This window comes from Planosporangium mesophilum (genome assembly GCF_016863255.1).
Classification (GTDB): Bacteria; Actinomycetota; Actinomycetes; order Mycobacteriales; family Micromonosporaceae; genus Planosporangium; species Planosporangium mesophilum.
This window is the reverse complement of the sequence record NZ_BOON01000005.1, coordinates 1-55928: the sequence shown is the minus strand read 5'-3', so window position 1 is coordinate 55928 and position 55928 is coordinate 1. Positions and strand designations below refer to the sequence as shown.

General features: G+C 71.4%; 56 protein-coding genes (1 of these 56 running past the window's edge). 33 read left to right on the top strand and 23 right to left on the bottom strand.

The annotated features are described in order from the left end of the window. Positions 1-355, bottom strand: partial view of a LacI family DNA-binding transcriptional regulator gene (locus tag Pme01_RS02760; RefSeq protein WP_168112814.1) — the 5' end (the start) only. 698 nt of this gene lie to the left of the window's left edge; the window shows 355 of its 1053 coding nt (coding positions 1-355); the start codon lies at positions 353-355; the stop codon falls past the left edge of the window. Positions 356-698: 343 nt separating this feature from the next. Between Pme01_RS02760 and Pme01_RS02755 the strand changes: the two genes are divergently transcribed. From Pme01_RS02755 to Pme01_RS02745, 3 genes are read left to right on the top strand one after another with little or no spacing between them, the layout of a single operon-like run. After that, the gene (locus Pme01_RS02755; RefSeq protein ID WP_168112815.1) at positions 699-1466 is read left to right on the top strand and encodes an IclR family transcriptional regulator; all 768 of its coding nucleotides are present in this window, start codon (positions 699-701) and stop codon (positions 1464-1466) included. Positions 1467-1516: 50 nt separating this feature from the next. Continuing rightward, positions 1517-2413, top strand: a complete 897-nt coding sequence (locus Pme01_RS02750) for a dihydrodipicolinate synthase family protein (protein ID WP_168112816.1) — start codon at positions 1517-1519, stop codon at positions 2411-2413. A 42-nt stretch (positions 2414-2455) separates the two neighbouring features. Then, a complete protein-coding gene (locus Pme01_RS02745; RefSeq protein WP_203935401.1) occupies positions 2456-3736 on the top strand; it encodes an adenosylmethionine--8-amino-7-oxononanoate transaminase in 1281 nt (426 codons plus the stop codon). Positions 3737-3753: 17 nt separating this feature from the next. Here Pme01_RS02745 and Pme01_RS02740 read toward each other — a convergent pair whose 3' ends face one another. From Pme01_RS02740 to Pme01_RS02730, 3 genes are all read right to left on the bottom strand, one after another. After that, a complete protein-coding gene (locus tag Pme01_RS02740) occupies positions 3754-4506 on the bottom strand; it encodes an SDR family NAD(P)-dependent oxidoreductase (protein WP_168112817.1) in 753 nt (250 codons plus the stop codon). Continuing rightward, the gene (locus tag Pme01_RS02735) at positions 4503-5789 is read right to left on the bottom strand and encodes an enolase C-terminal domain-like protein (protein ID WP_168112818.1); all 1287 of its coding nucleotides are present in this window, start codon (positions 5787-5789) and stop codon (positions 4503-4505) included. Before Pme01_RS02735 ends, Pme01_RS02740 begins: the two co-directional genes overlap by 4 nt. Positions 5790-5865: 76 nt before the next feature. Continuing rightward, on the bottom strand, positions 5866-6588 hold the full coding sequence (locus Pme01_RS02730; protein WP_168112819.1) for a GntR family transcriptional regulator: 723 nt from the start codon (positions 6586-6588) through the stop codon (positions 5866-5868). Positions 6589-6817: 229 nt separating this feature from the next. Between Pme01_RS02730 and Pme01_RS02725 the strand changes: the two genes are divergently transcribed. The 7 genes from Pme01_RS02725 (at position 6818) to Pme01_RS02695 (ending at position 13852) form a co-directional block, all read left to right on the top strand. Further along, the gene (locus Pme01_RS02725) at positions 6818-7891 is read left to right on the top strand and encodes a sugar ABC transporter substrate-binding protein (RefSeq protein ID WP_168112820.1); all 1074 of its coding nucleotides are present in this window, start codon (positions 6818-6820) and stop codon (positions 7889-7891) included. Further along, on the top strand, positions 7888-9393 hold the full coding sequence (locus tag Pme01_RS02720) for a sugar ABC transporter ATP-binding protein (RefSeq protein WP_203935400.1): 1506 nt from the start codon (positions 7888-7890) through the stop codon (positions 9391-9393). Before Pme01_RS02725 ends, Pme01_RS02720 begins: the two co-directional genes overlap by 4 nt. Then, positions 9377-10369, top strand: a complete 993-nt coding sequence (locus Pme01_RS02715; protein WP_168112822.1) for an ABC transporter permease — start codon at positions 9377-9379, stop codon at positions 10367-10369. Before Pme01_RS02720 ends, Pme01_RS02715 begins: the two co-directional genes overlap by 17 nt. Positions 10370-10384: 15 nt before the next feature. After that, a complete protein-coding gene (locus Pme01_RS02710; protein WP_168112823.1) occupies positions 10385-11239 on the top strand; it encodes an amidohydrolase family protein in 855 nt (284 codons plus the stop codon). A gap of 4 nt (positions 11240-11243) precedes the next feature. After that, positions 11244-11570 (top strand): L-rhamnose mutarotase, encoded by a 327-nt coding sequence (locus Pme01_RS02705; protein WP_168112824.1) that lies wholly within the window; start codon positions 11244-11246, stop codon positions 11568-11570. 183 nt (positions 11571-11753) lie between these two features. Next, complete coding sequence (locus tag Pme01_RS02700; RefSeq protein WP_168112825.1) at positions 11754-13160, top strand: selenium-binding family protein; 1407 nt, start codon at positions 11754-11756, stop codon at positions 13158-13160. Next, positions 13157-13852 carry a hypothetical protein gene (locus Pme01_RS02695; RefSeq protein ID WP_168112826.1) on the top strand — a complete coding sequence of 232 codons (696 nt, stop codon included), beginning with the start codon at positions 13157-13159 and terminating at the stop codon, positions 13850-13852. The genes Pme01_RS02700 and Pme01_RS02695 overlap by 4 nt, the downstream gene beginning before the upstream one ends. A gap of 153 nt (positions 13853-14005) precedes the next feature. Here the strand turns inward: Pme01_RS02695 and Pme01_RS02690 are convergent, their stop codons facing one another. Next, positions 14006-15076: an NADH:flavin oxidoreductase/NADH oxidase gene (locus tag Pme01_RS02690; RefSeq protein WP_168112827.1), complete on the bottom strand. Its 1071-nt coding sequence runs from the start codon at positions 15074-15076 to the stop codon at positions 14006-14008. Between the two features lie 248 nt (positions 15077-15324). On the opposite strand from Pme01_RS02690, the gene Pme01_RS02685 reads away from it, so the two are divergent. From Pme01_RS02685 to Pme01_RS02675, 3 genes are read left to right on the top strand one after another with little or no spacing between them, the layout of a single operon-like run. After that, positions 15325-15780: a cysteine dioxygenase gene (locus Pme01_RS02685; RefSeq protein ID WP_239087981.1), complete on the top strand. Its 456-nt coding sequence runs from the start codon at positions 15325-15327 to the stop codon at positions 15778-15780. Then, positions 15777-16178 carry a rhodanese-like domain-containing protein gene (locus tag Pme01_RS02680; RefSeq protein WP_239087980.1) on the top strand — a complete coding sequence of 134 codons (402 nt, stop codon included), beginning with the start codon at positions 15777-15779 and terminating at the stop codon, positions 16176-16178. Before Pme01_RS02685 ends, Pme01_RS02680 begins: the two co-directional genes overlap by 4 nt. Beyond that, the gene (locus tag Pme01_RS02675) at positions 16175-16966 is read left to right on the top strand and encodes a winged helix-turn-helix domain-containing protein (protein ID WP_168112829.1); all 792 of its coding nucleotides are present in this window, start codon (positions 16175-16177) and stop codon (positions 16964-16966) included. Before Pme01_RS02680 ends, Pme01_RS02675 begins: the two co-directional genes overlap by 4 nt. Before the next feature lie 16 nt (positions 16967-16982). Here Pme01_RS02675 and Pme01_RS02670 read toward each other — a convergent pair whose 3' ends face one another. From Pme01_RS02670 to Pme01_RS02660, 3 genes are all read right to left on the bottom strand, one after another. Then, a complete protein-coding gene (locus Pme01_RS02670) occupies positions 16983-17795 on the bottom strand; it encodes an ABC transporter permease (RefSeq protein ID WP_168112830.1) in 813 nt (270 codons plus the stop codon). Next, entirely contained in the window at positions 17792-18529 is a 738-nt protein-coding gene (locus tag Pme01_RS02665) for an ABC transporter ATP-binding protein (protein WP_168112831.1), read from the bottom strand. The genes Pme01_RS02670 and Pme01_RS02665 overlap by 4 nt, the downstream gene beginning before the upstream one ends. 75 nt (positions 18530-18604) lie before the next feature. Then, positions 18605-19546: a PrsW family intramembrane metalloprotease gene (locus Pme01_RS02660; RefSeq protein WP_168112832.1), complete on the bottom strand. Its 942-nt coding sequence runs from the start codon at positions 19544-19546 to the stop codon at positions 18605-18607. Positions 19547-19697: 151 nt separating this feature from the next. Between Pme01_RS02660 and Pme01_RS02655 the strand changes: the two genes are divergently transcribed. Next, positions 19698-20198, top strand: a complete 501-nt coding sequence (locus Pme01_RS02655) for a beta-class carbonic anhydrase (protein ID WP_168112833.1) — start codon at positions 19698-19700, stop codon at positions 20196-20198. 4 nt (positions 20199-20202) lie between these two features. Here the strand turns inward: Pme01_RS02655 and Pme01_RS02650 are convergent, their stop codons facing one another. Then, complete coding sequence (locus Pme01_RS02650; protein ID WP_168112834.1) at positions 20203-21678, bottom strand: NCS2 family permease; 1476 nt, start codon at positions 21676-21678, stop codon at positions 20203-20205. 157 nt (positions 21679-21835) lie between these two features. Between Pme01_RS02650 and mptB the strand changes: the two genes are divergently transcribed. Then, entirely contained in the window at positions 21836-23293 is a 1458-nt protein-coding gene (mptB, locus tag Pme01_RS02645) for a polyprenol phosphomannose-dependent alpha 1,6 mannosyltransferase MptB (protein ID WP_239087979.1), read from the top strand. Positions 23294-23377: 84 nt separating this feature from the next. Here the strand turns inward: mptB and Pme01_RS02640 are convergent, their stop codons facing one another. Then, positions 23378-24529 carry a SigB/SigF/SigG family RNA polymerase sigma factor gene (locus tag Pme01_RS02640; protein ID WP_275408487.1) on the bottom strand — a complete coding sequence of 384 codons (1152 nt, stop codon included), beginning with the start codon at positions 24527-24529 and terminating at the stop codon, positions 23378-23380. A 98-nt stretch (positions 24530-24627) separates the two neighbouring features. Then, positions 24628-25422 carry an STAS domain-containing protein gene (locus Pme01_RS02635; RefSeq protein WP_168112837.1) on the bottom strand — a complete coding sequence of 265 codons (795 nt, stop codon included), beginning with the start codon at positions 25420-25422 and terminating at the stop codon, positions 24628-24630. A gap of 155 nt (positions 25423-25577) precedes the next feature. Between Pme01_RS02635 and Pme01_RS02630 the strand changes: the two genes are divergently transcribed. The 4 genes from Pme01_RS02630 to Pme01_RS02615 all read left to right on the top strand — a co-directional run bounded on the left by Pme01_RS02630 (position 25578) and on the right by Pme01_RS02615 (position 29261). Next, complete coding sequence (locus tag Pme01_RS02630; protein ID WP_168112838.1) at positions 25578-26018, top strand: Rieske (2Fe-2S) protein; 441 nt, start codon at positions 25578-25580, stop codon at positions 26016-26018. Between the two features lie 10 nt (positions 26019-26028). Further along, positions 26029-27660, top strand: coding sequence for an MFS transporter (locus Pme01_RS02625; protein ID WP_168112839.1), 1632 nt, complete (start codon positions 26029-26031; stop codon positions 27658-27660). Positions 27661-27676: 16 nt separating this feature from the next. Beyond that, complete coding sequence (locus Pme01_RS02620; protein ID WP_168112840.1) at positions 27677-28402, top strand: methyltransferase domain-containing protein; 726 nt, start codon at positions 27677-27679, stop codon at positions 28400-28402. A gap of 145 nt (positions 28403-28547) precedes the next feature. After that, positions 28548-29261: a YqjF family protein gene (locus Pme01_RS02615; RefSeq protein WP_203935399.1), complete on the top strand. Its 714-nt coding sequence runs from the start codon at positions 28548-28550 to the stop codon at positions 29259-29261. A gap of 3 nt (positions 29262-29264) precedes the next feature. Here the strand turns inward: Pme01_RS02615 and Pme01_RS02610 are convergent, their stop codons facing one another. The 4 genes from Pme01_RS02610 to Pme01_RS02595 all read right to left on the bottom strand — a co-directional run bounded on the left by Pme01_RS02610 (position 29265) and on the right by Pme01_RS02595 (position 32945). Then, the gene (locus Pme01_RS02610; RefSeq protein WP_168112842.1) at positions 29265-30785 is read right to left on the bottom strand and encodes a potassium/proton antiporter; all 1521 of its coding nucleotides are present in this window, start codon (positions 30783-30785) and stop codon (positions 29265-29267) included. A 101-nt stretch (positions 30786-30886) separates the two neighbouring features. Further along, positions 30887-31408, bottom strand: coding sequence for a hypothetical protein (locus tag Pme01_RS02605; protein WP_168112843.1), 522 nt, complete (start codon positions 31406-31408; stop codon positions 30887-30889). An 83-nt stretch (positions 31409-31491) separates the two neighbouring features. After that, positions 31492-32325 (bottom strand): bifunctional 5,10-methylenetetrahydrofolate dehydrogenase/5,10-methenyltetrahydrofolate cyclohydrolase, encoded by an 834-nt coding sequence (locus tag Pme01_RS02600; protein WP_168112844.1) that lies wholly within the window; start codon positions 32323-32325, stop codon positions 31492-31494. Next, a complete protein-coding gene (locus Pme01_RS02595) occupies positions 32322-32945 on the bottom strand; it encodes a cyclodeaminase/cyclohydrolase family protein (protein WP_168112845.1) in 624 nt (207 codons plus the stop codon). The genes Pme01_RS02600 and Pme01_RS02595 overlap by 4 nt, the downstream gene beginning before the upstream one ends. Positions 32946-33218: 273 nt before the next feature. On the opposite strand from Pme01_RS02595, the gene Pme01_RS02590 reads away from it, so the two are divergent. The 7 genes from Pme01_RS02590 (at position 33219) to Pme01_RS02560 (ending at position 39612) form a co-directional block, all read left to right on the top strand. Beyond that, entirely contained in the window at positions 33219-33368 is a 150-nt protein-coding gene (locus Pme01_RS02590) for a hypothetical protein (RefSeq protein WP_168112846.1), read from the top strand. A gap of 78 nt (positions 33369-33446) precedes the next feature. Further along, positions 33447-34451: a phosphotransferase family protein gene (locus Pme01_RS02585; RefSeq protein ID WP_168112847.1), complete on the top strand. Its 1005-nt coding sequence runs from the start codon at positions 33447-33449 to the stop codon at positions 34449-34451. Positions 34452-34457: 6 nt separating this feature from the next. Then, a complete protein-coding gene (locus Pme01_RS02580; RefSeq protein ID WP_168112848.1) occupies positions 34458-35669 on the top strand; it encodes an acyl-CoA dehydrogenase family protein in 1212 nt (403 codons plus the stop codon). After that, a complete protein-coding gene (locus tag Pme01_RS02575; RefSeq protein WP_168112849.1) occupies positions 35660-36331 on the top strand; it encodes a TetR/AcrR family transcriptional regulator in 672 nt (223 codons plus the stop codon). Before Pme01_RS02580 ends, Pme01_RS02575 begins: the two co-directional genes overlap by 10 nt. A gap of 467 nt (positions 36332-36798) precedes the next feature. Beyond that, on the top strand, positions 36799-37473 hold the full coding sequence (locus Pme01_RS02570; protein ID WP_168112850.1) for a hypothetical protein: 675 nt from the start codon (positions 36799-36801) through the stop codon (positions 37471-37473). A gap of 141 nt (positions 37474-37614) precedes the next feature. Next, positions 37615-38286 (top strand): polyadenylate binding domain-containing protein, encoded by a 672-nt coding sequence (locus Pme01_RS30745; protein ID WP_239087978.1) that lies wholly within the window; start codon positions 37615-37617, stop codon positions 38284-38286. A 105-nt stretch (positions 38287-38391) separates the two neighbouring features. Next, a complete protein-coding gene (locus Pme01_RS02560; protein ID WP_168112851.1) occupies positions 38392-39612 on the top strand; it encodes an HNH endonuclease signature motif containing protein in 1221 nt (406 codons plus the stop codon). A gap of 119 nt (positions 39613-39731) precedes the next feature. Here Pme01_RS02560 and Pme01_RS02555 read toward each other — a convergent pair whose 3' ends face one another. Next, positions 39732-39902, bottom strand: a complete 171-nt coding sequence (locus Pme01_RS02555) for an MBL fold metallo-hydrolase (RefSeq protein WP_203935397.1) — start codon at positions 39900-39902, stop codon at positions 39732-39734. A gap of 191 nt (positions 39903-40093) precedes the next feature. On the opposite strand from Pme01_RS02555, the gene Pme01_RS02550 reads away from it, so the two are divergent. Continuing rightward, positions 40094-40939 (top strand): alkaline phosphatase family protein, encoded by an 846-nt coding sequence (locus Pme01_RS02550; RefSeq protein WP_239087977.1) that lies wholly within the window; start codon positions 40094-40096, stop codon positions 40937-40939. Here the strand turns inward: Pme01_RS02550 and Pme01_RS02545 are convergent. Both Pme01_RS02545 and Pme01_RS02540 read right to left on the bottom strand, forming a co-directional pair. After that, complete coding sequence (locus Pme01_RS02545; RefSeq protein ID WP_239087976.1) at positions 40920-41681, bottom strand: polysaccharide deacetylase family protein; 762 nt, start codon at positions 41679-41681, stop codon at positions 40920-40922. The genes Pme01_RS02550 and Pme01_RS02545 overlap by 20 nt on opposite strands. Before the next feature lie 57 nt (positions 41682-41738). Continuing rightward, the gene (locus Pme01_RS02540; RefSeq protein ID WP_168112853.1) at positions 41739-42938 is read right to left on the bottom strand and encodes an MGDG synthase family glycosyltransferase; all 1200 of its coding nucleotides are present in this window, start codon (positions 42936-42938) and stop codon (positions 41739-41741) included. 490 nt (positions 42939-43428) lie between these two features. On the opposite strand from Pme01_RS02540, the gene Pme01_RS02535 reads away from it, so the two are divergent. The 3 genes from Pme01_RS02535 to Pme01_RS02525 all read left to right on the top strand — a co-directional run bounded on the left by Pme01_RS02535 (position 43429) and on the right by Pme01_RS02525 (position 46380). After that, a complete protein-coding gene (locus Pme01_RS02535; RefSeq protein ID WP_239087975.1) occupies positions 43429-44160 on the top strand; it encodes a response regulator transcription factor in 732 nt (243 codons plus the stop codon). After that, on the top strand, positions 44157-45752 hold the full coding sequence (locus Pme01_RS31360; protein ID WP_275408486.1) for a sensor histidine kinase: 1596 nt from the start codon (positions 44157-44159) through the stop codon (positions 45750-45752). The genes Pme01_RS02535 and Pme01_RS31360 overlap by 4 nt, the downstream gene beginning before the upstream one ends. Positions 45753-45843: 91 nt before the next feature. Then, on the top strand, positions 45844-46380 hold the full coding sequence (locus Pme01_RS02525; RefSeq protein ID WP_168112855.1) for a hypothetical protein: 537 nt from the start codon (positions 45844-45846) through the stop codon (positions 46378-46380). Between the two features lie 90 nt (positions 46381-46470). Here the strand turns inward: Pme01_RS02525 and Pme01_RS02520 are convergent, their stop codons facing one another. From Pme01_RS02520 to Pme01_RS02500, 5 genes are all read right to left on the bottom strand, one after another. After that, entirely contained in the window at positions 46471-47373 is a 903-nt protein-coding gene (locus Pme01_RS02520; protein WP_168112856.1) for an alkaline phosphatase family protein, read from the bottom strand. 14 nt (positions 47374-47387) lie between these two features. Then, the gene (locus Pme01_RS02515) at positions 47388-48317 is read right to left on the bottom strand and encodes an undecaprenyl-diphosphate phosphatase (RefSeq protein ID WP_168112857.1); all 930 of its coding nucleotides are present in this window, start codon (positions 48315-48317) and stop codon (positions 47388-47390) included. Next, complete coding sequence (locus Pme01_RS02510) at positions 48314-48997, bottom strand: DedA family protein (protein ID WP_239087974.1); 684 nt, start codon at positions 48995-48997, stop codon at positions 48314-48316. The genes Pme01_RS02515 and Pme01_RS02510 overlap by 4 nt, the downstream gene beginning before the upstream one ends. 34 nt (positions 48998-49031) lie before the next feature. Further along, positions 49032-49409 (bottom strand): BlaI/MecI/CopY family transcriptional regulator, encoded by a 378-nt coding sequence (locus tag Pme01_RS02505; RefSeq protein WP_168112858.1) that lies wholly within the window; start codon positions 49407-49409, stop codon positions 49032-49034. 65 nt (positions 49410-49474) lie between these two features. Then, positions 49475-50281 (bottom strand): ABC transporter permease, encoded by an 807-nt coding sequence (locus Pme01_RS02500; RefSeq protein WP_168112859.1) that lies wholly within the window; start codon positions 50279-50281, stop codon positions 49475-49477. Between the two features lie 237 nt (positions 50282-50518). On the opposite strand from Pme01_RS02500, the gene Pme01_RS02495 reads away from it, so the two are divergent. From Pme01_RS02495 to Pme01_RS02485, 3 genes are all read left to right on the top strand, one after another. Next, on the top strand, positions 50519-51877 hold the full coding sequence (locus tag Pme01_RS02495; protein ID WP_203935396.1) for an ammonium transporter: 1359 nt from the start codon (positions 50519-50521) through the stop codon (positions 51875-51877). Between the two features lie 147 nt (positions 51878-52024). Beyond that, complete coding sequence (locus tag Pme01_RS02490) at positions 52025-53266, top strand: hypothetical protein (protein ID WP_168112860.1); 1242 nt, start codon at positions 52025-52027, stop codon at positions 53264-53266. Next, on the top strand, positions 53256-55832 hold the full coding sequence (locus tag Pme01_RS02485) for a sensor histidine kinase (RefSeq protein WP_168112861.1): 2577 nt from the start codon (positions 53256-53258) through the stop codon (positions 55830-55832). The genes Pme01_RS02490 and Pme01_RS02485 overlap by 11 nt, the downstream gene beginning before the upstream one ends. The last annotated feature ends 96 nt before the right edge of the window (positions 55833-55928 follow it).

The window sequence follows — 55928 nt, the reverse complement described above, 5'->3', positions numbered from 1 at the left end:
CACCGTCCACCTGGCGGGCCATCGACCGGACGAGCGCCTCCTCCGCGCTCGCGTCCTCCTCGCAGTCGGCGAAGAAGACGGCGTACCCGCCCGCGCGGGCGCGGGACTGCACGCCCCGCAGGACGCCCGTGTAGAACGGGTTGCCGAGGTCGGGGACGACGATGCCGATGTTGCCGGTCTTGCCGGTGATGAGGCTCTGCGCGGCGGGGTTCGGTTGGTAGCCCAGTTCCCGCGCGGCGGCCAGGACGCGGTCACGGGTGGTGCCGCGTACGTGGTGGGACGCGCCCAGGGCGCGTGACACCGTCGAGGCGGAGACCTTCGCCCGGCGGGCGACGTCATGGATGGTTACCGGCACCGAACCGCTCCAGTTGGCTGTCTCGACGACTGGCTGTCCTGACGATTTCTGCAACCGTTTGGGGAGCGAGTCAATCGGCGCCCGGTGGGGCGCGTCAACACCTTTCATCCGATTGATAGGACAGTATCTATTCAGGTTCCATGACAACAGACATAATGCTCGTACGGGCGTGCATCAGCACCTATTCGTCCTTCCCGATGGGTTGCTGACCGATGATGGGCCGCTCCGCGGGGCGGCGTGGATTCCATACATGGGATGAATCTATTGACGGCGCAGCCGGCCGGACGGTAGACGGTCTGGAAAGGTTTGCAGGACGGTGAGCGGGTGGCTGGTGGGTGGTGAGATGAACAGAACGGGGTCGCCTTCGGCCATCGCCAAGGTGGTGGCGGTGGCGGAGGCGCTGACCGAACACCGGCGGCTCTCCCGGGTCGCGCAGGTGACCGGCCTGCCGATCTCGACGGTGCACCGCATCCTGCGGGAGCTGGTGTCGCAGGGCTGGGTACGGGAGGGGGAGGAGCGCGACTACATGCTGGGCCCGGGGCTGCTCCGGCTCGCCGGGTGCGCGGCCGACGACTCCGACCTGGCCCGCGCGGCCCGTCCGGCGCTGCGGGCGTTGGGCGAGCGCAGCGGGTTCACCATCCACTTCGGAGCACGGCAGGGCGACGAGGCGGTGTACGTGGACAAGTTCGAGGGGCGCGGCGCGTACGGCATGCGCTCGCGCGTCGGCGCCACGCTGCCACTGCACTCCACCGCCATCGGCAAGGCGATCCTGGCGGCGCTGCCGGTCGACGAGGTGCGCCGGATCGCCGCGCGTACCGGCCTGCCCCGGCGGATGCCGCGCACCCTGGCCACGACCGAGGCGCTGCTGGCGAACCTCGCCACGGTACGGGCCCGGGGCTGGGCGCTCGACGACGAGGAGAACACGGCCCGGGTGCGCTGCGTCGGCGCCGTCGTCGTCGACCACCGGGGCGAGCCCATCGGCGCGGTGAGCGTCTCCGGCCTGAGCGTCGACCTCGGCCGGGTACAGGTGGCGCGGCTGGCCCCGATGGTGGTGCACACGGCGCGCGAGGTGTCGGCGGCCCTCGGCGCGCGCAGCGCCCGGCCGGCGTAGGTCGCCGGCCGCCGGCTGGCGTCGCTCATGGAGTGAAGAGGAGTCGCTCAATGTCCCTGGAACAGGTCCGACGGGCGCTGGAGTCCGTCGTCGCGATCACCGTGACCCCCTTCGACTCCGCCGGTGGCGTCGACGTCGACGGGTACGTCAAGGTGCTCGCCCGGTACGTCGACGCGGGAATCGGTACCGTCACGCCCAACGGCAACACCAGCGAGTTCTACTCGCTCGACCCGGACGAGCTGGCCCTCGGGCTGCGGACCACCACCGACGCGGTGGCCGACCGGGTCACCGTGATCGCCGGCGTCGGGCACGACGTCGCGCGCGCCGTGGCGATGGCGCGCGACGCCGCCGACGCCGGGGCGCACGGCGTGATGGTGCACCAGCCCGTCCACCCGTACCAGTCGCTGGACGGCTGGGTCGACTACCACCGCGCGATCGCCGAGGCCGTACCCGAGCTCGGCGTGGTGCCCTACGTACGCAGCCCGCTGATCACCGCGGACGCCTTCGTCGCGCTCGCCGACACCTGCCCCAACGTGGTCGGCGTCAAGTACGCCGTACCAGATCCGCTGTCCCTGCCCGGCCTGATCGAGGCGGTCGGAGCCGAACGCCTGGCGTGGGTGTGCGGGCTGGCCGAAACGTGGGCCCCGTACTTCTGGCTGGGCGGCGCCCGCGGCTTCACCTCCGGCCTGGTGAACGTCGCTCCGCACCAGTCGTTGCAGCTCCTGGGCCTGCTGCAGGCCGGCGAGCACGAGGCTGCGATGGCGGTCTGGCGCCGGATCAAGCCGTTCGAGGACATGCGCGCCCGGGCCGGCAACGCGGCCAACGTGTCGGTGGTCAAGGAGGCGCTGGCCCAGCTCGGGCTGTGCCGGCGGTCGGTACGCCCGCCGATCAGCGAGGTGTCGCCCGCCGAGCGCGACGAGGTGGCCGCGTTCCTGGCGTCGCTGTAGGTTCGCGGTCGGGCGCGGGACAGGGCGGGTAGGCTGCGGCGCGTGCGCCCCGCTGACCTGCTCGAACTGGACCGTGCCCACGTCTGGCACCCGTACGCACCGATGCCCGGTACGACCACCCCGCTCGTCGTCGAGTCGGCGGCGGGCGTGCGGCTGCGCCTCGCGGAGCCGGTGGCGGGTCACCGGGAGCTCGTCGACGGGATGTCGTCGTGGTGGGCGGCGATCCACGGGTACGCGCACCCGGTCCTCGACGCCGCGGTCCGCGACCAGTTGGGCCGGATGAGCCACGTGATGTTCGGCGGCCTCACCCACTCCCCGGCGGTACGGCTCGCGACCCGGCTGGTGGAGCTGAGCCCCGCCGGCCTGGAACACGTCTTCTTCTCCGACTCCGGCTCGGTCTCGGTCGAGGTGGCGGTGAAGATGTGCCTCCAGTACTGGCGCTCGCTCGGCCGGCCCGCCAAGCGCCGCCTGCTGACCTGGCGCGGCGGCTACCACGGCGACACGTTTCACCCGATGTCGGTCTGCGACCCTGACGGGGGCATGCATCACCTGTGGTCCGGGGTACTGCCCCGGCAGGTCTTCGCGGACGCCCCGCCGGCCGAGTTCGACCCCGGCTACGCCCAGGATCTGACCGGACTGATCGAACGGCACGCAGACGAACTCGCCGCCGTCATCGTCGAGCCGGTGGTGCAGGGCGCGGGCGGGATGCGGTTCCACTCGCCGGAGTACCTGCGGGTGCTGCGGGAGGTCACGAAGGCCAACGACGTGCTGCTCGTCTTCGACGAGATCGCCACCGGGTTCGGCCGTACCGGAGCCCTGTTCGCCGCCGACCACGCCGGGGTCAGCCCGGACGTGATGTGCGTCGGCAAGGCCCTGTCCGGCGGGTACCTGTCGTTCGCGGCGACCCTGTGCACCCCGGAGGTGGCCGACGGCATCGCGCGGGGGAGCGTGCCGGTGCTGGCACACGGTCCGACGTTCATGGGCAACCCCCTGGCGTGCGCGGTCTCCAACGCCTCGCTGGACCTGCTGGCCGACGGCGACTGGCGGACCAGCGTGAAGCGCATCGAGGCCGGGCTACGGACCGCCCTCGCACCCGCCGCCGACGTGCCCGGCGTCGTCGACGTACGGGTACTGGGCGCGATCGGCGTCATCCAGCTCGACCACGACGTCGACATCCCCGCCGCCACGCGGGCCGCGACCGAGCAGGGCGTCTGGCTGCGCCCCTTCCGCGACCTGATCTACACGATGCCGCCGTACGTCACTCAGGACGCCGACGTCGAGCGCATCGCGGAGGCCATGACGGCGGCTGCCGCCGCCGGCTGAGCGGCCCCGCCGCCCGCTCATGACGAGGGGCGCACCCGTAGGCCCTGCATGCCGCCGTCGACGGGGAGCGCCGTACCGGTGGTCGAACCCGACAGTGGCGAGGCGAGGTACGCGATCGCGTGCGCCACCTCGTCGGCGCTGACCAGCCGCCCCATCGGCTGGCGGGCGTTCAGCGCCGCGCGCTCGGCCGCCGGGTCGTCGGCCCGGTCGAGCAGCCGGCCGACCCACGGCGTGTCGGCGGTACCCGGGGTGACGCAGTTGACCCGGATGCCTTCCCGGACGTGGTCGGCCGCCATCGCCAGGGTCAGGGACAGCACCGCGCCCTTCGAGGCGCTGTACAGCGCGCGCTGCGGCAGGCCGGCGGTCGCCGCGACCGAGCAGGTGTTGACGACGGCCGCGGCGGGGGACCGGCGCAGGTGCGGCAGGGCGGCGCGGGTCACCCGCACCGTGCCGAGCAGGTTGACGTCGAGGACGCGCAGCCACTCGGCGTCGGGGTTGTCGGCGACCGTACCGATGGCGCCGATGCCGGCGTTGTTGACGACCACGTCGAGGCGGCCGAACCGTTCAGTGGCGCCCTCGACGGCGGCCCGCACAGCGTCATCGGAGGTCACGTCGCAGACGATCCCGACGAGCGGGTCGGGCAGTTCGTCGGCCTCGAGGTCGAAGCAGGCCACCCGCGCGCCGCGGGCGGCCAGCAGCGTGGCGGTGGCCAGGCCGATGCCCGACGCCCCGCCGGTGACGACCGCCACCAGGCCGTTGAAGTCACTCACCGCTCAAGCCTCCACTCTGGACCATCGGGGTAGCGGAACCGGCGCAGGATCTGCGGGTGCAGTTGCGCGCTGAACCCGGGCGCGGTCGGTGCGCGGTACCGGCCGCCGCGCACGACCACCGGGTCCACGAAGTGCTCGTGCAGGTGGTCGACGTACTCGATGACCCGTCCGGCCAGGTCGCCGGAGACCGCGACGAAGTCGAACATGGCCAGGTGCTGCACCAGCTCACACAGGCCGACCCCGCCGGCGTGCGGGCACACCGGTACGCCGAACTTCGCGGCCAGCAGCAGGATGGCGATGTTCTCGTTGACCCCGCCGACCCGGGCGGCGTCGAGCTGGAGTACGTCGATCGCGCCCGCCTGCAGGAGTTGCTTGAAGACCACGCGGTTGGCCACGTGCTCCCCGGTGGCCACCCGTACCGGCGCGCACGCCCGGCGGATCGCCGCGTGGCCCAGCACGTCGTCGGGAGAGGTGGGCTCCTCGACCCAGTACGGGTCGAACTCCCGCAGCCGCTCCACCCACCGGACCGCCTCGTCGACGTCCCAGCGCTGGTTGGCGTCGATCGCCATCCGTACGTCGGGACCGACCGCCTCGCGGGCGATGCGCATCCGGCGTACGTCGTCGTCCAGGTCGGCGCCGACCTTCAGCTTGATCTGCGTGAACCCGTCGGCCACCGCCTGCTTGGCCAGCCTCCGTACCTTCTCGTCGCCGTACCCGAGCCAGCCCGGCGACGTCGTGTACGCCGGGTAGCCGTCGGCGCGAAGCAGCGCCTCCCGCTCGGCGCGGCCCGGCTGGGCGCGGCGCAGGATCGCCAGCGCCTCGCCGCGGGTGAGCGCGTCGCTGAGGTACCGCCAGTCGACCAGGTCCACGATGCGCTCGGGCGCCAGGTCGGCCAGCAGTTTCCAGAGCGGCCGGCCGGCGCGCCTGGCGGCCAGGTCCCAGGCGGCGTTCACCACGGCGCCGATCGCCATGTGCATGACGCCCTTCTCCGGGCCGAGCCAGCGCAGCTGCGAGTCGCCCACCAGCTCGTGGTAGAGCCCGTCGAGGTCGTCGACGTCGCGGCCCATCAGGTACGGCGTCAGCGCCCGGATCCCGGCCGCCTGCACGTCGTTGCCGCGACCGATGGTGAACGCGAAGCCGTGCCCGTCCGGGCCGTCGTCGGTGTGAAGCACGACGTACGCCGCGGAGTAGTCGGGGTCCGGGTTCATCGCGTCCGAACCGTCGAGGTGGCGCGAGGTCGGGAAGCGGAGGTCGACCACGTCGACGGCGACGATCCGTGCCATGGGACCTCCCGCTCGCAGAAGCCGACCCCTCGCAACTGCCGAACATGATCCTATAGGGATCGGCATCCTATAGGAACTACTCGAACGACGCCCGGAGCCGGTCGCGGGCGCTCTCCAGGTGGTCGCGCATCGCCCGGTCGGCCGCCGAGGCGCTGCCGCGGGTGACCGCGGCGGCGATCCGCCGGTGCTCGGCGAGCGTCTGGCTGCCGCCCCCGCCTGCCGAGTACAGCCGGAAGATGTGCAGGTGGCAGTGGGTACGTTCGAGGGCGATCCGGAGCTGCCGGTTGCCGGCCACGCCTGCGAGCAGGCTGTGGAAGCGACTGTCGTGGGCGGCCAGGGCCTTGTACGCCTCGTACTCGTCGCCGGGCGGCGGCTCCGGGCACGACGCGACCTCTCCCGCGATCCGCACGTGGTCGTCGCGGTTGGCCAGCTCGGCCGCGCGGCCCGCCGCCCACGGCTCGACGAGCAGCCGGAACTGGAACAGATCGTCCACTTCGGAGCGGGTCAGCAGGGGGGTGGCGGAGTAGCCCCGCAGCGGCTCCTTGACGACGAGCCCGTCGGACTCCAGCCGGGCCAGCGCCTCCCGGATCGGCGTCTGCGACACGCCCAACTGCCGGACCAGCCCGTCGATGCTCACCCGTGCGCCGGGAGCGATGACGTGGTCCATGACGAGCGCCTTGACGGCCTCGTACACGTCGTCGGCGAGGACCTGCCGCTGCCGTGACGGGGCGGCCGGCCCGGCGCCGGTGGCCGGCCCCGCGAGCGAGGCGGTGCGCGGTGGCAGCAGGTGACTCGGCATGCGCTCCTCCGTTACCCGACAGGTCGGCGGGAGTGATGGTGCCACGGTCTTGACGCGCCCATAAGCGCCATCCAGAATCTCAGTCCAAATAGCCTATAGGATTCTGTCACTACGGCTCTGGAAAATCGGCGGCGCGGACGACTCGGCGCGACGGCCCCGGCCGTCCGGTCACCGGTCCGGTGCCTGTCGGCGGCAGGCTCACCCCGGCGATGGGAAGGACGGGTTCGGCATGCGTCAGACGACCCGGATAGGCGTACTTCTTCTCTCTGCCGCTCTTGCGGCGGCCTGCGGCGGCAACGGCGGCGACGGCGGCGACGGCGGCGACGGCGGTACGGGTGCCGGCGGGCCGAGGGTCGGAGTCGACTTTCCGCGCGCCGACACCGACTTCTGGAACGCGTACAACAGGTACGTGCCGGGGAAGGCCGCGCAGGTCGGGGTGGACCTGCTGCCGCCGACCAACTCGGCCAACGACATCCAGAAACTGGTGTCCAACACCCAGACCCTGACCAGCCGGGGAGCCAGGGCGATCGTGATGGCGCCGCAGGACACCGCCGCCATCGCGCCGACCCTGAACCAGTTGGAGCAGAAGAAGATCCCGGTCGTCAGCGTCGACACTCGGCCGGACACCGGCAAGGTGTACATGGTGGTCCGCGCCGACAACCGTGCCTACGGCACCAAGGCGTGCGAGTTCCTCGGCACCACGCTCAAGGGCAGGGGCAACGTCGTCGAGTTCCAGGGCGCGCTCACCTCGATCAACGGCCGGGACCGGTCCGAGGCGTTCAAAGACTGCATGACCAGGAAGTACCCGGAGATCAAGCTGTTCGAGATCCCGACCGACTGGGAGGGCACGAAGGCGTCCGCCGGGCTGACCACCGTCCTGGCCCAGACCGGTAACAACATCCAGGGCATCTACCTGCAGGCCGGCGGCGCCTTCCTCGCCCCGACGCTCCAGGTGCTGCGGCAGAAGAACCTGCTCGTACCGCCGGGCGACCCGAAGCACATCGCGATCGTCTCCAACGACGGCATCAAGGCCGAGCTGGACGCCATCAAGGCGGGCGACATCGACGCGACGGTGTCGCAGCCCGCCGACGCCTACGCGCAGTGGGGCCTGTACTACGCCAAGGCGGCCGTCGAGGGCAGGACGTTCCAGCCGGGCCGGACCGACCACGACAGCACCATCATCGCGCTGCCGAACGGCCTGGAGGACCAGCTGGCGGCGCCGCTGGTGACGAAGAACCCCGGTACCTTCGGCGAGTACTCCAGCGTGGCGGCCGGCGACGCCGCGCTGTGGGGAAACCAGTGACCGAACCGGTGGCGTCGGCCGTCGCGGTCACCAAGCGGTACGGCAACACGGCCGCGCTCACCGATGTCACCCTGGCCGTCCGGGCCGGCGAGTCGCACGCCCTGGTGGGGCGCAACGGCGCCGGCAAGTCGACCCTGGTCTCCGTCCTCACCGGACTGCAGGCGCCGGACGGCGGCGAGGTCCGGTTCGGCGGCGGGCCGGCGCCGCCGCTGGGCGACCGGGCCGCGTGGCGCCGGCTCGTCGCGTGCGTGTACCAGAAGTCGACGATCATCCCGACCCTGTCGGTGGCCGAGAACCTGTACCTGAACCGGCAGACCGACCGCGGCCTGATCTCCTGGCGCCGGCTGCGTACGGACGCGCGGGTCGTCCTCGGCGAGTGGGGCCTCGCGGTCGACCCGGCCCGGCCGGCCGGCGACCTCAACGTCGAGCAGCGGCAGATGCTCGAGATCGCGCGGGCGTTGAGCCACGGCGCCCGGTTCATCATCCTCGACGAGCCGACCGCCCAACTCGACGGCGCCGCCATCCAGCGACTGTTCCGGCGGCTGCACGGACTGCGGGAGCAGGGCGTGACGTTCCTGTACATCTCCCATCACCTGGACGAGATCTACGAGGTCTGCCAGGCGGTCACGGTGCTGCGTGACGGCCGGCGCGTGGTGACCGCGCCGGTCGGCGAGCTGCCCCGGCCGCGCCTGGTGGAGGCGATGACCGGGGAAGCGCAGGGCCTGACCGGGACGGCGGCCGGCCGGCCCGCCGTGCGGGAGGACGCGCCAGTCGCGCTCAAACTTCAGGGACTGCGGCTGCCGGGTACGTACGAGGCGGTCCACCTGACCGTACGCGCCGGTGAGGTGGTCGGCCTGGCCGGCGGCGGCGCGAGCGGCGCGCTCGAGGTGGGGGAGACGATCGTCGGCCTGCGTACCGCCCGGGAGGGCACCGTCGAGGTCGCCGGCCGGAGCGTGAAGGCCGGCAGCGTGCCGGAGGCCATCGCCGCCGGCGTCGGCTTCGTACCGCACGACCGCCACGCTTCGGGCTTCGTACCGACGCTCTCGGTGGCAGAGAACGCCACACTGTCCATTGCGGACCGGCTGGGCCGCTTCGGCTGGGTCGGGCCGGGGCGGCGCCGCGCCCTCGCCGAGCGGTACATCCGCGACCTCGACATCACCACCGACGGCCCGCAGCAGCCGGTGTCCGGCCTGTCCGGCGGGAACCAACAGAAGGTCGTGATGGCGCGGGCGCTGTCCGGCGAGCCCCGCGTCCTCGTCCTGCTCAACCCGACCGCCGGCGTCGACGTGCGCTCCAAGGAGTCACTGCTCGGCATCGTCGACGCGGCGGCGGCCGCCGGAGCGGCCGTCCTGGTCGTCTCCGATGAACTGGACGATCTGCGCGGCTGCGACCGGGTGGCGGTCATGTTCCGCGGCCGGATGGCCGGCGAGTACCGCCGCGGCTGGCCCGACCACGGGCTGGTGGCCGCGATGGAGGGAGTCAGTGGTGAGCCAGGTCGCTGAAACCGGTACCGCCGTCGTGTCGCCCACCCGGTCGGGTCCGCGCCTGGCCCGGCTGCGGGACTTCGCGCTGCTGCCGGTGATCGCCGTGCTGTTCGTGGTCGGCGCCCTGGTCGACCGGGCGTTCGCGACCACCGACAATGTGCTCAACGTCCTTCAGTCGCAGACCGAACTGGGGCTGCTCGTCCTGGCCGAGACGCTGGTCCTGATCGCCGGCCGGTTCGACCTGTCGCTGGAGGCGACGATCGGCCTGGGGCCCGCGCTCGGCGTCCTGGTACCGGCCTGGCTGCACCTGTCGGCGGGCTGGTCGATCCCGATCTGCCTGCTCGTCGGCGTGCTGGTCGGCGTCGTCAACGGCCTGCTCATCGTGAAGTTCCGGCTGAGCGCGTTCGTGCTCACGCTCGGCATGCTGGTCGCCGGCCACGGTCTGGTGATCGCCTTCACCAAGGGCGCGAGCATCTTCAAACTGCCGGCCTCGTTCACCTACGCGGGCAGCGCCGTCTGGGGCCGGGTACCGGTGTCGGTGTGGATCTGCGCGGTGCTGTTCGCCGCTGGGATCGTGGCCCTGGGCTTCCTGCGACACGGCCGGGCGCTGTACGCGATCGGCGGCAACGTCGACGCCGCCCGCGCGGCCGGTATCCGCACCGACCGGGTGCTCATCGTCGGGTACGTCATCGCCGGTCTGCTGGCCGCGCTCGCCGGGCTGCTCTACTCCGGCCACTACGGCTCCGTGACGGCCAGCCAGGGCAACCAGATGATCTTCCAAGTGTTCGCCGCGGCAGTGATCGGCGGCGTTAGTCTCGACGGCGGCAAGGGCACAATCTTCGGTGCGCTCTGTGGTCTGATCGTTCTGGGTTTGATCCAGAATATTCTGACCTTTGCGGGCGTACCGGCCGAGTGGTTCCAGGCGATCAACGGCGTGATTATCATCCTGGCCCTGGTCCTCTCCCGGCTGGTCAGCGGAAAGGCACAGGACTAGGGGAGGATGTCGCCCATGACGTCGCGAGTGGACGCGCATCACCACATCTGGGATCTGTCGGTGCGCGACCAGCCGTGGCTGGAGGGTGAGGCGTACGCCCCGATCCGGCGCACCTTCACGGTCGACGACCTCGCCCCGGAAGCCGGCGCCGCCGGGGTGAGCGCGACCGTCCTGGTACAGACGCTCGCGGTACCCGGCGAGACGCCGGAACTGCTGCGGGCCGCCGTCGACCACGACCTGGTCGCCGCGGTGACCGGCTGGGTCGAGCTGACCGCCCCGTCGGTGGCCGACGACCTGGCGGCCCTGCGCTCCCGGATCGGCGGCGCCTACCTGCGCGCGATCCGGCACCCGGTACAGGACGAGCCCGACCCGGACTGGCTGTGCCGTACCGACGTGCGGCGCGGGCTGCGCGCCGTCGCCGAGGCCGGCCTCGGGTACGAGCTGCTGATCAGGCCGCCGCAGTTGCCGGCCGCGCTGCGCGCCGTGGAGGAGCTGGACCACGTCGAGTTCGTCCTCGACCACTGCGCCAAGCCGTACATCGCCGACGGCGTCCTCGAGCCCTGGGCCAGCCAGATCCGGCGGCTCGCCACCCACGCGAACATCACCTGCAAGCTGTCCGGGCTGGTGACCGAGGCGGACTGGGAACGGTGGAGCCCCGAGTCACTGCGGCCGTACGTCGACGTCGTCGTGGAGGCGTTCGGCCCGGACCGGCTGATGTTCGGCTCCGACTGGCCGGTGTGCCTGCTCGCCGGTTCGTACGGCCGTTGGGTGCAGACCGTCGACAAGCTGATCGCGCAGCTCAGCCCGGACGAGCGGACGGCCATCACGGGCGGGACCGCCCGCCGCTTCTACGGGATCCCGAAGGGCTGACCGGATGCGGACGATCGCCCTGCACACCAGGCTCAAGCCGGGCTGCGAGTCCGAGTACGAGCGGATCCACCAGGTGATCCCGGCCGACCTCGACGCCGCCCTGCGCTCCGCCGGCGTGCGGGAGTGGCGCATCTGGCGCGACGGGCAGGATCTGTTCCACCTCGTGACGGTGGAGGACTACCGGGCGATGCGGCGGTACCTGGCCGAGCACCCGGCCAACGTGGCCTGGCAGGCGACCGTCGGGCCGCTGCACGACGTACCCGACGACTACTCGGGCGAGGACGAAGGCATCCGTTTGGTGTGGGAGCTTCCTCAGCAACCTTCTTCATGATCCTTAAGGATTCGGGTGCCGGGTGGAGGGTCGGCCCCCCTGGTGATCTTGCGATGCGGGACACATTGTATTAATAACCTACTTGATTGATAGGTTATAACTGTTGCGATGCCCCCTGGGGCCATCGGGTCAGTGGTGGAACCATGGACACGAGCAGGCTCCAGCTTCGGCCAAGGAGGCCCCATGGCGCTGTGGAAGCCCGACCCCAGTTTCTATCCGTCACCCCGCCAGGCGGTCGAGGCGCCGCCGGAGAAGCTCGCGTACCTGGCCGCCTTCGACCGGTCCGCCGAGAAGCCCGACGCGATCGCCGTCCTCGACACCGACCCCGACTCCGACCGGTACGGCCAGGTCGTCGGCTGGACCGACCTGCCCTACACCGGCGACGAGCTGCACCACTTCGGGTGGAACGCGTGCAGCAGCGCGCTGTGCCCGTACGCGCCGCACCCGCACGTCGAGCGGCGGTACCTGGTCGTCCCCGGCTTGCGCTCGTCGCGCATCTACGTCCTCGACACCAAGGCCGACCCGCGCCAGCCCGAGATCGTGAAGGTGCTGGAGGCCGAGGAGCTGGCCAAGCACGCCGGCTACTCCCGGCCGCACACGGTGCACTGTGGACCGGAGGGCATCTACGTGTCGGCGCTCGGCGGCGCGAACGGCGACGACGGGCCGGGCGGGATCGCGCTGCTCGACCACACCTCGTTCGAGGTGCGCGGCCAGTGGGAGATCGACCGCGGGCCGCAGTACCTCGCGTACGACGCCTGGTGGCACCTCGGCCACGACACGCTCGTCACGAGCGAGTGGGGCACGCCGTCGATGATCGAGGACGGGCTCGTCGGGGAGTTGCTGCTGGGCCGTAAGTACGGGCACGCCCTGCACTTCTGGGATCTGCGCAAGCGCCGGCACCTGCAGCGGGTCGACCTCGGCGACCAGTACCAGATGCCGCTGGAGTTGCGGCCGGCGCACGATCCCACGAAGGACTACGGGTTCGTCGGCGTGGTGGTCAGCGTCGAGGACCTGTCCGCGTCGATCTGGCTGTGGCATCGCGACAAAGGCAAGGAGTGGCAGGTCACCAAGGTCATCGACATCCCGGCCGAGCCCGCCGACCCGGCCCTGCTGCCACCGATCCTGCAGCCGTTCGGTGCGGTCCCGCCGCTCGTGACCGACATCGACCTGACGGTCGACGACAAGACCCTCTACGTGTCGGCGTGGGGGACCGGCGAGCTGCTCCAGTACGACGTGAGCGACCCGTTCAAACCGGTCAAGACCGGCTCGGTGCGCATCGGCGGCATCGTCGGCCGGACGCCGCACCCGGCCGCGCCGGACCAGCCCCTGCGCGGCGGCCCGCAGATGGTCGAGATCAGCCGGGACGGCCGGCGGGTCTACGTCACCAACTCCCTCTACGGATCCTGGGACGACCAGTTCTACCCGGAAGGGGTGGGCGCCTGGGCGGTGAAGTTGGACGCCGACCCGGCCGGCGGCATCGCGCTGGACGAGCGCTTCTTCCCGAACGGTGACGACTTCCGGGGGCGGCGCGTGCACCAGGTACGGCTCCAGGGTGGCGACGCCTCCTCCGACTCGTACTGCTACCCGTGACCGGCTGGCAGTGGCTGGCCCTGGCCGGGCTGGGCGCGTTCCACGGGCTCAACCCCGGTATGGGCTGGCTGTTCGCGGTTGCGATCGGCCTCCAGGAGCGCAGCCTTAGCGACGACTCTGGCTCGGCGACGTCTGGCGCCGCGCCGCGACCCAGAGCCGTCGCCGCGCTGCTGCGGGCGCTGCCGCCGATCGCGGCCGGGCACGCGGCCTCGGTACTGGTCGTGGCCGGCCTGGTGGGTGTGTTCCAGTCGGTGCTCGCCACCCGGCTGGTCGCGATCGGCGGCGGTGCCGTCCTGGTCGGGTTCGGGCTGTGGCGGGCGTTGTCGCAGCGCCATTTCCGGTGGGCCGGGATGCGGCTGTCGGCGGCACAGCTCGTCTCCTGGTCGTTCCTGATGTCCTCGGTACACGGTGCGGGGCTGATGCTGCTGCCGGTGCTCGTCGCGGGCCCGACGCCGGCCGGCGGTCATCACCACGGGGCCGCGGCGGCGGGCGCCTCACTGTGGACCGGCCTGGGCGCCACGACCGTCCACACCGTCGCGATGGTGGCCGTCGCCGGTGCGGTGGCGCTCGTCGTGTACGAGGTCGTGGGGCTGCGGATCCTGCGTACCGCCTGGGTCAACCTGGACCGGGTCTGGGCGTACGCCCTGGTCGGGGCCGGCGTGGCGACGATCGCGACGGCCGTGACCTCCTAGGGCTCCCGCCGTGGTGGCGGGGCCGCCGGCGCGGTCTACAAGCCGCGCCGGCGGCGGATCACGATGCCGACCATGCCGATGCCCACGAAGATCACCGACAGGATGCACAGCGCCTTGAACAGCATGCCGTCACCGTAGTGGGCGGCGCTGCGCTCAGAACGCCCGGCGGTACTGCGCCGGCCACCCCGGCTCGGCGCCCAGCTTCATCGCCGCCCGGCGTGGCCAGTACGGGTCGCGCAGCAGTTCGCGGGCGAGCAGCACCATGTCGGTGTGCCCGTCGGTGAGGATCTCCTCCGCCTGCTCCGGCTCGGTGATCATGCCGACGGCGGCGGTGGGGATGTCCGCGCCGGCGCGTACCCGCGACGCGAGGGGCACCTGGTAGCCCGGTCCGACCGGGATGGTGGCGTGAGGCACCACGCCGCCGGTGGAGCAGTCGATCAGGTCGGCGCCGGCCGCCTTCAGTTCACCGGCCAGCACCACGCTGTCCTCGACGGTCCATCCCCCGTCGACCCAGTCGGTGGCCGAGATCCGCGCGAGCACCGGCACGTCCTCGCCGACGGCGGCGCGGACCGCGCGGGTCACCTCGACGGTCAGGCGCATCCGGTTGGCGAGGCTTCCCCCGTACTCGTCGGTCCGGTCGTTGCTCAGCGGTGACAGGAACTCGTGCAGCAGGTAGCCGTGCGCGGCGTGCACCTCGACGGCCTGGAACCCGGCCTCGAGGGCGCGGACGGCGCCGGCCCGGAACGCCTCGACCACCTCGGCGATGCCGGCGGTGTCCAGCGCACGCGGCGTGCGGTACGTGAGGGAGAACGGTGTGGTCGTGGGCGCGACCGGCTCCCAGCCGCCGTCGGAGTCGGGTACGCCGTCGCGACCGATCGCAAACGGCGAATAGGTCGACGCCTTGAACCCGGCGTGCGCGAGCTGCATGGCGGGCACCGAACCCTGCGCGCTGATGAACTCCGCGATCGGCCGCCACGCGTCGACGTGCCGCCCGGACCAGATGCCGGTGTCCTCAGGGGAGATACGCCCCTCGGGGTTGACGGCGGTGGCCTCGGTGATGATCAGCCCGGCGCCCCCGACGGCACGGGACCCGAGGTGGGTGGCGTGCCAGGACGTGGGCAGCCCGTCGCGGGCGGTGCAGCTGTACTGGCACATCGGGGACATACCGACGCGGTTGGGCAGGGTGACCGCACGCAGGGGGAGCGGCTCGAACAGCAGGCTCATCCAGTCATCCGTTCAGGTGGTGAGGAAATTCCCTATCAGATCAATAGGAAAATCAAGTAGGGTGTCTGTCATGCGGGCCACTCTCCATGCCTCGCCCGGCTGGCGCCGCGCCGTCGGCGGCCTGACGCGCTGTCTCTGACCTCCGCCGTCCCGCGCGACCGGGCGGCCGATGCGTTCCCAGCAGGCCGAACTCCGCCGAGAGAGCAGACATGTCCCATACTCTTACCCATTTGCACGCCAGTCGCCCAGTGACGGGGCTCGCAGCCCTCGCCCGCCGCTACGCCGAGGACCCGTCGAACTGGCCGTTCGCGCCGCGATTCAACCCCGTCTCCCGCTGGTACGCCCGGATCGGCGGTGACCGAACTCACGAGGCCTGGCTGCTGACCTGGCTGCCGGGCCAGTCCACCGACCTGCACGACCACGGCGGGTCGGCCGGCGCGTTCGTGGTCGTCAGCGGCGTCCTCACCGAGCAGGTGGCGACCGTGGCCGGAGCCGGGCCGGTCACGCCGGTCGAGACCACGCTCGCCGCCGGCGCGGTGCGGGCGTTCGGGCCCCGGCACGTGCACCGCATCGTCAACGCGGTTACCGCTCCGGCGGTGAGCCTGCACGTCTACGCCCCGTCGTTGACTCAGATGACGAGGTACCGCATCGACGACGGCGTGTTGAGCGTCGAGGTCGTGGAGAAGGCGGGAGTCGACTGGTGACCGGCCGGCGTGGCATCGCGCAGGTCCTCGCGGAGGCGCGGGCCCGGCTGGACCGGCTGGGCCCCACCGAGGTGACGCACGCCCAGCGCGCGGGCGCCGTCCTGGTCGACATCCGGCCGGTCGCGCAGCGCGTCGCCGGCGGCCAGATCCCGGGCGCCCTCGTCATCGAGCGCAACGTGCTGGAGTGGCGCTTCGACCCGACCAGCGACGCCCGGCTGCCGATCGCGGACCGCTACGACCTACCCCTGATCGTGTACTGCGAGGAGGGCTACACCTCCTCGCTCGCCGCCGCCGCCCTGCAGGACCTCGGCCTGTTCCGGGCCACCGACCTGGTCGGGGGCATCAGCGCCTGGCGCGCCGCCGGCCTGCCCCTCCAAGTGGCGCCGGAGGCACCGTGACCGGGCACACCGGCACCGTGACCGGGCACACCGGCACCGTGACCGGGCACACCGGCACCGTGACCGGGCACACCGGCGCCGTTACCCCACCGGCCGCCCTCGCCGTAACCCGGCGACGCCGGCGGCCAGCCGCCGTCGGAGACGGCCACCTCGAGGAGACCCCCATGCCCGCCGTTCGCGCCCTGCGCAGCCTGCGCACCCACCGGTCCGCCCCTGCGAACCCCGTTGCCCGTACCCTTCCCCAGTCCCCGACGCTCGTCGTCAACGTCCAGATAGCGGTGCCGGGGGGTACCCCGGCCGCAGAGCGGGTGTTCGCGCTCGCCGACCGACTGCACGCCCTGGCCGTGGACGACGATTACGCCGCCCGGGTGTCGACCACCGTCGCCCTGGTCCCCACCGAGCCGGAGCCGGCCGTCGGCTACGCCGAGACCGAGCCGGGTACCGGGCCGCCGGTGCCGCCTTCACCCGTACCCGACCTCGTCCTGCTCGTCGACCGCCGCATCGCACTGCTCGACGGCCGGTCGATGCGCCTGACCAGACTCGAGTACAACCTGCTGCTCTGCCTCGCCGACAACGCCGGCCGGGTGCTCACCCGCGGCCAGCTGCTCCGCCAGGTGTGGGGGTCCCCGGTGGCCAGCAGCGGGCGTACCGTCGACGTCCACATCCTCCGGCTGCGGGCCAAGCTCGGTGGCCGCGGCCCGGTCATCAGCACCATCCGGGGCGTCGGGTACCGGATGGACCGACAGAGCCGGGTCGCGGTGATCCGCGACCCCGGTAGTCCATCGTGAACAACAGCCCGAGAATTCACAGGTACCGGGTGATGTAGCCCCGGGCTCGGAAGATCCGCAGCATCCAACCGAGGTAGCCGAGGCTCGCCACGACGAGGACCGCGGTGCCGGCCCCGGCCAGCCACAACTCGCCCCAGGGCGTCGGTCGACCGGCGGCCAGCAGGCGACCGGCCTCGAACGCGTGGGTGGTCGGCAGCGCCCGGCCGATCGGGCGGATGGCGGCCGGCAGGGCGCTCACCGGGTAGAACACGCCGGACAGCGGCATCGTCATGAAGAGGATGCCCCAGGCGAGCACCTCCGCCCCGCTGCCGAAGCGCAGCACCAAACCGACCACGAACATCGCGATCGCCCACCCGATCGCGAGCAGCAGCACCGCGATCGGGATCAGTCCGACGCCGATGCTGGTGACGTCGAAGGCGTACGCCCCCCAGGCGATCAGCGCCACCACGCCCACCCCGGCCACGAGCTTGACCAGCCCGAACAGTGCCACGCCGGCCAGGTACTCCCACTCCCGCATCGGCGTGACCATGAGGTTGAGGACCGTACGCGACCAGGTCTCCTCCAGGAAGCCGGTCGCGACCGCGATCTGTGCCTGGTACACGACGTGCCAGAGCACCACCCCGACCAGCAGGTACAGCGTGACCTGGCGCGCCGTCCCGGTGGCCCGGCTGGCGGCGAAGATGCCGATCGAGCCGAAGAGCACCACGTCGACGGCCGGCCAGACCACGACGTCGAACACCCGGTGCGGGCTGCGTCGAAGCACGTACGCGTGCCGCGCGGCGATCGCGAAGACGCGCCGCGCCGACTCCGCCGCCGGTCCGCTGTTCATGCGGCCTCCTCGTCCCGCGCCAGGTGCAGGAACACGCCCTCCAGCCCGTCGCGGCCGAAGCGGTGGGCGATGTCGGACGGCGTACCGTCGGCCACTACCCGGCCGCGGGCCAGGAAGACCACCCGCTCGCACAGCCGCTCCACCTCCACCATGTTGTGGCTGGTCACCAGCAGCGCGGTGGCGTGTTCGGCGCACAGGTCGCCCAGCCCGGTACGTACCCGCTGTGCCACGTCCGGGTCGAGGGACGCGGTCGGCTCGTCGAGGACGAGCAGTCGGGGCTCGTGCAGTACCGCCTTCACGATGCCGACCAGCGTCTTCTGCCCGCTGGACAGTTCGGTACCGAGGGCGCGGGCCAGGTGCCCGACCCCGAAGCGCTCCAGCGCGGCCTGCGCCGCGTCGTCGGCTCTGCGGAGCCCGTACAGGCGGCCGAACATCCGCAGGTACTCGATCACCCGCATCTGATTGGGCAGTGGCAGGTAGCCCGCGGCGAAACCGACCTCGGCCATCGCGGTGGGCCTGGCCCGGGGTAGCCGGTGGCCGAAGATCTCGACGCTGCCGGCGTCGGGGGTCACCACGCCCAGCGACATCAGGATCGTGGTCGTCTTACCGGCCCCGTTGGGTCCCAGTAGACCGACCCGCTCACCGGTGCGCACCGTGAGGTCGACGCCGTCGACGGCCCGACCCCGCCGGTACTCCTTCACCAGGCCAACTGCGCGCAGTGCGGCGGTCTCCATGCCGGAATGCTCCCAGCGTCGTCGGTTCGGCGAAACCGGTTTGCGCCCTTGCCGACGGTCCCGGCCGGTGAGGACTCAGCGGGCCGGCGCCGTCCAGTGCCCGGTCGGCACCCGCCAGGCGATGGCAGGCGGGCGCGCCCGGGGCGCCCGGTGCCACTCGTACAGCAGCCATCCGATGCCGATACCGGACACCACCATCAGCCCCGCCCAGTCCATGACCGTGATCAGTTGGACCTGGGTCTCGGTCGGCCGCGGGATGTAGCCGTGGGCGAGCAGGTTCTGCTGCCACGGCGCTCCGGTGAGCAGCAGGGTGAGCACCACCGAGATCTGGTGCATCGAGTCCCACAGGGCGTGCAGGAACGACACCCCCAGGTACGAGAAGAAGAGGCGGTCGGAGATCAGGAAGTGCTCACGGGTACTCGGTGAGAACAGCACCCCGCCGAGGATCGCCGTCCACAGCCCGTGCCCGAGCGGGGTGAGCAGCCCGCGCAGGATCTCCGTCTGTACGACCTGCATCAGCGACAGTCCGCGCTCGGTGAACAGGGCGGTGAACGCGTACCCGGCCGACTCGAAGGCGGCGAACCCGAACCCCACCGACGCGCCGAGGATCATGCCGTCGCGTACGGACTTGATCCGCAGTTGGCGGGTCAGCCAGGCCAGCGCGGCGAGCTTGACGCCCTCCTCGATCAGCCCGACCCCGAGGAACAGTCCGGGGGAGGGGTGTAGCAGGTACGACTCCAGCAGGGAGGCCGCCAGGACACCGAGTACGCCGCCGACGATGAAGGTGTTGAGGATCAGCGGTGCGCTGATCTCGCCGGTGTCGCGGCGTTCGAAGGCCCAGGCCACGAACGTCACCGGGACCAGGAAGCTGCCGAGCAGTACGAGCGTCGGGACGAGATTGGGGTTGCCGGTCAGGAACGTGACCACCACGGTGAGCAGCCACAGCACCAGACCGGCGACGAAGATTCGCAGCCAGGGCCGGCCGTGACCGGTCGACGGAGCGCTTACCTCAGCCATCGTCGTCTCCCGCGTTCATCGACGTCCAACTCGGTCTACCCAGTTATCACCCGGCCAACCGGGGGAAAGGCGGCGCTCGCCGGCAATCTCTATTAATCCTATGGGAATACATATATGCTTCGGGCATCCGTGTCGATACCAGGAGGTTGCCGTGAGTGTCACCGACGAGCTGATCGCGAACGCGGCCCGGTACGCGTCCACCTTCGACAAGGGCGACCTGCCGCTGCCCCCCGCCCGCGGAGTGGCCGTGGTGGCCTGCATGGACGCGCGGCTCAACCCGTACGGGCTGCTGGGATTGAGCGAGGGCGACGCGCACGTCATCCGCAACGCGGGCGGTGTGATCACCGCCGACGAGCTGCGCAGCCTGGCGATCAGCCAGCGGCTCCTCGGGACCACCGAGATCATCCTCATCCACCACACCGACTGCGGCATGCTGACGTTCACCGACGACGAGTTCCGCGGGAGCATCCAGGCCGAGGTCGGTATCAAGCCGCCGTGGTCGGCGGAGGCCTTCACCGACCTCGACGAGGACGTGCGCCAGTCGATCGCGCGGATCCTCGCCGACCCGTTCATCCCGAGCAAGGAGTCGGTGCGCGGCTTCGTGTACGACGTGCACACCGGCGAGCTGCGGGAGGTCGACAAGGCGGCCTGACCGCCTAACGGCGGGCGGCCAGGGCCTCCAGGGGACCGCGGGCGAAGTACAGCAGGAACATGACCGCGACCGCGTACAGCAGCGGGTGGACCTGGCGGCCCCGGCCGCCGGCCGTCTTCAGGAGCACGTACGAGATGACGCCGGCGCCGATGCCGTTGGAGATGGAGTACGTGAAGGGCATCAGGACGATCGTCAGGAACGCCGGGATCGCGATCTCGTAGTCGCTCCAGTCGATGCTCCGTACCGCGGTCATCATCAGGAAGCCGACCACGACCAGGGCGGTCGACGCGGCCTCGAACGGCACGATCGTGACCAGTGGGGCGAGGAACATCGCGAGCAGGAACAGCGTGCCCGTGACGAGGTTGGCGGCGCCGGTACGAGCGCCCTCGGCGACCCCGGCGGCGCTCTCCAGGAACGAGGTGGCGCTGGAGGCGCTCGCCGCACCACCGGCCGCCGCCGCGATCCCGTCGACGAGGAGGATCTCCCGTGCCCGCGGCGGAGCGCCGCTCTCGTCGAGCATGCCGCCCTCCTGAGCGACCGCGACCATGGTGCCCATCGTGTCGAAGAAGTCCGTCAGGATCAGGGTGAACGCGAACATCAACGCGACCAGCCAGCCCGCCCGCACCCAGGGGCCGAGCACGTCGAACCGGCCGAGCAGCTCCAGGTCCGGTACGCCGATGATCTTTTTCGGCAGCGTCGGGACGGTGAGGCTCCAACCCTTCGGGTTGGGCACGCCGTTGACCACCGACGGGCCGATCCTCGCGACTCCTTCGACCGCGATGGCGAGGAGGGTCGTGGCGGCGATGCCGATCAGGATCCCGCCCCTGACCCGGCGGACCATCAGCAACGCCGTCAACAGCAGGCCGAGGACGAAGACGAGCGCCGGCCAACTGGCGAGCCGGCCGCCGAGGCCGAGGCTGACTGGCGGAGTTCCCGCGCTGCCGCGGACGAACCCGGCGTTGACGAACCCGATCAGCGCCAGGAACAGGCCGATGCCGACCCCGATCGCCGTCTTCAACTGGGTCGGCACCGAGCGGAAGATGGCCGTACGCAGCCCGGTCAGCACCAGGATCGAGATGACCACACCCTCGATCACCACCAGGCCCATCGCGTCGGCCCAGGTCATCTGCGGCGCGACCTCGAACGCGACGATCGCGTTCACGCCCAGGCCGGCGGCGAGGGCCAGTGGGAACCGGCCCACCACGCCCATGAGGATCGTCGTCAGGCCGGCGACGAGCGCGGTCGCGGCCGCCACCGCGCCCAGGTCCAGCCGCGCGCCGTCGCCGTCCACGGCCGAGCTCAGGATCAGCGGGTTGAGGACCACGATGTAGGCCATCGTGAAGAAGGTCGCGAGACCGCCGCGGACCTCCCGGCCGACCGTCGAGCCGCGCTTGCTGATCTCGAAGAACCGGTCGAAGCCGTTGCGAGGCGGGCTGGCGGGCTGCGGGCCGGGCCGGAAGGCCTGGTCAACGGGTTCCATCGCAGTTCAACCCTAGCCGGGCACCGGCCCGGTCGTTCCCGGATGGGTAGGCGTACCAGGCGGCGGGCGCTCCGGACACGGCGCCGGGCTGTGACCCTGGGGGTGGTTGCGCCCGCCCGGTCTGCCGGCCGGCGTCGGGAGTGCGAGCATGGGCGACGTGTCAGGTCTCTATCGGCTGCGGGTTGCCCGCTACCTCGGTCTGCTCGGCGCGCTCCTGCTGGCGGGCGCCGCGTACCTCGGGGGATCGCTGCCCGGCAGCGACCTGCGGGGGACCCCCGCCCGCGTGCTCGCCACCCCGACGGGTCCGTACTGCCTGGCGGCGTGGCTCGTCGGCACCGCCCTGATGGTCGCCGCCTGGCTGCTCGTCGGCCGGACGGGACCGCCCAGCGCCCGCTGGGTCCTGGTCACCGCGGTGATCTGGGTGCTGCCGCTCGCGCTGGCGCCGCCGCTGAGCAGCCGGGACGTGTACGCGTACGCCTGCCAGGGCGCCGTGTACCTGGGCGGGTTGGACCCGTACCGGGTCGGCCCGGCGGCGCTGCCCTGCCCCTGGCTGGGCACCATGTCGTACGTCTGGCGCAACACCCCCGCGCCGTACGGGCCGCTGTACCTGGCGATCTCCGCCGGCATCGTCAAGGTCGCCGCCGGCCACCTCTGGGTGGTGATCGCGCTGCTGCGGCTCGTCGCGGTCGCCGGCATCGGCCTCACCGCGGTCTTTCTGCGGCGCCTGGCGCGGGCCTGCGGTGTGGACGACGCCCGCGCCGCCTGGCTCGCCCTCGCCAGCCCGGTCATCGGGGTGAACCTGATCTCCGGCGCGCACAACGACGGCCTGATGGTCGGCCTCTGCCTGGCCGGGCTGTTCCTCGCGGTGCGCCGCCGCCCGCTGGCCAGCGGGGCGCTGTTCGGCCTGGCGGTCGCGGTCAAGGCCACCGCCGGTGTCGCGCTGCCGTTCGCGGTACTGCTGGTGGTACGCCCCGAACGGTCGCCGCGACGGCTGGCCGCCGCGACGGCGTGGGTCGCGGCCGGCTTCGTGGCCGCGTACGGCGTGATCGCGCTGGCGACCGGGCTCGGTGTGGGGTGGCTGTCCGGCCTGAAGTACAGCGGGGTCACGATCCAGTGGACGTCGGTGCCGACCGCCGTGGGCATCGCGTTGGGGTACGTCGGTCGGCTCTTCGGCGCGACGCACCTGTCCCTGGGGCTGGTCGTCGGCGCCCGCGCCGTGGGCATGGCCGTCCTGGCCGTGGCGCTGGTCGCGATCTGGTGGCGGGCGCGCGGGCGGGGCGCACGGGAGATCGTCGGGTACGCCGCCTGGGCGCTGCTGGCGGCCACGCTGCTCGCACCGGTCTTCCACCCCTGGTACTGGCTGCTGCCGATCGCCGTGCTGGCCGCCGCCGGGTTCGAGGCTCGCTGGCCGGTGGTGGTCACCGCGGCAGCGGCGTTCCTGGTGCTTCCCGACGGCTACAGCCTGACCCGCGCCACCCGGATGCCCGGCTCGTTCGCCGTTCTCGCCGGCGTGATCTGGTTCGGGTGGCGCTACCTCGCCCGCCGCCGGTCGCTGGCCGAAGGGTCGGCGCAGCCCGACCAGATCGAGCCCACGGAGCGCATCCCGGCCGGCTGATCGTTCGGACTCCGATGATCCTGAAGGATCTCCGTATCGGGACACGGAGATCCTTCAGGATCAGAGGGCGCGCATGCGCGGGCTTCAGTCCTGGCGGAGCAGGTCCTCCCGCAGGCGGTCGAGGGTACGGCTGAGTAGCCGGGACACGTGCATCTGCGAGATGCCCAGGTCCCGGGCGATCTCCGCCTGGGTCATGTTGCCGTAGAACCGCAGGCTGAGGATCTTCTGCTCGCGGTGCGGCAGCTTCGCGAGCAACGGATGCAGCGCCTCGCGGAACTCGACCGCGTCCAGCCCGTCGTCCTCCTGCCCGAGCCAGTCCGCCGGAGTCATGGCGTCCTCGCCGGGGTGCGTCGGCGCGTACAGCGAGCTGGCCCGGTACCCGCTGGCCGCGACCATGGCCTCCACCACCGGCTCCTCATCGATGTCGAGGTGGTCGGCCACATCGCGGACGGTGGGGGAGCGGCCGAGCCGCTGGGTCAGCGACTCCCGCGCCTGGTTGATCTCCAGCCGTAGTTCCTGGAGCCGGCGCGGTACCCGTACGCTCCAGCCGCGGTCGCGGAAGTGGCGTTTGAGCTCGCCGACGATGGTCGGGGTGGCATAGCTGGCGAAGTCCGTGGTGTGGCTCGGGTCGAACCGGTCGACCGCCTTGAGCAGGCCGACCGCGGCCACCTGGTTGAGGTCGGCCGCCGACTCGCCGAGGCCGTGGAAGCGTCGGGCGAGCCGCTCGGCGTACGGCAGGCACGCTTCCACCACGCGTTGGCGCAGGTGGCGGCGGTGCGGGTCGTCGGCGGGGAGCTGGCTGATCGTCCACAGCAGAGTGTTGATCTCGTCACCCCACAGGCCCTGCCACTGGTGCCGGTCGGTGCCGAGATGCTCGACGTTGTCGGTGCGCTCGGCCGTCGACGGCAGTTCCAGCGGCGGGTCGTAGGCCGCCAGGGCCTTGGCCGAGCCGGTGATCTCCAAGACCTCGAGCGCCAGCCCCTGCGCGCCCTGGACCCGCAGGCTCCCGCCGCGTTCGGAAAGTTGTTCCTGTACACGCAGCATCACGCCGACTGCGCTGGCGTCGATCAGCCGGACTCCGGCAAGGTCGACGACGACCTGGTCGGCGCCGGCGTCGAGCTGCTCGAAAAGGACGAGCCTCAGACGCACTGAGGCAGCGAAGTCCAGTACGCCGGTGATCTTGACTAAATGTATGGAGTCGAAACGCCAGACTTCGACGTGTGCGGTTTCGGCCATGAGCGGCCCCCATCGTCGCGGAGAGACCCCACGTCCTTTCCAACTGTACGACGGCTGAAACCTAACTTGGTCCACAACATTTTTGCTGGCAGCGGGTATCACCGTCGGTTGTTACCTGGTAACTGAAGGGTGGCCCAGACCACCTTGCCGTTTTCGGTCGGGGTACTGCCCCAGCCGGTGGCGAGCGCTTCCACGATCTTCAGACCGCGCCCGTCCGTGCCGAACTCGCTCTCCGACCCGCCCAGTCGGGGCGCCGCGCGGCAGTCGTCGCGCACCGACAGGTGCAGATAGCGCTGGCGCAGCGAGACGGTCAGCTCCATCGGGGTACCCGCGTGCCGCAGCACGTTGGCGACGAGCTCGGTCGTCACGATCTGGGCCCGGTCGGTGACCGTGTCCACGTTCCAGCCGGCGCAGGCGCGCTTGACCAGCGTGCGGGCCTTCCCGAGGGAGCGCGGTACCGGCTTGAGGACCTGGCTCGCGCGCCGTCGCGGCACGTTGACGGAGCGGCTGGCGAGCGCCTGCTCGACCGTGGGGTAGATCGGGACGGACCGGCAGACCGCCATCCGGTCGAGCGCGGCCGACAGTTGCGGTCCGGGAGCGCCGAGAACCAGCGACGCGCCGGGCCACGCCGCGGCGTGGCTTGCCATGGAAGGGAGGACGGAAAGTACGATGTCATCGTCGGCATCCATCGTCGAGACGTCGACGACGATCAGCTCGGGCTGGCTGGCCAGGCACTGCAACAGGGTGGCGCGGACGGCCGGCGCGGTCTCCACCGTCAACGTTCCGGCGAGGCGCACCAGGGCGACGGGAGACTGCCGCTCCACGCGGCAGGACAGGTCCGGGCCGGACCCACCGGCCTCCTTCCGCCTCGTCCAGAACGATCGCGGTAGCACGGTCTCTCCTCGGGTGACGGTCCGACATGGCCGCGGATCTTTCGCCAGCGCGACTACCCCTTCCCCGCTTCGGTAACCATCGTCGTTCCGGATGTGCGCATATCCAGGTGGCGATCGGGTAGCGAGGTCTGCCGTACGGGACGGAAGGCATCGCGATGGGTCAGATCACCAGGCGCGGAGTGCTCATCGGCGGTGTCGCGCTCGGCGGGCTGTCGCTGAGTGGTTGCGGCGGGTACCCGCCCCCGTTCGGTGACCGGGGCGGCCCGGAGCAAGGCCCGCGCACCCCGGCGCCGGGGCAGGCAGGGCAGGGCATCCTGGACTCCGCCGATCAGATCCCGGTCGGCGGCGGGAAGGTGTACCCCACCCGCCAGGTCGTGGTGACCCAGCCGGTCCAAGGGGTCTTCAAGGGGTTCCGCGCCGTCTGTACCCACGAGGGCTGCCTGGTCAACAGGGTCGGCAACGGCACCATCGACTGCCCCTGCCACAACAGCAAGTTCGCGATCACCGACGGCTCGGTCCGCCAGGGGCCGGCCACGAAGCCGTTGGAGTCCAAGACCGTCACCGTGGACACCGGCCAGGTTCGACTGCTCGACTGAGGATCTCACCGTGACCACCCCCGTTCACCCCACCACCCCGGCCGCCGACGCGCCGCCGCCTCCGGAGACGCGGACCGGGTCGGCCTGGGCGCCGCTGCGCCACCCCTGGTTCCGCCGTCTCTGGATCGCGCAGTTCGCCTCCAGCGTCGGCGGCTGGATGCAGACGGTGGCCGCCCAGTGGCTGATGCTGACGCTGACCAGTGCCGCGTTACCGGTCGCGCTGGTACAGACGGCGCTGAGCCTGCCGGTCTTCCTCGTCGGGCTGCCGGCCGGCGCGCTGGGCGACGTGATGGACCGCCGCCGGCTCCTGATCATCGCGCAGGGCTTCACGCTGGTCGCCGCTGCGGGGTTGGCGGTGCTGACCTTCGTCGGGCTGATGACGCCCTGGCTGCTCCTGTTGTTCACGTTCCTCATCGGGACCGGTGGCGCCCTGATGGCCCCGGCCTGGATAGCCGTCCAGCCGGAGTTGGTCTCGCGCGAGGAGATCCCGCAGGCGACCGCGATGAACGCGGTGAGCATCAACCTGTCCCGCGCCGTCGGTCCGGCCATCGGCGGTCTGATCGTGGCGGTCCTCGGCGCGGCGGCGGCGTTCGCCGTCAACGCCGTGTCGTTCCTCGGCTCGCTGATCGCGCTCAAGCGTTGGCCGCGACCTCGGGAGCTGCGCCCGCTGGGCGCCGAGCCGATCATGTCGGCGATGCGTACCGGGCTGGCCTACGTCCGCCACTCGCCGCCGGTACGGGCGGTGCTCATGCACGCCTCGATCTTCCTGCTCTTCTCGTCCGCGCTGTGGGCGCTGCTCCCGGTCGTCGCGGCCAAGCACATGCACCTCGGCTCCGCCGGGTACGGGCTGCTGCTGAGCGCGGTCGGCCTGGGCGCGGTGATCGGCGCCGCGCTGCTGAACTGGGCTCGGGAGCGGCTCGGCCTCGAGATGGTGGTGAGGGCCTGCTCCGTCCTGTTCGGCCTCGGCATGGTGGAGATCGCGCTGAGCCCGCACGTGCTCGCAATGGACCTGGTCATCCTGGTGATCATGGGCATCGCGTTCATCGGCGGCCTCTCGTCGCTGAGCGCCGCCGCGCAGACGGCGCTGCCGAGTTGGGTGCGGGCCCGGGCGATGGCGGTGTACCTGCTGGTCTTCCAGGGCACCCAGGCGGTGGGCGCCGCCATCTGGGGTGCGTTCGCGCAGGGCTACGGGACCGACCTCGCGTTGGCGATCGCCGGCGCCGGCGTCGTGATCGGCCCGCTCGCCGCGCACGGTTACCACGTGGGGTTGGGCGCCCACTACGAGCGGGAGATCTCGCCGCTGTCGATCGAGCCCCGTGTCGGGCCGCGTACCGACCACGACTCCAACCCGGTGCTGGTGATACGGGACTACAAGGTCGATCCGGAGCACGCCCGCGACTTCGAGAACGCTATGCGACTGGTACGCGGCAGCCGGCGCCGCTTCGGTGCGCAGCGCTGGAACCTGTACCACGACGCGGCCGATCCCACCCGGTACGTCGAGACGTTCACCGCGAACAACTGGCAGGAGCACCTGCGCCAGCACACCGAGCGCATGACCGAGGCCGACCGGATGATGGACGAGTTGGCCGAGCGGTACGCCCGCGGCGAGCCGCGGACGCGGCATCTCATCGGCACCGAGTAGGCGGGATCGGATCTCGATGACCTGGATCGGGGGAGCGGCGCCGCACGGTGGGCGCCGGATGGGGGCGCTGGACCGGCACCTGACCGAGTCCGTCCACGACCTGCTCGCCCACGACGACCGGCTGCGGGGCGTCGCCGTCGACGTCCGGTTCGACGGCGGGGTCGCCCACCTCGGCGGTGACCTGCGAGACGGCAAGGAGCTGCTGCTGGTACGCCGGCTCATCGGCCGCCTCGCCGGTGTGCTCGCGGTCTGGTCGCGGGTACGGGTCGGCGGGCGGGAACCGGTCATCCTCGACCTCGGCAGCGGCGAGATCAAGCAGTACCCGCCCAACATCGGCGTCGACCGGCGGCCGGCGACCGGTGTGGACGTACGCGCGGACCTGACGGACGGACTGCCCTTCGCCGACCGGAGCGCCGACGCGATCTTCGCGGTCCACGTGCTGGAGCATTTGATCGACTACCTGCCGCTGGTCGACGAGTGCCACCGGGTACTGCGCCCGGACGGCGTACTGCACGTGCTCAGCCCCTGGTGGCGGTACGTGAACGCGGTGGCCGACCCCACGCACGTCCGGCTGCTCGACGTCCAGACCATCAAGGGGATCTGCGCGCGCCCTGGCAGCCCCCTGCGCTGGTACCCGCTGCACGCCGGCTGCGACGGCGCCAGCGTCTTCGGCGACCTGGCGCCGCTGGCCGAGCAGGAGCCGGGCCCCGACGACGCGCACCTCGCCCGGTTCTTCGACTGAGTCGCTCCTGGACAGTGTCGCTCCTGGACAGTTCCGCGACCTGTAGCGCGCACAACTGTCCAAGATCGTAAGGGTCAGCCGGCCGCGCGATGGGTAACTCGGCGCCATGTACCCGCCGCCCGCTCCGACGGTTCCGCGCCCCGTCATGTGCCAGGACTGGCGGACGCTGACCTTCCTGCACTGGCGCTATCCACCCCAGACCGTCCAGGAGCTGCTCCCGGCGGGTCTGGAGGTGGAGACGTTCGACGGCGACGCCTGGGTCGGCCTGATCCCGTTCCTGATGGACCGGGTACGGGCACCGCGGCTGCCCTCGCTGCCGTGGCTGTCGCGCTTCCCGGAGACGAACGTGCGCACCTACGTGCGGGGGCCGGACGGCCGTACCGGCATCTGGTTCTTCTCCCTGGACGCCGCCCGGCTGCCGGCGGTCCTCAGCGGCCGGCTCGGCTACGGGCTGCCGTACCAGTGGTCGGCGATGTCGGTCCGCGGCGCCGGGGGCGCGATCGCGTACCACTCCCGGCGGCGCTGGCCGGGGCCGCCGGGCGCGCACTGCGACGCGCAGATCGAACTGGGCGACCCGTTTCCGCAGGGGGAACTCGGGCCGCTGGACCACTTCCTGACCGCCCGCTTCCGGCTGTACAGCGTGTTCGCCGACCGGCTCGTCGCCGCCGACGCCGAGCACCCGCCGTGGCCGCTGCGCCACGCCTGGCTCGGTCACCTCCGGCACAACCTGATCGAGGTGGCCGGCCTGCCCACGCCGCGGGGCCGGCCGCTGATGCACGCCTCGGACGGGGTACGGGTGCGCATCGGCATGTGGCGACCCGTACGGGCAGCCGCCCAGCCGGCCGTGGAGCAGGGCTGACCGTCACCGGTTGATCGCCGCCGGACCGTCCGGGTCGCCGGTCTCGCCGTACCAGGCCGCCAGCCGTCCGGCCCGGGCCACCGCCCGCAGCCGGCGTTCGACCGCCTCCCGCTGGGCGGTCGTCGCCACCACGAGCAACTGGTCACCGGTGGTCAGCCGGGTCGTCGGCTGCGGCACGAAGGCGCGCCCCTCGCGTACCACCAGCGTGACCGCGCACGGCTCGGGCAGGCGCAGCTCGAAGATCTCCACGCCGTGCAGGCGGGACCCGGGGTCGACGGTCAGCTCGATCAGCTCGGCGTCGATCACGTCCAGCGGCGCGAACTCGGCCCGCAACTCACGCCCGACCGACGTTGGTACCAGCCGCAGCCGGCGCGCCAGCGGCGGCAGGGCCGGCGCCTGCACCAGAATGAAGATGACGACCAGGCAGACGACCAGGTTGAGCAGTTGCCGGCTGCCGGGTACCCGGGCGACCACCGGGATGGTGGCGAGCACGATCGGTACCGCGCCGCGCAGGCCGGCGAGCGACAGGAAGACCTGCTCGCGCAGCGGTACCCGGAACGGCGTCAGGCACAGCAGTACGGCCAGCGGGCGCGCGACCAGCAGCAGCACGATCCCGATCACGAGCGCGGGCAGCAGACTCGCCCGCAGCTCGTGCGGGGTGGCGAGCAGGCCGAGCATGACGAACAGGCTGATCTGGGCGATCCAGCCCAGCCCCTCGGCCACCGACCGGGTCGCCCGGCGGTGCGGCAACCCGGCGTTGCCCAGGACCAGCCCGGCGACGTACGCGGCGAGGAAGCCGCTGGCGTGCGCGATCCCGGCCGCCGCGAACCCCATCACGCCGGTGGCGACCATCGCTATCGAGTGCAGGCCCGACGTCACCAGCGACAGCCGGCGCAGCAGCCAGACCCCGGCCCACCCCACGGCCAGGCCGAACAGGGCACCGGCAATCAACTCGTACCCGAGGTCGCCGAGCAGATGCACGACGCTGGTCGGGTGCAGGGTGGTGGTGCTCAGCGCGACGACGAGGATCACCGACGGCGCGTCGTTGATGCCCGACTCCGCCTCCAGCAGACCGGTCAGCCGCCGGGGCAGCGGCAGCGCACGCAGTACCGAGAAGACGGCCGCCGCGTCGGTGGACGACACGATCGCCCCGAGCAGCAACGACAGTTGCCACGACAGGTCGAGCGCGACGTGCGCGGTGACGGCGACGACCGCCACGCTGATCAGGACGCCGACGGTGGCGAGGATCGAGGCGGGCACCAGGACCGGCCGGATGAGCGAAACCTCCGTACTCAGACCGCCTTCCACCAGGATGACGGCGAGGGCGGCCGTGCCGAGTGCCTGGGCCAGCGCGACGTTGTTGAAGTGGATGCCGAGACCGTCCTCGCCGAGGCCCACGCCGACGGCGAGGAACGCGAGCAGCACCGGCAGCCCGACCCGGTGGGCCAGCCGCGCCACGGCGACGCTGACCAGCAGGATCACGGCGCCGGCGAGCAGGAAGAGGTAGACCTGTTGCAGGCTCATCGCCCGCAATCTTCGCCTTGATCGCCGCACCTTGCCTGAAGTTGTGGTCTGAGAACCCGTCCGAGACCACGACGTGCCGCACGTTTTGCCAGGTCAGGTCGTCAGTAGCCGTACCCCGAGTTGTTGTCGGCCGGTGCGGCGTCGGTGGCGGTCGCCTTCTTGCCCGCCGGGGTGGAGGCGAACCAGGTGTTGCCCACGCCCTGGCCCCCGGCCTCGCCCGGCGCGGTGTCCTTGGCGTACCGGTAGAGCGGCCAGCCGCCCAGCGTGATCTGGATCGAGCCGTCCTTGCGGGCGATCGTGCCGATCAGGTTCCGGTCGACGCCGCTGATCCGCACGTGGTCGGCGGTCGTGGTGACCGGTGGCCAGGTCTCCGCGCAGGTGCCGTCGCAGGTGGAGGCTGGTGGCTGCGCGGTGTCCTTCTCGAACCGGTACAGCGTCATGCCCTTACCGTCGGTGACGACGGAGCCCAGGTTGCCGACCTTCTTGGCGATGAGGCTGGGCGCGTTGTCCGTGCCGCTGGCGGACACGCGCCCCTTGTCGCTCGAGAACGCTCCGCAGGCGGAGGTGAGCGTCAGGGCGAGGGCCGACGTGGCCAGCAGGGCGGCGACGCGGGCGCGGGTCATCGTGAACCTCCGGGATGTGCGACCGTTGACATCCCAGGACACGGGTGTGGCCGGTTACCGGTTCACCCCGGGAGAAAGATTCTTCAGCCGCGCGCGGCCGTCACCACGTTCCGCAGCAGCAGCGCGGTGGTCACCGGGCCGACCCCACCCGGTACCGGCGTGATCGCGCCCGCCACCGGCTCGACTGCCTCGGTGTCCACGTCACCGACGAGCCCGCCGTCCGGGGTGGGGTTGGTACCCACGTCGATCACGACCGCGCCGGGCTTGACGTGCTCGGCGCCGAGCATCCGGGCCCGGCCCACGGCCGCGACCAGGACGTCCCCCTGCCGGGTGTGGGCGGCGAGATCACGGGTACGTGAGTGGCAGATCGTGACGGTGGCGTTCTCGGCCAGCAGCAGCAGCGCCGCGGGCTTGCCGACGACGTTGCTGCGCCCCACGACGACCACGTCGGCGCCCTCCAGTGGCGTCTGCTCGCGCTGCAGGATCTCCACGACCGCCTGCGCCGTCGCCGGCGCGAACGCCGGCAGGCCGGCGGCGAGCCGGCCGAGGCTCTCCGGGTTGGCGCCGTCGACGTCCTTGGCAGGCGCGATGTGCTGACCGACCTGGTCCAGGGTGATGCCCTTGGGCAGCGGTGTCTGGCAGATGATCCCGTGTACGGCCGGATCGGCCGACAGTGCGGCGAGCTCGGTGACCAGCTCGACGGCGGTCGTGCCGTGCAGGTCGATCCGGCGGGCCTCGATACCGACCCGCTCCGCGGCGCGCACGATGGACCGCACGTACCACGCGGTCGCCTCGTCGTCGGTGGGAACGACGATCGCCAGGGCCGGCGTGGTGCCGGCGGCGCGCAGCTCCGCCACACCGGCCGTCACGCCCTCCAGGATCGCCTTCGAGATCGCGCGGCCGTCGATGAGCGTCACCGGCTCAGTCCCTTCCGGACGGAGGCGACCACGGCGTCGGCGCGGTCGAGGTCGCGTTCGATCGAGGCGATCGCGTCGCCCAGCCGGGCCCGCTCGTCGTCGTCCTTGATGGCGGCCCGGTTGACCTCGATGTTGACGATCGCGGCCTCCAGCCCGGCGCGCGCCGAGGAGGCGGCGACCGCCACGTCGGAGAGGACGTTGACGTTGGCGCCGGGGAGGATCCGCTCGGTCAGGTCGAGCACGGTCGCCGCGGCCTGCGCGGTCCGCCACGGTACGTCCGCCGCGCCGAGCAGGGCCTGCTGGATGCGGGCCGAGCGGGCGGCCTTCTCCTCGTCGGTGCCCTTCGGCAGCTTGTACGCGTCGGTCACCGCGGTGAACGCGCGGGCGTCGTCCTCGGCCAGCCGGAGCGCCAGGCGGCGCTGCTCGCCGGCCTGCTCGCGGGCCTCGGTCATCGTCTGCTCGTGGTCGGCGTACCGCGGGTTGCCGATGGTCAGGTTGGCGACCATCTCCACCAGGCCGGCCGCCATGGCCACCTGCATGGCCGCGACCGCTCCGCCGCCGGGTGCCGGCGCCGAGGAGGCCAGGTCGTCGAGCCAGGCGCCGATCTCCTGGTGCTGCACGATGAACTCCCGTCTGCGTCGGGTGTTTCTCGGTCAAGAGTTAAGCAGATCGACGATCATCCGCTGTCGGTCGGGCTGTCGTACACCGGACACTTAGCCGGATTCCACGCCGAGCCGGCTCGTAACCCGCGATCCGTGGGTACGCCGGTGGCTGGCGACGTTTTGACCCGATGCCGACACAGTCCTGACGCATTTCGCCCGTACACCGGATGGAGTACCCCACGACGAGGTGACGAGGAGGCCCGGCCCGTGCGCGCGACAAGGACGTCGCGGATGGTCGCCGAATCGGTGACCCCGCGCATCGACTCCGAGCGGCAGTGCCGGTGCGGCACCACCGTCGTGTGGGACGAGGTGTACGGCTGGCTGCACGTGACCGGACCGGGCCGGCCGTGCCACCCGCCCCACCCCGCGTTCTCGCAGTGACGCCCCTTGAACCGTCCGTTGACAGCGTCCGGATCGCCCGGTTACGGTCCGTACCGACCGGTCGGTATGAGGAGTGCGATGGGAATCGATGACAGTCCACCGGGCCTCGACCTGGAACGGCTCGCCCCGTACCTGGAGCGGGCCACGGACGCCGCACTGACCGGCCCGATCACCGCCACCGTGATCAGCGGCGGCCGCTCCAACCTGACCTACCTGCTGAGCGGCGGGGCGCGGCGGGTCGTGGTCCGTCGCCCGCCGTTGGGGCACGTGCTGCCCTCCGCGCACGACATGGCCCGGGAGTACCGCGTCATCGGCGCGCTCTCGGCGACCGGCTTCCCGGTACCGACGCCGCTGCTGCTGTGTGAGGACGCCGAGGTGCTCGGGGCGCCGTTCTACCTGATGGAGTACGTCGACGGCGTGGTCCTGCGTGGCGCCGACCCGGTGGCTCCGGAGCAGGCCAGGTCCTGCGGGGACGCCCTGGTCGACCTGCTGGTCCGGCTGCACGCCGTGGACCACGAGGCGGTCGGCCTGGGCGGCTTCGGCCGGCCCGAGGGCTACCTGGAGCGGCAGGTGCGCCGCTGGTACCAGCAGTGGGAGCGCTCGAAGACCCGGGAGCTGCCGCTGCTGGAGCGGGTGGTGGCGAGGTTGGCGAACGAGATCCCGGACTCCTCGCGCGCGGGCATCGTGCACGGCGACTACCGGCTCGACAACGTCATGTTCTCGGCCGACCTCAAGACCATCCTCGCCGTCATGGACTGGGAGATGGCGACGATCGGCGATCCGCTCGCCGACGTCGGCCTGATGGTGGTGTACACCGACCGCAGCGAACTGGCGCCGACTCCGTCCGTACCCGAGGGTTTTCCGACGGGGGCGGAGCTTGCAGCGCGCTACGCGGCATCCACCGGAATCGACGTCGCGCATCTGGACTGGTACATCGCCTTCGGGCACTACAAGCTCGCCGTCATCAGCGAGGGCATCCACGCCCGCTACCTGCAGGGCAAGACCGTCGGTGCGGGATTCGAGACGTTCGGGCAGGCCGTGCCGGGCCTGATCGAGCGGGCGGCCGCGACTCTAGGGGAGTAGAGAGAAATGGACTTCGCATTCAGCGAGCGGGCGCTGGAGATCCAGCAGCGGGCCGAGGAGTTTCTGCGGGAGTGCGTGTACCCGGCGGAGGAGACCTTCGCCGCCCAGGTGGCCGAGCGCCCGGACTCGTGGGACTCCCCGCCGATCATGGAGGAGCTGAAGCAGGAGGCCCGCAAGCGGGGCCTGTGGAACCTGTTCCTGCCGCACTCCGAGTTCGGCGCCGGGCTGTCCAACCTGGAGTACGCGCCGATCGCCGAGCTGACCGGCCGCAGCCCGCTGATCGCGCCCGAGGCGATGAACTGCGCCGCGCCGGACACCGGCAACATGGAGATCCTGACCATGTTCGGTACGCCCGCGCAGCAGGAGCGCTGGCTCAAGCCGCTGCTGGAAGGCGAGATCCGTTCCTGCTTCTCGATGACCGAGCCGGAGGTCGCCAGCTCGGACGCGACCAACATCGCCACCCGGATCGAGCGCGACGGTGACTCGTACGTCGTCACCGGGCGCAAGTGGTGGTCGTCCGGCGCGATGAACCCGCGCTGCAAGGTCTCCATCGTGATGGGCGTCAGCGACCCCGACGGACCCAGGCACCGCCGGCACAGCATGATCCTGGTGCCGTTCGGGACCCCCGGCATGACCGTGGTGCGCCCCACCACCGTCTTCGGCTACACCGACGCCTCGCACGGCGGTCACGCCGAGATCCTCTTCGAGGGCGTCCGGGTACCCGCTTCGAATCTCCTGGGTGTTGAGAACGAGGGCTTCGCGCTCGCCCAGGCCCGCCTGGGGCCGGGCCGCATCCACCACTGCATGCGGCTGATCGGCATGGCCGAGCGGGCCTTGGAGCTCATGTGCAAGCGGACGCTGTCCCGCTCGACGTTCGGCCGGGTGATCGCGGAGCACGGGGTCGTCCAGGAGTGGATCGCCGAGGCGCGCATCCGGCTGGAGCAGGCCCGGCTGCTGGTCCTCAAGACCGCCTGGCTGATGGACACGGTCGGCAACAAGGGCGCGGCGATGGAGATCTCGGCGATCAAGGTGGTCGCGCCGGAGACCGCGCGGTGGGTCATCGACAAGGCCATCCAGGCGCACGGTGCGGCCGGGGTCAGCCAGGACACGCCGCTGGCCAACCTGTACTCCCACGCCCGTACCCTCCAGCTCGCCGACGGGCCGGACGAGGTGCACCGCCGCTCGGTGGCGCGCCGGGAGCTGTCCAGATGGCGCTAGGCGCCCGTGTTCCCGGCTCCGTCGTTCCCGGCTCCGTCGTTCCCGGCTCCGTCGTTCCCGGCTCCGTCGTTCCCGGCTCCGTCCAGGAGCGGTTGGTCGCCGCGGCGGTCCACCTGTTCGCCGAGAAGGGGTTCGACTCCACCTCGGTGCAGGAGATCGTCGAGCGGGCCGCGGTCACCAAGGGCGCGATGTACCACTACTTCAGGTCCAAGGACGACCTGCTGTACGAGATCTACCACGGCCTGATCAGCCAGCAGCTGGCCGATCTGGACCGCATCCTCGGGGCCGGTGGTACGCCCGGCGAGGTGATCCGTGCGGTCATCGTCGACCTGGTCGAGACGACCACCGAGCGGTTGGCCGAGGCGGCCGTGTTCGCCCGGGAGATGCACAAGCTGAGCGCCGAGCCGATGGCGGCGCTGAAGGCGCAGCGGCGCCGGTACCACGAGGTGTTCCGCGACCTGGTGGCGCGCGGGCAGGCGGACGGCGCGTTCGCGTCGGTGGCATCGGCCGACACCGTGACGCTCATCGTGTTCGGCATCGTCAACCAGTTGCCGCGGTGGTACCAGCCCGACGGGCCGAAGTCGCCGCGGCAACTGGCCGACGAGATCGCGGATTTCGTCCTGGCGGGGCTCGCCGTTCCCGCTTCGTATCCCGCTTCGTAGGGCCGGGGACTGCCCCCGGTTGCGCTGTCCACGTCGGAGCCGCGTTGTTGCGGCTTCGGCGTGGCTTCGGCGTTGGTGGCTTCGGCGTTGATGGCTCGGGCGTCGTTGGTGGCTTCGCGGTTGTCGGCGGCTCGGGCGTCGTTGGTGGCTTCGCGGTTGTCGGCGGCTTCGCGGCGCCGGTTTCGCTCGGTGCTGGTTTCCCCGCTGTGCGTGGCATCGTTTGCGGGCGGCTTCGCTTTTTGGTCCGCCCATTTTGTACACCAGGTGTGACAAGCCGTTTACCGAGAATCAGGACCGGTTGAAAAGTCGGCGCGAACGGCTGGAAACGATTGCACCCCCTTGGATAAAAGCTGTCCGATCATGGCAGACTTTGATTGATCACGAAGTACTCGTGCTCGGCTGTCGTCGCCACCCGAGTCCTCCCACCGGGCGGCGACTGATTTGTTCACCTCCATGGAGGCCCCACCGTGGCTGGCTACACCATCACCATCATGTCCAACGACGAGACTGCCGCCCAAACCACCATTCGCGTGGACACGGCTTCCGGCAGCGCCCGCATCACCGAACTGACCGTACGAGCGGCGGAGGGTGGCGGAATCTTCCCGCGGCAACTGCCGGCGCTGAACCTGGATCAGCTCATCGCCGCGCTCGTACCCTCGGCGCCGACCGCTCTCGCGTCGTCGGATGACTCCGAGCCTGCTTCCGCTTCGGTCGAGTCCCTTCCGGCGGAGTCCCTTCCGACGCAGCCCGCGACGAGCGAGTCGGCGGCGGTCGAGCAGGTTTCGGGTCCGGAGTCCGTACTCGTGCCCGAGGCGTCGGACGAGCCGGTCGAGACGCCGCAGCCGTCGGCATCGGTATCGGCGCGCGGCGCTCGGTCGTCCCGCGCGAAGAAGGCGGCCCGCACGGCGCCGGCGAAGAAGGCGCCGGCCCGTTCACGCCAGACCAAGGCGGAGAAGACGGCGGTGACGCAGTCGCCCAACGGCCGACGCGCGTACCGCCGGATGCCGGAGGCGAACGAACTGCTCTCCGCGTACCGCGAGGTCGGCGGGACCACCGCGCTCGCCCGGCACTACGGCGTACCCCGCCACACCGCCACCGGTTGGCTCCGCCGGCTGCGTATGCAGGGCCTGCTCGAGTCGTAGGTACCGCGAACGGTCCCCGTGGCGTCGGATGTGGCCGGCGCCCGGGGCCGTTCGCCGAGCGTCCTGGTCGCGGGCAGAGGGGAACTCGCGCGGTCCACTCGACCGGTAGCGTGCGGGCGGCAGGTTTCGAGAGGAGACGATGTGAGCGTTCCGCCCATGCCGCAGCAACCGGGTGGCCAGCAGTGGCCCGGGCAGCCCCAGCACGGTGGCCAGCCGCCCTACGGTGCGCAGCCTTCGCACGGTCCGCAGCCGCCCTATGGTGCTCAGCCTTCGCACGGTCCGCAGTCGCCCTATGGTGCTCAGCGTTATGGCGGGCAGCCGGCTTACCCGCCGCAGCAGCAGCCCTACGGCGGTCAGCCGGGGCAGCCGCAGGGATACCCGGCGCCTCAAGCCGCACCCGGTGGCGCACCGCATCCGGGCGCGGCGATCGCCCTGACGACCAAGTTCATGCCGATGGCGTTTCTCTTCCACTTCATCAAGCCCAAGGTCTATATCAACGGACACCCCATCGCCGTGGAATGGGGGCGCGCCGTGATCCCGGTCCCGCCCGGTGACCACCGAGTGGACGTCTACATTCCGTACTTTCTGCCGCCGCGGCTGGGGCCGGCCGACACCGCCGTCAGCCTGGCGCCGGGACAGATGGTCGAACTGGAGTACCGCGCACCGGTCGTCGCGTTCTCCCGGGGTTCCCTCGGCGCGCCGCCACAGAAGTACAACGGCATGCCGATTCTCATCGCGATGATGGCCGTCCTGGTGCTGCTCGGGCTGTGCTCCTGCCTGGTTCCGCTGCTCGGTTCCACATCTTCGCCCTGACCGCGTCGTCTTCGCCCTGACCGGGTCGTCTTCGGGTCGTCTTCGCCCTGACCGGGTCGTCAAAGTTGGCACTCCGGGGGGCTCGCGGATCGGTACGATTAGCACATGCGTTCGATTGAGGTGCTGACTGCCGGGCTGGATGCCCTGGCTGACGACGACGTCGACGCCCTGTCCGGTGGTGAGCTTCGGGCCCAGCTGCTGATGCTCTTGACAGTGGTGAACCGGGTGAATGCCGAGCTCGCCCGCCGGGTGGAGAGCTTCGACCGTCGGGGCCTGTCCGTCGAGGACGGCTGCCGGACCGCGGCCGCGTGGTTACGGGCCTTCGGGCGGTTGTCCGGGCACGCGGCCGCGGGCCAGGTCAAGCGGGCCCGGCTGTGCCGGCAGCTGGCGGAGCTGGCGGCCGCGGCGGCGGGCGGGGACGTGTCGGCCGAGCATCTGGATCGGGTGGAGCGTCTGTCCGAGCGGGTCGGAGTCGACCGGGTGGCCGAGGTGGAGACGGTGCTGGTCGAGGCCGCACGCCGACTGGACCCTTTCGATCTGGGCCGGGTGTGTGGGCGGGTGCTGGTTCATGTCGACCCAGACGGGGCCCAGCCTGACGCGGGCAGGGATTTCGCCCGACGCGGCGTCACCCTGTCGCCGTTCGACGGCATGGTGCTGGTGCGCGGTCAGCTCGATCCCGAAGGCGGCGCGGCATTGACGGCCGCGTTGGACGCACTGATGGGCGCGCCCGGCCCGGACGAGCTGCGTACCCCGGCGCAGCGCCGCGCGGACGCTCTGGTCGAACTGGCCCGCGGCGTCCCGCGCGAGGGCGCGGCACCGGCCGTCGGCGGGGCGCGCCCGCAGGTGGCGTTGCTGCTCACTCCGGAGAACCTGATCGATCGGGGGAGTCCCGAGCCGGCGCATCTGGAGTGGGTCGGCGACGTTCCCGACCCGGTCGCCCAGCGCATCGCCTGCGACGCCGACGTGTGGCGTGTCATCACCGACCCGGCGAACGGCCGGCCGCTGGACGTGGGCCGGGCGTACCGGCTCGTGCCGCACTGGCTGCGGAAGGCGCTGTACGCCCGCGACCGCGGTTGCCGCTTCCCCGGTTGCCACGCCCCGGCTGCGTGGACCGACGCTCACCACATCCGGTCGTGGGCCGCCGGCGGCCCCACGGATCTGGACAATCTCGTCCTGCTGTGCCGCTTCCACCATGGCCTGGTCCACGAGGCCGGCTGGAGCATCCGGTACGACCTCCGGACGGGCGCCGTCACGGTCGCCCGACCCGACGGCAGACCTTACGAAATCACGGCCCGGGCGCCCACCGTCGTCGGCGGAGCGGCCTGAGGTCGCGTCACGGATCGGAGGGCCCCCACGCTGCACCACTACAACCATCACCGACCGCATACCGCCATCGGCGACCAATCACCCATCAGCCGGCTAACCAACCTGTCCGGGCAGTACAGCTAGACCTCGGCTTCGCCGTCGAGTTCCCGGTACGTCACCCCGGGGAAGTCGACAAGCCCCAGCACGGTGTACCCCTCGGTACGGGCGGCCGCGTACTCGGTCGCCTGTACCAGGATCGGCCGACCGGCCAGCACGGCGTTGCCTCCGCAGTGGTCGAAGTGATCGCCCATGCCCCGATCACCCAGGCCCCGATCACCCAGGCCCCGATCACCCAGGCCCCGATCACCCAGGCCCCGATCACCCAGGCCTCCCAGTTGCCCATGCCTGACATCCAGTCTTGGCACTATATTTACTAGCATCTATCAATTGTTTAGCCGCGCATGTCATGCTCCGGGCGGACAGTGCCGAAGGGAGGACGCTGATGCGTTTCAAGCAGAAGGCGACGATGCTGGTCGCCTTGCTGACGGGAGCCTGTGTCGTAACGGTCGGCACCAACGAAGCTCCCGCCGCCGCGGCGCCGCCACGGCCTGACCACGTCGTGATCGTCGTACTGGAGAACCACGCGTACGGGCAGGTCATCCAGAACTCGAACGCGCCGTACATCAGTTCCCTGGTGTCGCAGGGGGCGAACCTCACCCAGTCCTTCGGCGTGACGCACCCGAGCGAGCCGAACTACCTCGCGCTCTACTCCGGCTCGCCCCAAGGGCTGACCGACGACTCCTGCCCGCACACGTACGGCGGTTCCAACCTCGGGCAGCAACTCCTGGCCGCCGGTCGGACCTTCGCCGGGTACTCGGAGGGCATGCCCTCGGACGGCTACACCGGTTGCACCTCCGGCCGGTACGCCCGCAAGCACAACCCCTGGGTCAACTTCACGAACGTCCCGGCCTCCGCCAACCTGCGGTACACGCGCTTCCCGACCGACTACACGAAGCTGCCCACGGTCTCATTCGTGATTCCGGACCTGTGCAACGACATGCACGACTGCAGCGTCGCGACCGGTGACGCGTGGGTGAAGCGGAATCTCGACGGGTACGTGCAGTGGGCCAGAACCCACAACAGCGTCTTCCTGTTGACGTTCGACGAGGACGACCACAGCGCCAGCAACCGCATCCCGACTGTGCTGGTCGGACAGCATGTCAGGACGATGGCGTCGAGCCAGCGCGTCACCCACTACGGAGTCCTGCGTACCCTGCAGGACATGTACGGGGTGGCCTGCACCGCGAACTCGTGCAGCGCCTCGGCGATCAGTGGGATCTGGAACTGACGACCCCGTGGTCGGCTAGTGGTCCCATCCGGAGGTTCCGGGCGCCGACGCCGTCGATGACGGCGGGTAGGGCAGCGAGCGTGCGTCGCCAGGAGTCCGGCGCCGAGGTGCAGTCGGAGTCGTGCAGCAGGACGGTCCCGCCGCCGCACAACCGGCCGGTGACCGTCGCCACGATCGACTCCGGGGTGGCGCCGGCCTCCCAGTCGCGTCCCCAGGCCGTCCAGAGCACCGGCGTGAGACCGAGCCGCTGAGCCGCGCGCAGCGCCGAAGTGGTCAGCACCCCGTACGGCGGCCGGAACCATCGCGGTTGCCGGCCGGTGACGGCGCCGATGAGGTCGCGGGCCCGGGCGAGGTCGTCGTACGTGTCGCGCGGACCGCGTACGAGCAGGCAGCGGTGCCGCCAGCCGTGCACGGCTACCTCGTGCCCGGCCGCGACGAGTTCCGCTCCGAGGTCCGGTGCCCTGCTGAGCATCTCACCTAGCAGGAAGAACGTTGCCCGTACGCCCTGGGCGCGCAGCAGTTCGAGAAAGGCGGGGGTCGACCGGGGGTCCGGTCCGTCGTCGAACGTCAGGGCCACGTGGTCGGGTCGGCCCTGGCCGGAGAGCCCGGGCAACAGTCGACGGCGCAGAGGTGCGATCGAGGTCAGCGCGGGAGCCGCGTGGGCGGCCAGCATCAACGCGGCGCCGGCGGCGAGCACGGATCCCGCGGATGAGGTAGCGGATGAGGTAGCGGAGCGCTTCACGGCAGTACTTTAGGCCGGCAGTGCTTGAGGCCGGCAGTGCTTGAGGCCGGCAGTGCTTCAGGCCGGCAGTGCTTCAGGCCGCGCCGCGATGCCCAGGATCATGTCGACGGCGCGACAGCGATCGATGATCGACGGCGCGGGTGCGGCCAGGGCCTTTGCCAGCGCCGCGCGCAGGTCCCGGGGTCGGCGTACCCAGTCCGCCCAGCCCGCTTTTTCCAGTGCGGCGGCGTTGGTTTCGCCGTGGCCCGGCAGGCAACGGTAGGTGACCACGGGTACGCCCGAGGTCAGCGACTCCAGCGAGGTCAGACCGCCCGCGTTCTGGACGACGAGATCGCAGGCCCGGATCAGGTTCGGCATGTCGTCGACCCAACCGAGCGCGACGATGCGCTCGTCGCGACTCAGCCGCCTGCGCAGTCGCTCGTTGTGCCCGCACACCGCGACGGGTACGGCCAGGCCGGTGTCGGCGATGTCGCGGGCGGAGCGGTCAACCGACCCGATGCCCCAGGAGCCGGCCACCACCAGGGCCAGCGGCGGGCACTCCGGCAGGCCGAAGGCCAGCCGCGCCGCCAGGTGCTCGCCGTCGTTACGGCGCGGGCGGAACGCGGGCCCCACCGCCGGGCCGGCGACGAGGGTGTTGCGGGCGCCGAGCGACCGGGCCTGCGCCGCGGGTACCGGATGGAGCGCGAGGTGCGCGTCGACGCCGGGCGCGATCCACAGGGGATGCACGGACATGTCCGTCAGGAAGGTGGCGACCGGTACGGTCAGCCGACGCTCCTGTCGCAGCCGGCCGAGCAGTTGACTGGCCAGCGGGTACGTCGACAGCACGACGGTGGGGCTGCCGCCGATCGCCTCCATCATGCGCTCACCGGCCGCGTGGCTGAGCACGGCAGAGGTATGGGCCGACATCGTCCGGCCGCCGGTGGCGTTCGTGACCCATCCCCAGGTTCGCGGTGCCACGGTCAACTCGGCCCGGTAGACGCCCCGGACGAGCCGGCCCCACGCGCCGGGGAGGGTGTCGAGGAAATCATGGCACTCGACCGTCACGCCGGCAGCGCGCAGTTGCCGGGCGAGCTCGGCGGCGGCTCCGTCGTGGCCGGCCCCGATGCTGGCGGACACGATGACGACCGGCCGATTACCCGCCTGCCCGGCCCCGACCTGCCCGGCCCCGACCTGCCCGGCCCCGACCTGCCCGGCCCCGACCTGCCCTGCCCCGATATGCCCGGCCCCGATATGCCCAGGCGCGGTCTGCGCGGTCATGGTCCCACCGAACAGGGTCCGGTGCGCTGGCGCTGCACGGTCGCTGCCGCCATGACACTCCTTCTATTGACCGAGTGTTATTGATCGAGCGTTGTTGATCGAGTGTTGTTGATCGAGTGGACGAGCGGGCGACCGAATCGTGTGGACCGGTGACGGGCCACTGTGCCGTGGCCGCGTTACGTCCGGTTGGTGCCCGGCTGAACGACCGGTGGCCGACTCTCCTACAACTTGTAGGGTCAATGCAAGCCTAGGCGTGCCGGATGCCATGCCAGCTTTCGGGGCGCTCCTCTGGGCGCGCTCCTACCGCTTTCTTATGCGTCTCTTATGGCGGGCTGAGGTTCTGGCGGTCGGGTGGATACCACGGGGCCGTACGCTGCGCATCAGGTGGTTTATCGGCTACGGAAGCGGCGCCGACTTCTGCGTGAGAGCGCGGTACCAGCAAGCGCGATACCAGCAAGCGCGGTACGAGAAACAGAACGGGAGTGCCCGGGTGCGGATTTTAGTGGTCGACGACGAGGCCGCAGTACGCGACTCGCTGTCGCGAACCCTGCGCTTCGAGGGGTACGAGGTGGCTGTCGCGGAGGACGGACTTGCCGCTGTCGACCTCATCCGCCGCCAGGAAACCGACACCGTTGTCGCCGACGCGGTGATCATGGATGTGATGATGCCCCGGATGGACGGGCTGGAGGCGTGCCGGCTGCTGCGCTCCGAGGGGCTGCTGATTCCGGTCCTCATGCTCACGGCGCGCGACAGCGTGGGGGACAGGGTGGCAGGCCTGGACGCCGGCGCGGACGACTACCTGGTCAAACCGTTCGCCCTGCAGGAGTTGCTGGCGCGGCTCCGGGCGTTGCTGCGCCGATCTCTGCTCACCGGCCCGAACGAGTCCGTCGAGCCCGCGCGGGCGGGTACCGGCGCGGCCGTGCTCGCCTTCGCCGACCTGACTCTCGACCCGGCGACCCGGGAGGTGCGACGGGGCGACCGCGAGATGCGGCTCACCCGTACCGAGTTCGCGATCCTGGAGGTCTTCCTGCGCCACCCCCGCCAGGTGCTGACCCGGCCGATCCTGTTCGAGCACGTCTGGGGGTACGACTTCGGCGAAACCTCCAACAGTCTGCACGTGTACCTGGGTTATCTGCGCCGCAAGCTCGAGGCCGACGGCGAGCCGCGCCTGCTGCACACCGTCCGCGGCGTGGGCTACGTCCTACGGGAGCAGCCGCTGTGAAGTCCCCCCGAATCAACGCCCTGACTGCCGGCCGTCGGCTGCTGATGCAGCGGTGGGCGCGGCTGTCGCTGCGGTCGCGGCTGTCGTTGATAGCGGCGGCGGCCGTGGCGGTCGCGGTGGTGACCGTCGGTGGGGGTGCCTGGCTGGCCGTACGCGCCGAGCTGTACCGGCAGCTGGACGCGCAGCTCACTACGGACGCGACCGCGATCGCCGCCCAGCCGGGACAGTGGCCGCCGTCGCTGGCGCAGACGATTCCGGACGACAACGTGCCCGGGGAGCGCATCCCCGGAAACCGTCCGGGGGGCCGCCCGGCCGACGTGTTCCACGGTCGCAGGGTGATCGGCCCGCGGTGGCAGATCCTCGACCGTACCGGCGTGCCCGTGGACGGTGCCGTGGCGGTCCTGCCCGTGACGCCCGGAGCCCGCGCGGTCGCCGTCGACCGGCGGCCGGCCGTGCGTGAAGAGGTCGAGGTGGGTCCGATGACCTACCGGATGCTCACGGTACCGGCGACGCGCGGTGGAGCGGTGCAGGTGGCGATCGCCCGCGGCCCCACCGACCAGACCCTCGGCGAGCTGGGCGTACTGCTCGCGGTCGGCTGCCTGGCCGGCGTCGCCGGCGCCGCCATGCTCGGGCGTACCGTCGCCCGCGCGGGCCTCGCGCCCGTCGAGCGGCTGACCGGCGCGGTCGAGCACGTGGCGGCCACCCAGAACCTGCAGGCCGCCATTCCGGTCAGCGGCGAGGACGAGATCGCCCGTCTGGCCCGCTCGGTCAACGCGATGCTGGCCGCGCTGGAATCCTCGCGGGCGGGGCAGCGGATGCTGGTCGAGGACGCCAGCCACGAGCTGCGCACGCCGCTGACCAGCCTGCGTACCAACATAGAACTGCTCATCCGGGCCGACACCGGAGTCGGGGGTACCGGCCGGCTGCTGCCGGCCGAGGACCGGGCGAAACTTCTTCAAGATCTTGAGGAACAGGTCGTCGAGCTGACCCAACTGACCAACGAGCTGGTCGAATTGGCCCGTCAGGACGCCAGCCCGGAACCCGTCGAGGAGGTCGACCTGCCCGACGTCGTGGGCGCGGCGGTGCAGCGGGCCCGGTTGCGCGCGCCCGACGTCACGTTCGACGTCACGCTCGGGAAAGGCGCGCTCGGGAAAGGCGCCCTCGGGAAAGGCGCGCTCGGGAAAGGCGCGCTCGGGAAGGGTGCCGTCGAGACCGGTGCGCGCCTTCCCCTCGTCGCCGGCCGGCCCGTGGCGCTGGAGCGCATGGTCCTCAACCTGCTGGACAACGCCGCGAAGTGGAGCCCGCCGCGAGGTACGGTCCAGGTCCGGCTGTCGACCGGTACGGACGGCGCCGTGCTGACCGTCGCGGACTCCGGGCCGGGTATCGACGACGAGGACGTTCCCAGGGTCTTCGAGCGGTTCTACCGGGCGTCCGCCGCGCGGTCGATGCCCGGCTCGGGCCTCGGGCTGGCGATCGTCGCGCAGACGGTCGCGCAGCATCACGGGACGGTTGCTGTGGGGCGCTCGGCGATGGGCGGCGCGCTGCTGACGGTACGGCTACCGCTGATCGACGGGTTTTCATCTGATTCTTAACTTCGGCCTCGGCTGCCCTTAGGGACTACCGGCACTGTCGAATCAGATCGACTGTCGTTACCAGATCGAAGTCTCGACTCAGGAGCCCATCGTGACCAACCCCCCTGCTGATAAGCCTGCTGACAAGCCTGCGGGCGCCACCGATGACACGCAGGCGATACCGCCGGTTGATCATCCACAGCCGCAGGGCCAATCGCCGAGCCAGCCGGGTGCCGAGCCCGGCGCCCAGGCCGGCGCTCACGCCAGCCCGCCACCGCCACCGCCGCCGGCAGGCGGCAACCGGCTGACCGCCTGGTACCGGCGCCTGCCCGGTCGCCCCGGGATCTGGCTGGCCGGGTTCGCCCTTGTCGTCGCGTGTGTCATCGGCTGCTGCGGGTTCATCGCCGGTGCGGTTGTCTCGCACGGCGATGAGCGTGGCGGCGACCACCGCATCAGCCGCTACGACCGGTCGGGAGACGAGCGGCGCGGCCCCGGTGGGTCGGGCGAGGACGGAAGGTACGGCCCGGAGCACCGGCGTGGCCCGAAGGTACCGCCGCCGCCCGCCGCGCCCGGAACTCCCGCGCCGGCCCAGCCGACGCCCACGCAGCCGGCCACACCGTCCCCGACCACACCGTCCCCGACTGCCTGACCGCGTAACCGCGTAACCGCGTAACCGCGTAACCGCGTAACCGCGTAACCGCGTAACCGCCTGATCGGCTACCCGGCCGCCGGCCCACTCTCATCGCCAGATGCTGGTGATGGGGGAGGTACCGGCGGCCTTGCCGATCGGGGCCAGACCGTAGAAGGCCTCGAGCGTACGGAGGACGCGGTAGTGGTCGACCTGCTCGGGGTGGGTGCCGGGCTTCACCCCGGCGCCGGCGACGAGCGTGAGGATCTGGTTGCGCGGGCTGCCGTCGTTCTCGTCGAACGTCACGATGAGCAGACTGTTGTTCCGCTCCGCCCACTGGAGGTAGGCGTCGAGGTGGGTCCGGGCCCACGCGTCACCGGTGGCGGTACCGCAGTCGTGCATGTCGTTGCACAGGTTGGGGACGACGAAGGACACGGTCGGCAGCTTGGCGAAGTCGGCGGGGAAGGAACTGTACGGCTGGTTGGCGCTCGCCGGCACGTTGCTGAAGTCGACCCAGGGGTTGTGCTTGGCCGCGTACTTCCCGTGTGAGCAGCCCCGGAACCCGGCCCGGGGCAGGTCCTCGGAGTACCCGGTGAAGCTCAGCCCGGCGTCGAGCAACTGACGGCCGAGGTTGGGCTTGCCGTCAAGGTCGACCGGGCAGTGGTCGTCGGTGACGCCGTGGGTGGAACCGGAGAACAGCGCGATGTAGTTAGGCTGGCTGGGGTGCGCGACGCCGTGCGACTCGGTGAAGACGGCCGCCCGCTTCATCAGGGCGTTCAGGTACGGGGCGTTGCGGTCCTGGGCCACCTGCCCGTACGACCTGTTCTCGAAGACGGCGACCACCACGTGGTCCGGTCGTCGGATCCCGCCACCGCGGTCAGGAGGTGACGGGACCACCACACCAGGGGAGACCGTCGGCGGCCGGTGCGCCGGTACCCGACCGCAGGACACCGGGATCGCGAGCGCGGCCAGCACAGTCACCACGGCCGCGCGCAGCAGTATTCGTCGTGTCATGACCCCAAGCTGGTTCAGGCGAGGCTCAGCCAGCCCAGACTCCCCAGGCCGGCGACCAGACAATAGACCGCGAACGGGGTGAGGGTACGGGTTTCGAAGTAACGGGTCAGGAACCGCACCGCGAGGTAGGCGCAGACGCCGGAGGCGACACTGCCGGCGAGGACCTGGCCGTGGATACCCTCCCCGAGCGGGCCGAAAAGGTCGCCCAGCTTGAGTGCGCCGGCGGCGAAGATGACCGGCGTCGCGAGCAGGAAGGAGAACCGGGCCGAGTCCTCATGGGACAGACCGCGCAGCAGGCCGGCGGCCATGGTCGCCCCCGAGCGGCTGATGCCCGGAAGCAGCGCCAGGATCTCGGCGCACCCGATCAGCGTGGTGTCCTTGAAGGTACGGGCGGCGATCCGCCGGTCGGAGACGACGCCCTCGGCATCCGCCGAACCGCCCGCCACGGTCGCCATCGTGGGCGCGGGGGCCCGCTCCGCGGCGGCGCGACGGCGCAGCCGTTCGGCGCAGTAGAGGATCACACCGTTGACCGCGAGGAAGATCGCCGCGGGGATCGGCCGGCCCAGCACGGTACGGAAGGTGTGCTCCAGGAGCAGGCCGGTCACGCCCACCGGGATGGTCGCGATGATGATCATCCAGGCCAGGCGCTCGTCCGTGGTCCGGATCCGTCGGTACCGCAGCGAGGTGAAGAACCCGGAGATGATCCGGACCCAGTCCCGCCAGAAGAATGCCAGCAGCGCCACCGCCGTGGCGACGTGCAGGCCGACGATGAACGCCAGGTACGGCGACTCGGGCGCGGACACGCTGAGGTCCTGGGCCCAGCGGCCGCCGAGCAGCGCGGGGAGGATCACGCTGTGGCCGAGGCTGGAGACCGGGAACAGTTCGGTGATGCCCTGGAGGGCGCCGATGACGATCGCCTCCGGGTACGTGAGGTGTCCGCTCATCCCATCCGCCCTTCCTCGCGCCGGTTGCGCACGACCTCGATGACGATCGGTACGAACGAGATGATCACGATGAGCGCGACCACCGGCAGCAGGTACTTGTCGATGTTGGCCGCGCCGATCGTGTCGCGCAGCTTGCGGGCCGGCAGGTAGCCGATGAGCAGCACGCTGTCGGTCCACAGCACGCCGCCGACGATGTTCCACAGCAGGAACCGGCGGGCGGGCATGTGGAGCATCCCGGCGACCGGGTTGATGAACGTCCGCACGATCGGGATGAAGCGCGCCAGCGTGACGGCCTTGGCCGGCCCGTACCTGTTGAAGTAGTGCTCCGCCCGTTTGACGTACTCGGCCTTGAACAGTCGCGAGTCGGGGCGGTCGAACATCTTTACGCCGTACCGGGCGCCGAGGTGGTGCCCGAGTTGGGCGCCGGCTATCGCGCACACCGGCGCGCCGACCAGCAGCACCGGCAGCGACAGCGGTGCCACGTTCAGGATGTCGGTGGCCACCGGGGAGGCTGCGATCCCGGCCAGGAACAGCAGAGAGTCACCCGGGAAGAAGAAGCCGACCAGCAGGCCGGTCTCCGCGAACAGGATGGCGAGGATGCCGATCAGCCCGAAGGACCGGATCAGCGACTTGGCGTCCAGCGGGTTGACCGCGAGGACGGCGTCGTGGAGGGCGCGCACGACGAAACCCTACACGCTGTAGGGAAAAGTGCGGCTACTCCGGGGTGTCCTCACCGAGGGCGGCCCGCAGCGCCCGCTCGTCGTCGGCGCTGAGGGCGGTCACGAAGCGCTGCAAGATCTGGGCCCGGTCGCGGCCACCCTCGAGCACGGTCCGCATGCGGTCCGCGGCGTCCTGCGCGGCGTCCTTGGCCGGCTGGTACCCGCTGCGCCCACCCTCGCGTACCCGTACCACGAGGCCCTTGTCCTGCAGCCGGGTCAGGATCGTGTGGATCGTGTTGTACGCCAGCCCGGTGCCCAGCGCCGCCTGCAACTGGGTCGGGGTGAGCGGCCCGTCCGCGGCCCACAGGGCGCCGAGCACCTCGCCTTCCAGGGCGCCGGCGGCCCGTCGGCCGTGTGCCGATCGTTCGGTCACCGAACCTCCCTCACTGCGTACCTGGGCTATCGTACGAATCCGGTCGTACGAATCGAGCCGGCGGGTCAGTCCCGGCCGGAAAGGAGGCCCTGGGCGACCAACTCGATGGTCACCAGGACCCCGACGGTCTCCACCGCGAGGAGCCCGATCAGCACCAGCAACTGTGCGACGCCGGCCTGCACCGGGTCGCCCCCGCCGAGCAGGACCCCGACGAAGGCGCCGGGCAGGGCGACGAGCCCGACGGTGCGGGTCTGGTCGAGCGCGGGGAACAGGGCCTGCGCGGCTGCCGGGCGGCAGAGGTCGCGACGCGCCTGCGAGTCGGTGAAGCCGAGTGCGAGCGCCGCCTCGTACTCGCCGAACCGCGCTCGTAGGTCGTCGAGCGCCCGCCGGCCGGCCAGTCCGGTCGCCGTCATGGCGCCGCCGATCAGGATGCCCGCGATCGGTACGACGGCGACCGGCCGGGCCGGGACGAGCCCGCTGGTGAGCAGCGCGGCGAGGATCGGGGCGACCCCGCAGGCGATGGGGACGCCGGCCAGCAGGCCCGCATAGCGCCGACGGCCGCTGTCCCGACGGCCGCTGTCCCGACGGCCGCTGTCCCGACGGCTGCTTGGGCCGAGGATCCGCCGGCCCGCGGTGACGGTGGCGACCGCGTACATCAGGCAGACGAACCCGCCCGTGAGCCAGGCGGACCGGAGCACCGCGACGATGACGAGCGACACGGCGGCGAGTTGGACGGTGGCTCGTACCGACGCCGTGAGGCTGGCCCGGGCGGTGCCGAGTCGGCCGGTCCAGGCCACCAGGGTGGTCACCGCGACCAGCGCGACGAGCACGATCGCCAGCAGCGGTCCGATCCGGATCGCGGTCGACCCCATGGGTGCTGCCTCCGGGAACGAAAGACCGGGAACGAAATATCCGCCGAGTGTCCCAGGTGGAGCTTTTCACGCCCGTACGCTCGCGCGCTCCGTGGACGCGCGCCTATAGTGGCCCAGGGTCATATAGACCACTGGGAGTGAGCTGAAGACTCCTCGCCGGCTTCCGTCACCGGTGGGGAAGGTCGGGCCACGGCGAACCCGTCCACCAACGCACACCGTTGCGAGGAGGACGAACAGGTGAACCCTGGTCAGGGATCGTGGGACGTCGGTGCGACCGCCTGGGTGCTGACCTGCACCGCCCTCGTACTGGTGATGATCCCCGGAGTGGCGTTCTTCTACGGCGGCCTCGTGCGCCAGAAGAACGTACTCGGAATGATCATGCAGAGCTTCGCGGCGATGGGCGTGGTCAGCCTGTTGTGGGTGGCGGTCGGCTTCTCGGTCGCGTTCGGCTCGGGTCGCTGGCTGGGTGGGTTCGGTCTCGCCGGTCTCGCCGAGCCCTGGATCACCAGCCCCGCCGGGCGGCTGCCCGGATTCCCCCACCTCGACGTACCGGTCCTGGCCTTCGTGGCGTTCCAGATGATGGTCGCCATCGTCACGCCCGTCCTGGCCACGGGCGCCACCGCCGAGCGGTGGCGGTTCGGGGCGTACGTGGTCTTCGTCGCCCTGTGGACCGTGCTCGGGTACGCGCCGGTCGCGCACTGGGTGTTCGCGCCGAACGGCTGGGCGCACCGGCTCGGCGTCCTCGACTTCGCCGGCGGCACGGTGGTGCACGCCAACGCGGGTGCGGCGGCGCTGGCGATGGCGTGGGTACTCGGGCGCCGCCGCGGCTGGCCACAGGAGCAGCAGCGACCGCACAACCTGCCGCTCGTCATGATCGGTACCGCTCTGCTGTGGTTCGGCTGGTTCGGGCTGACCGGCGGCTCGGCGCTGGCCGCGAACGGCGTGGCCGCGACGGCGGTCGTCAACACCCAGGTCGCCGCCGCCGCCGCGCTGCTGGCCTGGGTCGGCATCGAGCGGCTCCGGTTCGGCAAGGGTACGACGCTCGGCGCCGCCTCCGGCGCGATCGCCGGCCTGGTCGCGGTCACGCCGGCGGCCGGGTACGTCACCCCGCTCGGCGCGATCGCCATCGGCCTGCTCGGCGGTACCATCTGCCAGCTCGCGGTCGGCCTGAAGTCGTGGTTCAACCTCGACGACTCGCTCGACGTGGTCGCCGTCCACCTCGGCGGTGGCGTGGTCGGCACGCTCGCCGTCGGCCTGTTCGCCACCACGATGGTCAATCCCGACGGCGGAGACGGGCTCTTCTACGGCGGCGGGTACCGGCTGATGGGCGCCCAGTTCGTGACCTTGTGCGCGGTCGTGGCGTACTCCCTGGTGCTGACCGGCCTGCTGGGCAGTCTCACCAACCGGCTGCTCGGCAACCGGGTGGGCCCGCGGGAGGAAGCCGTCGGGCTGGACCTGTCGCAGCACGGCGAATCCGCCTACGAGATCACCTCCGAGCGCGGCCAGGCCGGCGAGATCACGGCCGGGCGTGACCGCGCCGGCGCTCCGGTACCCGTACCTGTTGCCTCGGCCGTCGCCCGGATCCGGCACCGCTGAACCGTCGCGGTGGCGCGGGTGCCGCGCGTACCGAGCGCCGCGCCGCCCGCAGCGGTCTCCGGGGTCCGAGCCGAGCCCGATCCGATCCGCAGCACAGCTTCGCAACGCCAGGCCGCTTCGCCAGCCGGTCAGGAAGGGGAGACCACCATGTCCAACCGGATCCACGCCGCCGTGCCGAGACGATGGGGCTCGCACGTCCTCAGTCGCCTCGCCGTTGTCGTCGCGGCGGGCGCGCTGTTCGTCTTCGTCATGGCACAGTCGTGGAGCGTCACCAGCGGGGGACTGTCCGATGTGGAGGCGGAGCGGCACGGTGTCGCGTACCTGCAACCGCTCGTCCAACTCGTGGGTGAGCTGACCGACGCCCAGTCGGCGGCCGTACGCGGGACGCAGCCCAACGCCACCCAGATCGACGCCGCGGTCACCGCCGTCGACGGGGTCGACGACACCCACGGCGACGCGCTCGGCGCGCACCGGCGCTGGTCGGAGCTGCGCGGCCGGATCGCCACCCTGATGGGGCAGCGCCTGGGCGGCGAGCAGGCGTACGCGGCGTACTCGTCGGTGGTCGCGCTCGCCGTCGACCTGATCCACAAGATCGGCGACACCTCCAGGCTGGTACCCGATCCGCAGCTCGACACGTATTACCTGGCGGACGCCACGCTGCTGCGGGTACCTGACGTCCTGGTCGGCGCGGGGCGCGCGGCGGACCTGGCGGTGATCGCGGACCGCAGCCCCTCGGAGGGCGCCCAGACCCGGGTGTCGGTGGCGCGCTATCAGGTCTCGGTCGCCAGTGAGCAGTTGAACACGAGCCTGCACAAGGCCCTCGACCACCGGACGGCGGACGGGACGGCCGCGGCGATGGGGCCGAACCTGGCGGGCCAGCTCGACGCCTTCACCTCGGCGGTGGACGCGTTCGTGCCGCCCGCGATGTGGCTGCAGTCGCTGACCAGGGTCGACACCGCGACCCTGACCAGCGGCGCCGAACGGGTACGCCAGCAGACCCGGCCGCTGGCCGGTGCGGGCCTGGCCGAGCTGGACTCCCTGCTGCGCGAGCGCCAGGACCGGCTGTCGATCCGGCAGACCTGGACCATGCTCGGCGCCGGCGTCGGCCTGCTGCTCCTCGGCGCTCTCCTGTCGCTGCTGCTACCCGCCCGGCCGCAACCGGTGCTGGCCGAAAGCAGCGTCGGGCTCGGCGGCGTGCCGGGCAATGGGCTCGGGGCCGGATTCGGTCTCGGGGCAGGCGCCGAGGCGGGAGCGCCCGAACGACTGGGGATGACACATCCGGGAATGGCGATGGCCCATCCGCCGGATCCAACTGCGGCCGAAGAACTGCTGCATGTGGGCCGGGCGGTACGGGCCCACCGGCGGGAACAGGTGGGCGATGTTAGATAGGTTGAGCGTCCAGCAGAAGCTCAGCGTACTGCTGACGGTCCCCCTCGCCGCTCTCGTCCTCACCGGCGTGCCCTTCGTGGTGGGCCGCCTCGATTCGGCGATCTCGGCCGCCGCGACCGTGAACTCCGCGCAGTACGCGCGCGAGGTGGCCGAGGTGATCGAGGTACTGCAGCAGGAGCGGCTGCTCGCCCTCTGCTCGCTGGCCAGTCCGGAGGTCGACGACAGCGGGTACGCGGCGCTCGCCGCGACCACCGGCGACCTGGCGCAGGAGGTGGCCGAGCACGGCACCCCCAGGCTGCGCCAGGCCGTCGGCCAGCTCGCCGCGCTCGACCCGGTCCGGCGGCAGGTCGCCGCCGGTACCGCCGCCGCGATGCAGGTGCAGGAGGCCTATCACGGCCGGATCGTGGACCTCATCAACGCGCTGGAGCTGACCAGCCAGCCGCTGGCCGACATGGTGGGGCTGCGGCAGATGAGCGCGCTGGACGCGGTCCTTCGTAGCGACGAGGAGGCCCACCGGATGGCGTCGGCACTGCTGGTGTCGGTCGCCGACCGGCGGGGCGCGGCCGGCCTGGCCATCGAGGCCCGGTCGCTGCACGCCACCGACGTGAACCGGTTCCGCCAGCAGGGCGAGCCGGCAGCGGTGGCCATGCTCGACCAGCTCGAGCGCGGCAGCAACCACGTACGCCTGGAGGAGCTCATCGCCGAGGTCGGTGACGGCGGCGGGCTGCCCGCCCCGTTGACCGAGGTCGTGGCGGTCGCCCGGTCCACCGCTACCCAGACCGGCGCGTTCCAGGAAAGGGTCGTGCACGCCACCGCGGCCCGGGCGCAGACCCGAGCCACGTCGGCCGAGCTGGCCGCGGCCACGCTCATCGGCCTCGCGATCGCGTTGCTGGTATGGGTGGTGTGGCTGAGCGTGCGGGTCAGCCGCTCGGTCGCGCTACCGCTGCGGCGGCTCACCTCGGCGGCCACGTTCGTCGCCGATCTCGCCCGCGACGAGCTGGTACGCGTCGCGGACAGCGACGCCACCGACCTCGACGCCGCCGACCGTTCGCGACCACCGACGCTGGCCATCGTCGAGGTCCACAGCAGCGACGAGATCGGCTCGCTGGCGGCCGCGTTCAACCGGGTGCAGACCACCGCGGCCAGACTGATGGAGCAGCAGGCCGCCAGCCGGCGCAACGTGGCGGTGATGTTCGCCAACATCGCCCGTCGTACCCGTGCGCTGGTGGCTCGCCAGCTCGCGTTCATCGACGAGTTCGAGCGCAACGAGCAGGACGAGCGGATGCTCATCCAGCTGTACCGGCTCGATCACCTGACCACCCGGCTGCGCCGTAGTGCCGACAGCCTGCTGGTGGTGTCCGGCATCCGGGAGGACGAGCCGATCAGCGCCGCGGCGCCGCTGCTGGAAGTGGTGCGGTCGGCCGTCGCCGAGATCGAGGGGTATCAGGCGGTACGCATCGCGGCCGTCTGCGAGGTCACGATCCTGCCCCAGCTCGTACCGGACCTTCGGCTGCTGCTCGCGGAGCTGCTGGAGAACGCGACCGCCTTCTCGCCGCCGGGCATGCCGGTCGAGGTGTACGCGCGGCTCGCCGGCCACTGTGAGATCGCGGTCGTCGACCACGGCATCGGCCTCCCCGCCGACCGCCTCGCCGAGGAGAACCGTCGGCTCATCGATCGGGAACGCCTCGACGTCGCGCCCACCAGCGTCCTGGGTCTGTTCGTCGTAGGCCGGATAGCCCGCCGTCACGGCCTGCGGGTCCAGCTGCGTCCGAGTCCCGGCCACGGCGTGAGCGTGGAGATCCAGATCCCGTCGGCGCTGTTCACGACCCGGCGCGTACTGCCGCGTCAGGGCTTCCCGGAGCCGCTGCCGGCCACCGGGCCCTACGGTGCCGGCCCGTACGATGCCGGCCCGTACGATCACGGCCGCTACGATCACGTCGCGTTCGATCACGGCCGCTACGATCCCCGCGCCGACAAGACCCGTGAGCTGGTACAGCTGTCGGACTGGGGAGCCTGCGAACCCGACAACTCCTTCACCTGGTTCGATCCGCACGAGCTGGAGGCGACCGCCGGTGCGGTCGTCCACGACACCGCGACCGACGGCCGCCCGTCCCCGCGGCCGGTGCGGCCGGGTATGCCGATCCCGGTCGCCCTGCCGTCCGTCCCCGCGGCACCGGCCGCGCCGACACCGGTCCTCACCCGCAGCGGCCTGACCCGCCGCCAACCGGGTGGCCACCTGCCCGCCTTCGCCACGGTCGACGGCGCCACGGACCACAGCGTCATGGATCACAGCGTCATGGATCACAAAGTCACGGACCACAGCGTCATAGACCACGACACGGAGAACAGCGCCGACCAGCCGCCCCCATCCCACGGCGGCTTGACCCGTCGGGTACCGGGCTCGCACCTCGACCGGACCCTGTGCGGCGACCACACGTCACCCCCATCGGCGACCGGGCGGACGCAGTCACGTGATCCCCTGGCCGAGCGCGCGGAGCTGGACAGCTTCGTCGCCGGGGTGGCCCGCGCCGTGGGAACCCGGAGCGACGCACCGGCGCACCAGTGACACACCACGTCAGTCATGCACCACGTCAGTCATGCACCACGTCAGTCATGCACCACGTCAGTCATGCACCACGTCAGTCATGCACCACGTCAGTCA

Excerpts from the sequence above, each read along its gene's own strand:
- Pme01_RS02590 (WP_168112846.1), top strand. The coding sequence starts at position 33,219 with ATGGTCGCCGAATCGGTGACCCCGCGCATCGACTCCGAGCGGCAGTGC.
- Pme01_RS02750 (WP_168112816.1), top strand. The coding sequence starts at position 1,517 with ATGTCCCTGGAACAGGTCCGACGGGCGCTGGAGTCCGTCGTCGCGATC.
- Pme01_RS02730 (WP_168112819.1), bottom strand. The coding sequence starts at position 6,588 with ATGCCGAGTCACCTGCTGCCACCGCGCACCGCCTCGCTCGCGGGGCCG.
- Pme01_RS02725 (WP_168112820.1), top strand. The coding sequence starts at position 6,818 with ATGCGTCAGACGACCCGGATAGGCGTACTTCTTCTCTCTGCCGCTCTT.
- Pme01_RS02660 (WP_168112832.1), bottom strand. The coding sequence starts at position 19,546 with ATGGCTGAGGTAAGCGCTCCGTCGACCGGTCACGGCCGGCCCTGGCTG.
- Pme01_RS02700 (WP_168112825.1), top strand. The coding sequence starts at position 11,754 with ATGGCGCTGTGGAAGCCCGACCCCAGTTTCTATCCGTCACCCCGCCAG.
- Pme01_RS02540 (WP_168112853.1), bottom strand. The coding sequence starts at position 42,938 with ATGACCGCGCAGACCGCGCCTGGGCATATCGGGGCCGGGCATATCGGG.
- Pme01_RS02620 (WP_168112840.1), top strand. The coding sequence starts at position 27,677 with ATGACCTGGATCGGGGGAGCGGCGCCGCACGGTGGGCGCCGGATGGGG.
- Pme01_RS02710 (WP_168112823.1), top strand. The coding sequence starts at position 10,385 with ATGACGTCGCGAGTGGACGCGCATCACCACATCTGGGATCTGTCGGTG.
- Pme01_RS02550 (WP_239087977.1), top strand. The coding sequence starts at position 40,094 with ATGCGTTTCAAGCAGAAGGCGACGATGCTGGTCGCCTTGCTGACGGGA.
- Pme01_RS02605 (WP_168112843.1), bottom strand. The coding sequence starts at position 31,408 with ATGACCCGCGCCCGCGTCGCCGCCCTGCTGGCCACGTCGGCCCTCGCC.
- Pme01_RS02690 (WP_168112827.1), bottom strand. The coding sequence starts at position 15,076 with ATGAGCCTGCTGTTCGAGCCGCTCCCCCTGCGTGCGGTCACCCTGCCC.
- Pme01_RS02500 (WP_168112859.1), bottom strand. The coding sequence starts at position 50,281 with ATGGGGTCGACCGCGATCCGGATCGGACCGCTGCTGGCGATCGTGCTC.
- Pme01_RS02555 (WP_203935397.1), bottom strand. The coding sequence starts at position 39,902 with ATGGGCGATCACTTCGACCACTGCGGAGGCAACGCCGTGCTGGCCGGT.
- Pme01_RS02490 (WP_168112860.1), top strand. The coding sequence starts at position 52,025 with ATGTCCAACCGGATCCACGCCGCCGTGCCGAGACGATGGGGCTCGCAC.
- Pme01_RS02630 (WP_168112838.1), top strand. The coding sequence starts at position 25,578 with ATGGGTCAGATCACCAGGCGCGGAGTGCTCATCGGCGGTGTCGCGCTC.
- Pme01_RS02665 (WP_168112831.1), bottom strand. The coding sequence starts at position 18,529 with ATGGAGACCGCCGCACTGCGCGCAGTTGGCCTGGTGAAGGAGTACCGG.
- Pme01_RS02580 (WP_168112848.1), top strand. The coding sequence starts at position 34,458 with ATGGACTTCGCATTCAGCGAGCGGGCGCTGGAGATCCAGCAGCGGGCC.
- Pme01_RS02650 (WP_168112834.1), bottom strand. The coding sequence starts at position 21,678 with ATGGAACCCGTTGACCAGGCCTTCCGGCCCGGCCCGCAGCCCGCCAGC.
- Pme01_RS02575 (WP_168112849.1), top strand. The coding sequence starts at position 35,660 with ATGGCGCTAGGCGCCCGTGTTCCCGGCTCCGTCGTTCCCGGCTCCGTC.
- Pme01_RS02735 (WP_168112818.1), bottom strand. The coding sequence starts at position 5,789 with ATGGCACGGATCGTCGCCGTCGACGTGGTCGACCTCCGCTTCCCGACC.
- Pme01_RS02515 (WP_168112857.1), bottom strand. The coding sequence starts at position 48,317 with ATGAGCGGACACCTCACGTACCCGGAGGCGATCGTCATCGGCGCCCTC.
- Pme01_RS02615 (WP_203935399.1), top strand. The coding sequence starts at position 28,548 with ATGTGCCAGGACTGGCGGACGCTGACCTTCCTGCACTGGCGCTATCCA.
- Pme01_RS02755 (WP_168112815.1), top strand. The coding sequence starts at position 699 with ATGAACAGAACGGGGTCGCCTTCGGCCATCGCCAAGGTGGTGGCGGTG.
- Pme01_RS02520 (WP_168112856.1), bottom strand. The coding sequence starts at position 47,373 with ATGACACGACGAATACTGCTGCGCGCGGCCGTGGTGACTGTGCTGGCC.
- Pme01_RS02610 (WP_168112842.1), bottom strand. The coding sequence starts at position 30,785 with ATGAGCCTGCAACAGGTCTACCTCTTCCTGCTCGCCGGCGCCGTGATC.
- Pme01_RS02640 (WP_275408487.1), bottom strand. The coding sequence starts at position 24,529 with ATGGCCGAAACCGCACACGTCGAAGTCTGGCGTTTCGACTCCATACAT.
- Pme01_RS02670 (WP_168112830.1), bottom strand. The coding sequence starts at position 17,795 with ATGAACAGCGGACCGGCGGCGGAGTCGGCGCGGCGCGTCTTCGCGATC.
- Pme01_RS02485 (WP_168112861.1), top strand. The coding sequence starts at position 53,256 with ATGTTAGATAGGTTGAGCGTCCAGCAGAAGCTCAGCGTACTGCTGACG.
- Pme01_RS02585 (WP_168112847.1), top strand. The coding sequence starts at position 33,447 with ATGGGAATCGATGACAGTCCACCGGGCCTCGACCTGGAACGGCTCGCC.
- Pme01_RS02705 (WP_168112824.1), top strand. The coding sequence starts at position 11,244 with ATGCGGACGATCGCCCTGCACACCAGGCTCAAGCCGGGCTGCGAGTCC.
- Pme01_RS02560 (WP_168112851.1), top strand. The coding sequence starts at position 38,392 with ATGCGTTCGATTGAGGTGCTGACTGCCGGGCTGGATGCCCTGGCTGAC.